The 40,737-nt window shown below is 34.4% G+C and carries 45 protein-coding genes and 2 pseudogenes; 24 read left to right on the forward strand and 23 right to left on the reverse strand.

The window, feature by feature from the left end; translation table 11 throughout:
- The 4 genes and pseudogenes from EAI80_RS13325 to EAI80_RS04155 all read left to right on the forward strand — a co-directional run.
- Window positions 1-219: pseudogene (locus tag EAI80_RS13325) on the forward strand (hypothetical protein); the annotation flags it as partial.
- Window positions 220-864: 645 nt separating this feature from the next.
- A pseudogene (locus tag EAI80_RS04145) lies at window positions 865-1,265 on the forward strand (ATP-binding protein); the annotation flags it as partial.
- A 92-nt stretch (window positions 1,266-1,357) separates the two neighbouring features.
- Window positions 1,358-1,615 carry a type II toxin-antitoxin system Phd/YefM family antitoxin gene (locus tag EAI80_RS04150; RefSeq protein ID WP_129981030.1) on the forward strand — a complete coding sequence of 86 codons (258 nt, stop codon included), beginning with the start codon at window positions 1,358-1,360 and terminating at the stop codon, window positions 1,613-1,615.
- The gene (locus tag EAI80_RS04155; RefSeq protein WP_129981031.1) at window positions 1,605-1,937 is read left to right on the forward strand and encodes a type II toxin-antitoxin system RelE/ParE family toxin; all 333 of its coding nucleotides are present in this window, start codon (window positions 1,605-1,607) and stop codon (window positions 1,935-1,937) included. Before EAI80_RS04150 ends, EAI80_RS04155 begins: the two co-directional genes overlap by 11 nt.
- Window positions 1,938-2,109: 172 nt before the next feature.
- Here EAI80_RS04155 and EAI80_RS13580 read toward each other — a convergent pair whose 3' ends face one another.
- The 9 genes from EAI80_RS13580 to EAI80_RS04195 form a co-directional block, all read right to left on the reverse strand.
- Window positions 2,110-2,625, reverse strand: a complete 516-nt coding sequence (locus EAI80_RS13580) for a hypothetical protein (RefSeq protein WP_202976598.1) — start codon at window positions 2,623-2,625, stop codon at window positions 2,110-2,112.
- Between the two features lie 54 nt (window positions 2,626-2,679).
- Window positions 2,680-2,991 (reverse strand): AAA family ATPase, encoded by a 312-nt coding sequence (locus EAI80_RS13585; RefSeq protein ID WP_202976599.1) that lies wholly within the window; start codon window positions 2,989-2,991, stop codon window positions 2,680-2,682.
- 226 nt (window positions 2,992-3,217) lie between these two features.
- Complete coding sequence (locus tag EAI80_RS04165; protein ID WP_129981032.1) at window positions 3,218-4,171, reverse strand: ATP-binding cassette domain-containing protein; 954 nt, start codon at window positions 4,169-4,171, stop codon at window positions 3,218-3,220.
- Window positions 4,158-5,258: an ABC transporter ATP-binding protein gene (locus EAI80_RS04170; RefSeq protein WP_129981033.1), complete on the reverse strand. Its 1,101-nt coding sequence runs from the start codon at window positions 5,256-5,258 to the stop codon at window positions 4,158-4,160. The genes EAI80_RS04165 and EAI80_RS04170 overlap by 14 nt, the downstream gene beginning before the upstream one ends.
- Before the next feature lie 2 nt (window positions 5,259-5,260).
- Window positions 5,261-6,193: an ABC transporter permease gene (locus EAI80_RS04175; protein ID WP_129981034.1), complete on the reverse strand. Its 933-nt coding sequence runs from the start codon at window positions 6,191-6,193 to the stop codon at window positions 5,261-5,263.
- A 1-nt stretch (window position 6,194) separates the two neighbouring features.
- Entirely contained in the window at window positions 6,195-7,142 is a 948-nt protein-coding gene (locus tag EAI80_RS04180; protein WP_006504301.1) for an ABC transporter permease, read from the reverse strand.
- Between the two features lie 87 nt (window positions 7,143-7,229).
- On the reverse strand, window positions 7,230-8,840 hold the full coding sequence (locus tag EAI80_RS04185; protein ID WP_129981035.1) for a peptide ABC transporter substrate-binding protein: 1,611 nt from the start codon (window positions 8,838-8,840) through the stop codon (window positions 7,230-7,232).
- Window positions 8,841-9,078: 238 nt separating this feature from the next.
- Window positions 9,079-9,387: a thioredoxin gene (gene trxA / locus EAI80_RS04190; protein ID WP_006504303.1), complete on the reverse strand. Its 309-nt coding sequence runs from the start codon at window positions 9,385-9,387 to the stop codon at window positions 9,079-9,081.
- Between the two features lie 48 nt (window positions 9,388-9,435).
- The gene (locus tag EAI80_RS04195) at window positions 9,436-10,230 is read right to left on the reverse strand and encodes a mechanosensitive ion channel family protein (RefSeq protein WP_161220276.1); all 795 of its coding nucleotides are present in this window, start codon (window positions 10,228-10,230) and stop codon (window positions 9,436-9,438) included.
- A gap of 116 nt (window positions 10,231-10,346) precedes the next feature.
- On the opposite strand from EAI80_RS04195, the gene EAI80_RS04200 reads away from it, so the two are divergent.
- From EAI80_RS04200 to groL, 6 genes are all read left to right on the forward strand, one after another.
- Entirely contained in the window at window positions 10,347-11,207 is an 861-nt protein-coding gene (locus EAI80_RS04200) for a DegV family protein (RefSeq protein WP_129981037.1), read from the forward strand.
- Between the two features lie 128 nt (window positions 11,208-11,335).
- Window positions 11,336-13,081, forward strand: a complete 1,746-nt coding sequence (locus EAI80_RS04205) for a ribonuclease J (protein WP_022425581.1) — start codon at window positions 11,336-11,338, stop codon at window positions 13,079-13,081.
- Window positions 13,081-13,878 carry a metallophosphoesterase gene (locus EAI80_RS04210; protein ID WP_129981038.1) on the forward strand — a complete coding sequence of 266 codons (798 nt, stop codon included), beginning with the start codon at window positions 13,081-13,083 and terminating at the stop codon, window positions 13,876-13,878. Before EAI80_RS04205 ends, EAI80_RS04210 begins: the two co-directional genes overlap by 1 nt.
- Before the next feature lie 84 nt (window positions 13,879-13,962).
- Window positions 13,963-14,985: a lysylphosphatidylglycerol synthase transmembrane domain-containing protein gene (locus EAI80_RS04215; protein ID WP_129981039.1), complete on the forward strand. Its 1,023-nt coding sequence runs from the start codon at window positions 13,963-13,965 to the stop codon at window positions 14,983-14,985.
- A gap of 142 nt (window positions 14,986-15,127) precedes the next feature.
- A complete protein-coding gene (locus EAI80_RS04220; protein WP_006504310.1) occupies window positions 15,128-15,388 on the forward strand; it encodes a co-chaperone GroES in 261 nt (86 codons plus the stop codon).
- Window positions 15,389-15,400: 12 nt separating this feature from the next.
- Window positions 15,401-17,020: a chaperonin GroEL gene (groL, locus tag EAI80_RS04225; protein ID WP_129981040.1), complete on the forward strand. Its 1,620-nt coding sequence runs from the start codon at window positions 15,401-15,403 to the stop codon at window positions 17,018-17,020.
- A 28-nt stretch (window positions 17,021-17,048) separates the two neighbouring features.
- Here groL and EAI80_RS04230 read toward each other — a convergent pair whose 3' ends face one another.
- Window positions 17,049-18,236, reverse strand: coding sequence for a PLP-dependent aminotransferase family protein (locus EAI80_RS04230; protein WP_129981041.1), 1,188 nt, complete (start codon window positions 18,234-18,236; stop codon window positions 17,049-17,051).
- A gap of 57 nt (window positions 18,237-18,293) precedes the next feature.
- The gene (gene chbG / locus EAI80_RS04235; protein WP_129981042.1) at window positions 18,294-19,028 is read right to left on the reverse strand and encodes a chitin disaccharide deacetylase; all 735 of its coding nucleotides are present in this window, start codon (window positions 19,026-19,028) and stop codon (window positions 18,294-18,296) included.
- Between the two features lie 95 nt (window positions 19,029-19,123).
- Here chbG and aroE point away from each other — a divergent pair, with 95 nt between their 5' ends.
- From aroE to EAI80_RS04265, 6 genes are read left to right on the forward strand one after another with little or no spacing between them, the layout of a single operon-like run.
- Window positions 19,124-19,981: a shikimate dehydrogenase gene (gene aroE / locus EAI80_RS04240; RefSeq protein WP_238634399.1), complete on the forward strand. Its 858-nt coding sequence runs from the start codon at window positions 19,124-19,126 to the stop codon at window positions 19,979-19,981.
- Window positions 19,978-20,571, forward strand: a complete 594-nt coding sequence (locus EAI80_RS04245) for an XTP/dITP diphosphatase (protein ID WP_129981044.1) — start codon at window positions 19,978-19,980, stop codon at window positions 20,569-20,571. Before aroE ends, EAI80_RS04245 begins: the two co-directional genes overlap by 4 nt.
- Window positions 20,571-21,083, forward strand: a complete 513-nt coding sequence (locus EAI80_RS04250) for a tRNA (cytidine(34)-2'-O)-methyltransferase (RefSeq protein WP_006504316.1) — start codon at window positions 20,571-20,573, stop codon at window positions 21,081-21,083. The genes EAI80_RS04245 and EAI80_RS04250 overlap by 1 nt, the downstream gene beginning before the upstream one ends.
- Window positions 21,070-21,699: a TIGR01906 family membrane protein gene (locus EAI80_RS04255; RefSeq protein ID WP_129981045.1), complete on the forward strand. Its 630-nt coding sequence runs from the start codon at window positions 21,070-21,072 to the stop codon at window positions 21,697-21,699. Before EAI80_RS04250 ends, EAI80_RS04255 begins: the two co-directional genes overlap by 14 nt.
- A 60-nt stretch (window positions 21,700-21,759) precedes the next feature.
- A complete protein-coding gene (locus EAI80_RS04260; protein ID WP_129981046.1) occupies window positions 21,760-22,392 on the forward strand; it encodes a cyclodeaminase/cyclohydrolase family protein in 633 nt (210 codons plus the stop codon).
- Entirely contained in the window at window positions 22,386-23,219 is an 834-nt protein-coding gene (locus EAI80_RS04265) for a bifunctional 5,10-methylenetetrahydrofolate dehydrogenase/5,10-methenyltetrahydrofolate cyclohydrolase (RefSeq protein WP_129981047.1), read from the forward strand. The genes EAI80_RS04260 and EAI80_RS04265 overlap by 7 nt, the downstream gene beginning before the upstream one ends.
- A gap of 68 nt (window positions 23,220-23,287) precedes the next feature.
- On the opposite strand, the gene rbr is transcribed toward EAI80_RS04265, so the two are convergent.
- The 3 genes from rbr to EAI80_RS04280 all read right to left on the reverse strand — a co-directional run bounded on the left by rbr (window position 23,288) and on the right by EAI80_RS04280 (window position 24,966).
- A complete protein-coding gene (rbr, locus tag EAI80_RS04270; protein ID WP_129981048.1) occupies window positions 23,288-23,872 on the reverse strand; it encodes a rubrerythrin in 585 nt (194 codons plus the stop codon).
- Window positions 23,865-24,284 carry a transcriptional repressor gene (locus EAI80_RS04275; protein ID WP_129981049.1) on the reverse strand — a complete coding sequence of 140 codons (420 nt, stop codon included), beginning with the start codon at window positions 24,282-24,284 and terminating at the stop codon, window positions 23,865-23,867. The genes rbr and EAI80_RS04275 overlap by 8 nt, the downstream gene beginning before the upstream one ends.
- Window positions 24,285-24,360: 76 nt before the next feature.
- Entirely contained in the window at window positions 24,361-24,966 is a 606-nt protein-coding gene (locus tag EAI80_RS04280; protein ID WP_129981050.1) for a hypothetical protein, read from the reverse strand.
- Between the two features lie 115 nt (window positions 24,967-25,081).
- Here EAI80_RS04280 and EAI80_RS04285 point away from each other — a divergent pair, with 115 nt between their 5' ends.
- Window positions 25,082-25,873, forward strand: coding sequence for a metallophosphoesterase (locus EAI80_RS04285; RefSeq protein ID WP_238634407.1), 792 nt, complete (start codon window positions 25,082-25,084; stop codon window positions 25,871-25,873).
- 50 nt (window positions 25,874-25,923) lie between these two features.
- Here EAI80_RS04285 and EAI80_RS04290 read toward each other — a convergent pair whose 3' ends face one another.
- The 3 genes from EAI80_RS04290 to EAI80_RS04300 are packed head-to-tail and all read right to left on the reverse strand — an operon-like array spanning window position 25,924 to window position 27,842.
- Window positions 25,924-26,121, reverse strand: coding sequence for a hypothetical protein (locus tag EAI80_RS04290; protein WP_192924000.1), 198 nt, complete (start codon window positions 26,119-26,121; stop codon window positions 25,924-25,926).
- Window positions 26,122-26,164: 43 nt separating this feature from the next.
- Window positions 26,165-26,920 carry a DeoR/GlpR family DNA-binding transcription regulator gene (locus EAI80_RS04295; RefSeq protein ID WP_129981052.1) on the reverse strand — a complete coding sequence of 252 codons (756 nt, stop codon included), beginning with the start codon at window positions 26,918-26,920 and terminating at the stop codon, window positions 26,165-26,167.
- A 28-nt stretch (window positions 26,921-26,948) separates the two neighbouring features.
- The gene (locus EAI80_RS04300) at window positions 26,949-27,842 is read right to left on the reverse strand and encodes a glycyl-radical enzyme activating protein (protein ID WP_129981053.1); all 894 of its coding nucleotides are present in this window, start codon (window positions 27,840-27,842) and stop codon (window positions 26,949-26,951) included.
- A gap of 185 nt (window positions 27,843-28,027) precedes the next feature.
- Between EAI80_RS04300 and EAI80_RS04305 the strand changes: the two genes are divergently transcribed.
- The 3 genes from EAI80_RS04305 to EAI80_RS04315 all read left to right on the forward strand — a co-directional run bounded on the left by EAI80_RS04305 (window position 28,028) and on the right by EAI80_RS04315 (window position 32,297).
- Window positions 28,028-30,442 (forward strand): glycyl radical protein, encoded by a 2,415-nt coding sequence (locus EAI80_RS04305; protein ID WP_129981054.1) that lies wholly within the window; start codon window positions 28,028-28,030, stop codon window positions 30,440-30,442.
- A 12-nt stretch (window positions 30,443-30,454) separates the two neighbouring features.
- Window positions 30,455-31,135, forward strand: a complete 681-nt coding sequence (locus EAI80_RS04310) for a fructose-6-phosphate aldolase (protein ID WP_006504381.1) — start codon at window positions 30,455-30,457, stop codon at window positions 31,133-31,135.
- Between the two features lie 67 nt (window positions 31,136-31,202).
- Window positions 31,203-32,297 carry a glycerol dehydrogenase gene (locus EAI80_RS04315; protein ID WP_129981055.1) on the forward strand — a complete coding sequence of 365 codons (1,095 nt, stop codon included), beginning with the start codon at window positions 31,203-31,205 and terminating at the stop codon, window positions 32,295-32,297.
- Between the two features lie 16 nt (window positions 32,298-32,313).
- Here EAI80_RS04315 and EAI80_RS13330 read toward each other — a convergent pair whose 3' ends face one another.
- The 6 genes from EAI80_RS13330 to EAI80_RS04340 form a co-directional block, all read right to left on the reverse strand.
- Window positions 32,314-32,460 carry a hypothetical protein gene (locus tag EAI80_RS13330; protein WP_022424163.1) on the reverse strand — a complete coding sequence of 49 codons (147 nt, stop codon included), beginning with the start codon at window positions 32,458-32,460 and terminating at the stop codon, window positions 32,314-32,316.
- Window positions 32,461-32,581: 121 nt separating this feature from the next.
- Window positions 32,582-33,379 (reverse strand): MBL fold metallo-hydrolase, encoded by a 798-nt coding sequence (locus EAI80_RS04320; RefSeq protein ID WP_129981056.1) that lies wholly within the window; start codon window positions 33,377-33,379, stop codon window positions 32,582-32,584.
- Window positions 33,376-33,948, reverse strand: a complete 573-nt coding sequence (locus tag EAI80_RS04325) for a phosphatase PAP2 family protein (protein ID WP_129981057.1) — start codon at window positions 33,946-33,948, stop codon at window positions 33,376-33,378. The genes EAI80_RS04320 and EAI80_RS04325 overlap by 4 nt, the downstream gene beginning before the upstream one ends.
- Window positions 33,945-34,520, reverse strand: a complete 576-nt coding sequence (locus tag EAI80_RS04330) for a maltose acetyltransferase domain-containing protein (RefSeq protein WP_129981058.1) — start codon at window positions 34,518-34,520, stop codon at window positions 33,945-33,947. The genes EAI80_RS04325 and EAI80_RS04330 overlap by 4 nt, the downstream gene beginning before the upstream one ends.
- On the reverse strand, window positions 34,517-35,116 hold the full coding sequence (locus EAI80_RS04335) for a hypothetical protein (protein ID WP_129981059.1): 600 nt from the start codon (window positions 35,114-35,116) through the stop codon (window positions 34,517-34,519). Before EAI80_RS04335 ends, EAI80_RS04330 begins: the two co-directional genes overlap by 4 nt.
- Entirely contained in the window at window positions 35,109-36,854 is a 1,746-nt protein-coding gene (locus EAI80_RS04340) for a M3 family oligoendopeptidase (protein ID WP_129981060.1), read from the reverse strand. Before EAI80_RS04340 ends, EAI80_RS04335 begins: the two co-directional genes overlap by 8 nt.
- A gap of 73 nt (window positions 36,855-36,927) precedes the next feature.
- Between EAI80_RS04340 and EAI80_RS04345 the strand changes: the two genes are divergently transcribed.
- From EAI80_RS04345 to EAI80_RS04360, 4 genes are all read left to right on the forward strand, one after another.
- The gene (locus EAI80_RS04345) at window positions 36,928-38,679 is read left to right on the forward strand and encodes an aminopeptidase P family N-terminal domain-containing protein (RefSeq protein ID WP_129981061.1); all 1,752 of its coding nucleotides are present in this window, start codon (window positions 36,928-36,930) and stop codon (window positions 38,677-38,679) included.
- A gap of 1 nt (window position 38,680) precedes the next feature.
- Window positions 38,681-39,601, forward strand: a complete 921-nt coding sequence (locus EAI80_RS04350) for an aldo/keto reductase (protein ID WP_129981062.1) — start codon at window positions 38,681-38,683, stop codon at window positions 39,599-39,601.
- 12 nt (window positions 39,602-39,613) lie between these two features.
- Window positions 39,614-40,234, forward strand: a complete 621-nt coding sequence (locus EAI80_RS04355) for a flavodoxin family protein (protein ID WP_129981063.1) — start codon at window positions 39,614-39,616, stop codon at window positions 40,232-40,234.
- Between the two features lie 109 nt (window positions 40,235-40,343).
- Complete coding sequence (locus EAI80_RS04360) at window positions 40,344-40,616, forward strand: hypothetical protein (protein WP_129981064.1); 273 nt, start codon at window positions 40,344-40,346, stop codon at window positions 40,614-40,616.
- Window positions 40,617-40,737 lie beyond the last annotated feature (121 nt).

The raw sequence follows: 40,737 nt of genomic DNA on the forward strand, positions 1-40,737 counted from the left end.
AAGAGACGAGGCCACAAGAAAGCCATTATCGCAATTGCAAGAATGATGCTTGTCAGTATATACCATATGATTCTTACCGGAGGGATATTTAATCCTTCAGATTATGAATCATTTAAAAATCCTAAGCCACCTATAAAGCAACAAATTTTAACAGAAGAATCAGCGATTGAATTTCTTAAGAAATCAGGTTTTGATGTTTCTAAATTAACTAAACCATAATATTCAATTATTCTATTTTTTCTAAATTGTTCAAACTTGTTTTTAAGTTTGTCTTTTTTTATAAGTTTTGATTGATTTTTGTTTCACACTTCTCCTTTATTTCATCCTACTAATCATTTATGAAACATCTATGAAATATCTAAAAAAAGCAAGCGACTAAATATACTTTAGATTTACTCAAGCAAAAAAGCCGGAATGTGAACTCCGGACATTGCCTTTAGACAGTTTCTGTGTAAATGCTTATGTCATTGTCTTCTATTTTAAAAGTAAGCCGTCATTTCTAGATAAGAGTCTTAGGGATTCTCAATTTGAATTTTCCAAAATAGTCCTCAATACTATCTGGTTCACCAATCTTGATACCTTTTTCTAATGCCTCTTCAATCCATACTTTCTTTGCATCATTTGCGTATTTCCTATAGAGAAGAGATATCTTACTGATGATGGCAAATCGTTAGGCGCTGTCAACGAGATGATGACAGAAGTGAGTTTAATAATACCGACAACAATATCGTTATGGTATATTAGCTGAATAAGATAACCTATAGCAACACTTTTCTTAAATTGAACATAATGATTTTATTATTTATGCGAGCAGTTAGTCTATAAGATTGACTGCTTTTCTTATACCCGAAGAAAGGAGTTTTAATGAAAGTATGGATAGAATCTAAAGGTAACAGGATTCGTGCCAGTGATAAATCGCTGGTCTATTATTTCTGTATCGGCTGGCTGTTGCTCCTGTTTGTTGCGGTGTTCCTGCTACTGAATCTGCGACAGCTCCTTGTCACAGACTGGACAGACTTTAACCTGCTCCATGTCGGAATTACTTGGACTGCCTACAATTCCATTACGGTTCTGATAACGACTGGTGTTTGTGCATTGGTCGCTTTTCTCTACTACCGTTACTGATATGACCGTATCAAGCGGTTGTTACACCGACAAAAACTGGCTCGTATGATGCTGGAAAATAAATGGTATGATGCCGATACCATACAAGACTGCATTTTTTTACTGACCTACAAAGCAGATCAAGGGAAAAATTCGTCTGGTTGTGTCATTTTTTTAATCGTAATAATTCACAGTCACTTACACCGTGGCTAAATATAGATTATAATATAGCCACAAGAAAGGAGCTGATTGTATGCAGATTATTCCGATGCGTGATTTAAAAAATACGGTTGAAGTAGAACGTCGCTGTGCGGAAGAAAACGGTCCTGTATTCGTAACCAAGAATGGATACGGCAGATTGGTTGTTATGGACATTGATTATTATGAAAAAACCATGAGAAAGATGGATGAAGCAACAACAATATTGGATGGTTTGAAAGATGTGAAATCTGGAAACACAGTAGAAGGAGACACTGCAATTTCTAATATAAGGAGCAAGTATGGCATCTAAATTTGGATATCGACTGACCAAAAGAGCAGAATCTGATTTAGATGGAATTGTCTCGTATATAGCAGTTGAACTTTCAACTCCACAGGCAGCATCTGATTTCGTAGACAAGTTAAAGGATAATATTGACGAAACAAGAGCTTTTCCTGAAAGTGGTTCTCCAGTAGACAATGAATTTTTACAAGTAGAAAATCTCCGAAAGAAACTGATTGGAAATTATATTATGTACTATCTTCCTGATATGAGAGAAAAAATAATTTATATCCTACGTATTGTATATGGCAAACAAAACATCACTGAAATTCATATAAAACTGGATATTTAATTACGTAAGCACCGTTCACGAGTTGATCGATGCTTTTATTTATAGATCCAGGATAAGTTCCATTCCTTTATAGTGTCTTTTGCGCACTTATAGGAATAATGCCCTCTTCTTTCTCTATCAAGAAATCAGTATCATCTGTACAATATATACTCACATATTCTGTTGCTATAAGCTACTGACATATATATTGTTTACTTAGTGTATGCTCATCAAGTTTTGCTATACATCCTAATAATCCTATATCTAATAGATATAATTGAAATGTATTGAAATCCTCATGTATTTTCAAGGGTGCTTTTACCTGTCTAACACGATTCACTATGTATATCAATCCACAATCAGCTAACCACTTAACTGCCTCATCAAAACCTTTACCACGTTTCCCTTCATATGTATTATTAGAAATCTGTATTAGAATACTATTCCATACTTTACTTATTTTTGGACGTGTAAAATCATGTTCATAATCTAATAGAATTCTCTTGTGTATATTGCGTACTTCATCATAACTATGATGACTCACAAAATGTTGTACAGCTTCTGGCATACCACCTACAAAATAATAGTCCTTCAAAGCATCAATTTGTTTAGTTGCTAATAAGAATTCCTTATAGCTAAGTGGATAGAGGTTCATAAGATCTACTTTACCTACTGGAAATGATGTCCCTTGATGTAAATCAATTCCCATGAATGAACAGGCGCATACAATATACTATTCAGGTGCATTTTCATTGAAATATTTTTAAGAAGTTAAGGCTCTAGGTACTTCCTGTAATTCATCAAATATAAGAAGTGTGTTGTCAGGATCATTTTTTTTACCACTATACAGTTCCATACCTGTAATCAAACGTTTTGTATCTAAATCATACGAAAACAAATCTTCCATAGTTACATTATCTTCAAAATTAATATAAACAGTATGAGTATAAGCTTTCTTACCAAACTCTTTCATCAGCCATGTTTTACCTACATGTCTTGCACCATGTATAATCATTGGCTTACGAATAGGCTTTTCTTTCCATTTGAATAATTCTTCTATTGCATATCGACACATAGAGACACCTGCCTTATTATTCCTTTATATCACCTTTTTACATTTTTTACAGCGAAAAAATGTGTTATCACTACACTTTTTACAACGATAAAATGTGTTACCTCTACACTTTTTACAACGAATAAATGTGATACAACTACACTTTTTACAGCGAATAAGTGTAGTACCTCAACATTTTTGAGTATAAAAAAAGACTATCACACATAAGTGTCATAGTCTTTTGAAGTTATAATTTGAAGTTTGCTGCGTCTTTCTTGAACTGTACAACATCTTCATCAGTACCTAATACAAAGTGTGTTTCAGTAATCTGATGCTGAGTACCAGCCGCATAATCAAGACCACTTGTTTCATAATCATAAGAGAATGATTTTCTTACCTTCTCTACTCTTGGGTTAGAATGAGGGATGGCAGATAATAATGATCTTGTATATGGATGGAGAGGATTACTAAAGATTTCATCTGCAGTTCCTGTTTCTACTAAGTGACCTAAATGTAATACACCAATTCTATCAGAGATGTATTTAACCATTGATAAGTCATGAGCGATGAATAAGTAAGCAGCACCTGTTTCTTTCTGCATCTTCTTCATTAGGTTTACAACCTGTGCCTGAATAGATACATCTAGGGCTGAGATTGCTTCATCAGCAATGATTAGATCAGGGTTCATAATTAAGGCTCTTGCGATACCAATACGCTGTCTCTGACCACCAGAGAACTGGTGTGGGAAACGGTTCGCATGTTCTTTTGATAGACCTACCATCTCAAGAATCTTATAAACCTTTTCTTCTCTTTCTTTTTCATCTTTATAATCATGATGAATATCAAGACCCTGAGCAATAATATCAATAACCTTCTTACGAGGGTTTAAACAAGCCATTGGATCCTGGAAAATCATAGCCATCTTAGTACGTAATGTCTTAAGAGCTTTCTTAGACATCTTACCAGTGATATCTTCACCTTCGAAGATGATCTGACCATCAGTTGGATCATATAATCTAATAATGGCACGACCAGTAGTAGATTTACCTGAACCAGATTCACCTACTAAACCATATGTTTCACCTGGCATGATTTTGAATGAAATACCATCAACGGCTTTTACAGTAAACTTTCTAGTTGGATAGAAATACTGTTTTAAATTCTTGACTTCAAGAATTGGAGTCTGACTATTCTTGTCCATTATTTGGTACACCTTCTTTCATCATGTTATCGATTCTCTTTCTTAATGCTTCAGGCATTTCTACCTTTGGCGCATTTGGATGCATTAACCAGCTGGCTACCTTATGAGTTGTAGAACCTTCTACTTTGAACATAGGTGGTTCAATTCTCTTATCGATATTTAATGCATATTTATTACGTGGTGCGAATGCATCACCTTTGATTTCTTTTGTAACGTTTGGTGGTGAACCAGGAATTGTATATAATTCTGGATCATCAGTATTTAAATCAGGCATTGCTGATAAAAGACCCCAAGTATATGGATGTAAAGGTCTGTAGAAGATATCTTCGATAGAACCTGTTTCTACAATCTTACCTGCATACATAACGTTTACGAAGTCAGCTACCTTAGCAACTACACCTAAGTCATGTGTGATATAAATAACTGAAATACCTTTTTTCTTCTGTAAGTCCTGAATTAATTCAAGGATCTTAGCCTGGATAGTTACATCTAGGGCTGTTGTAGGTTCGTCACAGATTAATACATATGGATCACATGATAAAGCGATTGCGATAACAACACGCTGTCTCATACCACCAGATAACTGGTGAGGGTAGTTCTTCATACGTTTTTCTGCATTTGTGATTCCTACTTCTTCAAGAAGTTCTACAGCCTTTTTATATGCTTCTTCTTTAGATGTTCCATAATGATACATCATTGGTTCCATGATCTGTTTACCAATTGTCATTGTTGGGTCTAGAGAAGTCATTGGATCCTGGAAGACCATCGCAATCTTACGACCACGGATTTCCTTCTGGATTTCCTTTTCTGTCATCTTAGTGATATCTACTGTATGTTTTTCATCAGTATCTGAATCATGCCAAGTATAGTCGATTGAACCACTTTCAATACTACCATTCTTAGCTAAGATACCCATGATAGCTTTTGTAGTAACTGATTTACCCGAACCAGATTCACCTACAATCGCAATTGTTTCTCCTTTATAAAGGTCTAAGTTAACACCACGGATGGCATTCACTTTCTTACCTTCAATCTTAAAGGAGATATTTAAGTCTCTGATTTTTAAAATTCTTTCTCTGTCAGCCATAATTACATCTCCTTCATAGTAGGATCAAGTGCATCTCTTAAACCATCACCTAATAAGTTGAATCCTAACATCAATACTGCAAGGATAATAGCTGGGATAGTCATCTGAGTTGGATATACTGTGAACACTTCGAAACCTGAGTTGATCAAAGTACCAAGTGAAGCCTGAGGTACAGTTAAACCTAAACCAACGAATGCTAGATATGCTTCATAGAATATTGCATTTGGGATAGTCATCATAGACATGATGATTAACTGACCAAAGATGTTTGGTAAGATTTCCTTGAATAAGATAAAGATATTGCTTGCACCTAATGTTCTAGAAGCAAGAATGAATTCATCTTCCTTGATTTTTAATACCTGTGCTCTTGTGATACGAGACATAGGAATCCATTCAGTGAAGATTAACGCAAGAATAACGGTATATAAAGAAGGCTTTAATACTGTTAAAAGAATAGTTAATACTACTAGTGTTGGGATAGAGTTGATGATTTCCTGAATTCTCTGAAGGACAGAGTCAATTAAACCACCAAAGTAACCAGAAATTAAACCATAAGTCATACCAACTACGATATCAATAACTACTGCAACTAATGCGATAATTAATGAAATACGAGTACCCTGCCATGTTCTTACGAACAAGTCACGGCCATATTTATCAGTACCAAAGAAATGAGTACCATTTGGAAAAATATTCGCAATACTTGTATCAATTGCATCATATTTCCAATGAGAAATCATTGGTACAAAGATAGCAAGTAAAGCAATGATAATAATACAAGCTAAACCAAAGATTGCACCTTTGTTCTGAGTAAAACGGTAAACAACGTCTTTCCAAGCAGGTCTTGCAGGAGCAACTTCATCAATGTTGATATTCTGTTTATCACCGATAAACTCAAAATCATCTGGCAAAAATTCATATTTCTTGTCATCCATCTTAGTTGTCCCCCTTTCCTAAACGGATACGTGGATCGATAATACCATAAGATACATCGATTACTAACATCATAACGATATACATGAATGCATATAAGAATGAACATGCAACGATGATGTTGTAGTCATTGGCACGAATACTGTTAATTAATAGCTTACCTAAACCTGGTACAGAACAGATCTGTTCTACTACCATTGTACCAGTCATCAAGTTAACTAGGATTGGACCTAAGATAGTGATTACTGGGATTAAGGCATTACGTAATGCATGCTTGAAGATTAATGTCTTACGATCTAAACCTTTAGCCATTGCAAGAGTCATATATTCACTATTTAATACAGAAATCATTTCTGTACGAGTGAAACGAGCTACGTTGGCAATAACGCTCATAGATAAAGCGATAACTGGCAATATAGATGAGAAGATTGGATTCATATCATCATACATTGTTGGCAAGATACGAAGATCATTACTGAACAAGATAACAAGTAATAATGCGAATACGAATGATGGGATAGATACACCTAAGATAGAAATAATAGTTGCGATTGTATCCCAAATAGTGTTCTTGTTTAATGCAGCAACGATACCAAGTAACATACCTACTAATGTACCTAAGATACATGCAGCGATACCATAAGCAAATGAGATCTTAGCTGCGTCAAATACTAATTCAGAAACATTCTGATCTTTGTATAAAACATAAGAAACACCGAAATCGCCTGATAACATATTCTTTAAGTATGTACCATACTGTACTAGAACTGGCTTATCAAGACCATATTTTGCCATAATGACTTTCTGCTGTTCTGGACTCAACTTTTCTGAGTTGAATGGAGAACCTGGCATACAACGAGTCATAATGAACAGAACTGTTAGTATAACAAATAGAGTAATTGCTGAAATAAGCAATCTCTTTAAGATATACCTAATCATGGATTTATCCATATAAATATCACACCTTTCATTTAAAAAAGAAGAACACATTATAGCAAGAGCTATAATGTGTTTATTCTCACTATGTTCTGTTTATTCTTATTTAATAGTTACGTATTTGAATGTATAAGGAACACCAACTGCTGAATGAACAAGTCCTTTTACATTCTTAGCCTTTAATGCTGCAGCACCCTTTTCGAATACTGGAATATAAGCTAAATCATCAAGTGCAGTCTTTTCTACCTGAGTCATTAAGTCCCAACGTTTATTTAAGTCTGATTCAGTCTGAACCTGTTTCATTAATGAATCAACTTTAGCATTGCTGTACTTACCAAAGTTATTTGAGTTACCAGTCAAGAATAAGTTTAAGTAAGTTGTTGGATCAGCGTAGTCTGGACCCCAACGAGTACATGCAATCTCGTAAGTACCATGTTCTTCTCTGTTGTAGATTCTGTCTTTCTTAACAGTTGCAACCATGTTTACCTTCAAGCCTTTTAACTTAGTGAATGAACCCTGTAAGTATTCAGCCATAGTATCCATTGGTGATTCATCAGTACCATATAATAAATCAACTGTGATTGTATCAGTACCTAATTCTTTCTTAGCTGCATCTAAGTATTCCTGAGCCTTCTTAACATCGTAACCTACAAGAACACCTGCATCATCACGGAAGTCTTTACCAGCTGGGCTCTTAGATAACTGTGATGGAACCATACCAGTAGCAGCTCTAGAACCATCCTTTAAGACGCTTTCACATAAGTCTTTTCTGTTAATTGCGTAAGACAATGCTTCTCTTACGTTCTTATCAGCAAGAGTCTTAACTTGGAAGTTTAAGTTTAAGTAGAATAAGAAACCTTCATTGAATGTTGTGAAAGTATCTTTACCTTTATACTTATCTACTAATGTAGAGTTAATTGTTGCATAGTCAACTTTACCATTGTCAAAGTTCTGTGCAGCAGTCTTAGGATCCTGTACTAGGAACATTTCAAGGTTCTTAGTCTTAACTGCTTTTGCATCATAGTACTTATCGTTCTTAGTGAATGTTGCTTTGTTACCTTTGATCCACTTAGTCATCTTATAAGCACCATTAGATAATGTGTATTCTGGTTTAGTACCATAGTTCTTACCACATTTTTCAACGAACTTTTCGTTCTGCGGATAGTAGCATGGGAAAGCCATTAAGTCTGTGAAATATGGAACCTTGTTGTTTAATTCAACAACTAAAGTCTTATCATCAGCTGCTTTAACACCTAAAGTGTTCATCTGTTCATCAGTTGCCTTTGGGCCTAGGTCAATCAACTGACTCGCATTCTTAACTGATGCACCATCATCACCTAACATGTAAGCATATGTACCTGCATTCTTAATAATTTTCTTCCAAGAATAAACGAAATCGTTGGCAGTGACCTCATCACCATTTGACCACTTAGCATCTTTTAAGTGGAAAGTGTAAGTCTTACCATCAGCACTTACATCCCAGTTCTTAGCTAATGCTGGAACAGTCTTGCCTTTGTCATTTAATGCTGTTAAGCCGTCTGTGATTGCGTGGATTGCGTTGTATGACATACCATCATCAACTACTGCAGAATCCATACCCTGGATATCTAATTCACTTGCAAATCTGAAAGTATCTGTATCAGTTTTGCTTCCACATCCAGCAAGTAATGCCGCTGCCATACTTGCAGCAACTAAAACCTTTACTGTTTTCATATTTTCCCCTCCATAATGGATATAATTGTATGATAGCATCCAACTATCATGAAAAACATCTTACACTCTTTGTGTATACATGTCAATATTCATTAGTATAAATCTTTGTGCATTTCATGAATCTATTTTAGTTATTTGTCTTTTCTACAAATTGACTAATTCTAATATTTTTTGCACTTAATTTATTATCACAAAAAGAAAAATCACGCATATAAAAAAGGCACCAATCAGGTGCCTCTTAGTCCATAAATGGGTTGATTTTATCAAGGATTGCATCCTTATTCGCAAAACCAATGATCTGTGTAACAGCCTTTCCTTCTTTAAAGAAAATCATGTTTGGAATTGACTGGACACCGTATTTTGATGCTAAATCAAGTTCATTGTCTACATTGACTTTAACAACAGTTAACTGATCATTTTCAGCATCTAATTCTTCTAATACTGGACCAACCATCTTACAAGGGCCACACCAGTCTGCATAGAAGTCTACTAATACATACTTATTGTTTAATGCTTCATTAAAACCGTTCTGATCTACAATTTTCATATTCTTCACCTCACCTATATTTAAACAGATTGAAGAATATTCCGCAACTTATTTGCTTAGATGAATATCATAGGTCGTATAGGCAAGTTCTATGCCTTCTTCGTTGAAACGCTTATTCATATTTTCAAGTAAACTACACCTAAGTATTTCATAGTCATCTGTGGCTGCCCATACTCTAAGTGTAAAGGTTAATGCACTATCCTTATATTCTGTCATATTCACAAATGGTGGAATATCATGGAGACAATAAGGATTAGATAAGGCTTCTTCCATAATAACCTTCTTAACTAATTCTGTATCACTATCCATTACAACATCAAAGTTTAAATCTACACGACGCATTTCTTCACTTGAATAGTTCACTAATGGTGAGTGTGCTAACTGTGAATTAGGAATGACAATCTTCTTATTATCTAAAGTAAGTAGATTTGTATAGAGTAAAGAGATTTCCTGGATTCTTCCTGTGACACCTGCAACTTCAATTAGGTCTCCTTTTGAAAAAGGTTTCGCTAGTAAGATGATAATACCATCAAAGAAACTGGCAAGTGAATCTTTAATAGCAAGTGCAAAAGCAGCAGAAGCTGCAGTAAATATAGCAAGAATAGAACTTGTATTAATACCAAGCTGTGATAGAGCCATAATCGCAATAATCACAATAAAGACTGTCTTGATGATTGTCTTAAAGAAGTTTAAGACAATTTCATCCTGTGAAGACTTTTCTATAAATTTTGTAAATAACTTATCAAAAATTTTATATACAATATATCCAATAACTATAATGATAAGGGCTTGAAGAGCTTTCTCTCCCATGCCATAAAGTGTTTCTAAGTATTTTTTCACCATTTTTGTAAATCCTTTCATGTACATTTACAGTAATTCGTCTAACTTGATTAGTCAAGAAAATGTTGATTTATTCCTCAAAATTGTTAAAATTGTGTTTGACTGAAGGAGGTCCTTGTATGAAAATTGCAATCATGACAGATAGTAACTCTGGCATTACACAGGCAGAAGCAAAAGAATTAGGTATCTATTGTATTCCGATGCCTTTCACTATAGATGGTAAAGAATTTGAAGAAGATATCAATTTAACACAAGAACATTTCTATGAAAAATTAATGAGTGGTGCAGAAGTATTCACTTCACAGCCAACAATTGGTATTATCGCAAAGAAGTGGGATGAAATATTAAAAACACATGACGCTATTATTCATATTCCTATGAGCAGTGGCTTATCTGGAAGTTGTCAGACAGCAATGATGATGGCGGATGAAGATCAGTATAAAGGAAAAGTATTTGTTGTGGATTCTCAAAGAATCTCAGCTACGCAAAAGGCTGATGTTCTAGATGCTATTGCTATGGCAGATAAGGGATATAGTGCCAAAGAGATTTATGATTATCTTATGAACAATAAGATGAATGCCACTATCTATATTACTGTAGATACACTTGAATATTTAAAGAAGGGTGGACGTTTATCCCCTGCTGCTGCAACTCTTGCTGGTTTATTAAAGATTAAACCTATTCTTACTATTCAAGGTGAAAAGTTAGATAAATATGGTACTTCACGTACTATGAAAAAAGCTCGTAAGATGATGATTGACCAGGTAAAACAGGATATTAGTGATCGTGGCTGGGGTGATGATTATGAAGTAGCATGTGTTTATTCTTATGATAAAGAAGCTGCTTTAGATTATTTAGAACAAGTGAAAGAAGCATTCCCTGATAAAGAGGTCATCTTTGACCGTTTATCATTAAGTGTTGCCTGCCATATCGGTCCAGGTTCACTTGCAGTAGCTGCCTATAAGAAAGGTTCTTATTAAGATGTTCGATAGAACATCTTTTTTTAATTTTTGCTTGTATTCCCTTACAACATTGATTATTCACTTTTTTTATATTATTATTTTAATGAATGATTTTACATTTTTGAGAAAGAGGTGGATAGTGATTTATGTCAGTCGATAATACTGAAAAGAAAAAGACATTCAAACCTCACCGTTCTAAAAGAAGATTCCCTTCTACACATCATAATGTTAAAACACAGGGAACAAAGATATTCGCATTAGGCGGTTTAAATGAGGTTGGTAAAAATACTTACTGTATTGAATGTAATGATGAAATGATTATTATTGATGCAGGTGTTAAATTTGCATCTGAAGGTCTTCCTGGGATTGATTATGTTATTCCAGATTATACTTATTTAAGAAAGAATAATAAAAAGATCAAGGGATTATTTATTACACATGGCCATGAAGACCATATTGGGGGTATTCCTTTCTTATTAAGACTAGTGAATATACCATTTATTTATGCTTCTCCATTGGCTTGTGCCATGATTAGAAGAAAACTAGAGGAACACCATCTTACACATGTAACTAAGATGATTCCTATTAACCATGAAAGTTCTATCAAAACTAAATATTTTAATATTGGTTTCTTTAATACAAACCATTCTATTCCTGAATCTATGGGGATTATTGTAAATACACCTGATGGTCGTATTGTAGAAACAGGTGACTTTAAGTTTGATTTATCTCCAGTTGCTAATCCTGCTGATTATCAGATTATGAGTTTCTTAGGTGAAACAGGTGTTGATTTATTAATGAGTGATAGTACGAACGCAGAAGTACCTACATTCTCTATTAGTGAAAAGACTGTTGCAGGACAGGTACAGGAAGAATTCAGAAAGACTGAAGGACGTATTATTGTTGCAACATTCGCATCTAATATACATAGAGTACAGCAGATTGTAGAAGCTGCTGTTAAGTTTAATCGTAAGATTCTTGTATATGGACGTTCAATGGTCAACAATATTGATGTTGCAAGAAAGATGGGTTATATCAAGTGTCCTGATCGTTTCTTTATTAAGAATGATGAAGCAAAACATCTTCCTGATAATGAAATACTAATTCTATGTACTGGATCTCAGGGTGAGGCACTTGCTGCATTAAATAGAATTGCGAATGGTACACATCGTCAGATTAAGATTAAACCTGGTGATACTGTATTATTCTCATCTAACCCTATTCCTGGTAACCAATCTTCTGTATCACGTTTAATTAATAAGTTATATCGTTCTGGAGCAAGAGTTCTAGAAAACTCTATGATTAGTAACCTTCATACTTCTGGACATGCTTCTCAGGAAGAACAGAAGCTCATGATGCTTCTTACTAAGCCTAAATACTTCTTCCCAGTTCATGGTGAACATAAAATGCTTTGTATACATAAAAAATTATATGAAGAAGTAGGCGGAAAGCCTGATCATGCATTTGTATTAAGTAATGGGGATTGTTTATGCTTAAAGGATCATGAGATATTCCAGACAAGAAGCGTACATGCAGATGATATTTATGTAGATGGTAATGATTTAACAGGTTTATCTACAGCAGTATTACATGACCGTCAGATTTTAAGTGAAGATGGCATGGTTGCAGTACTTATTAGTATGGATTCTCATGCAGGTATCTTACTTCATAAACCAGTTATTATGAGCCGTGGATTTGTTTATATGAAAGATAGTAAACCTATGATTTATGGAGCAGAAATGGCTGTGGATCGTAAGCTACGTGCTTTATTGCAGGAAAAAACAACATTTGGTGAAATTAAGAATACAATCAGAGAAACATTAACATCTTATTTCTATACTAAGACAAAGAGAAGACCGATGATTATTCCTGTCATCATGAATAAGAAATAATGAAGAAAAAGAAAATTATTCGTACTGGTATTCTTGCAATTATTGTTTTCGCATTGGTGTTGTTTGGTGGTTATACATGTCTCTTTTCTAGAACACATTATTCTTTTACAAGAATGACTTATAGTAATGGATTATTACCTGATGGTTTTAAAAACTTTAAGATTGTAAATTTATCCGATATACATATCACAACGTCTAAAGATATTGATCGTTTTGAACAAATTGTAGATGAGATAGAAGATCAAAGTTATGATATGGTTGTATTTACTGGAGACCTGTATGAAAGTAAATCTATTGAGGATGCAAGAGTACAAAAGATCTTAAAGAAGCTCCAGCCAGGTTATGGTAAGTTTGCGGTACTTGGTGATGAAGATCATGCACATGCTGAAGAAGTGACTAATATCCTTAATGAAGGTGGATTTGAAGTACTTAATAACAGTGCTCGTACTATTCATTATCGTAATAGTTCTTTTACCCTTTATGGACAATCTATTAATAGTCAGGAAGAAATACCTGCTTCTGACGGGTTTGTCTTAACCTTAAGTCATTATCCTGATAGTTTTAGTCAAAATAAAGGACATACACATTTACAGTTATCTGGACATAGTAATGGTGGGACTATCTGGTTCCCTGGTATTGGACCACTTGTAAAGTGTAATAATGCAACTACCTATAATCATGGAAGTTATACAGAAAGTGGTTCTGAGCTTATTGTAAGTAATGGTGTAGCGCCACGTCATAACTATCATTTTAAAGTATTGTGTGAAAATGAGATTATTATAATTACATTCGAGTAGGGATTTTAATCCCTACTCTTTTCTTTTACTTTCATATAAGGAGTAAGATTGGTAAAATAGAGATAGGGAAATGAGGTGATTCCCATGAAAACAAAGAAGAGCTATATCTTGAATATTGCATTAATTTTTGTGATTAGTGGTATATCTTTATACTTATCAGTAGGTTCTGAAGTCTCTACTGTATTTACAACAATTACTACAGCGCATCCTTTCTGGCTATTCATCTTATGTTTTATTATGTTTATGTATTATGTATTTGATGGACTCGCTACAATGATCTTTGCGCGTTTATATAAGAAAGACTTTACTCTTAAAGAAGGTTTTGTGAATGGACTTGTAGGTACTTTATTTAGTGGTTTAACTCCTTCTTCTTCAGGAGGACAGTTCGCCCAGGTGTTTGTATTTAATAACCAGGGAATCTCCCCTGCCATTTCTACAAGTATCTTACTCATGTGCTTTATTAGTTATCAAATAGTGATTATGGGCTTTACTGCAGTGATTATGATTGTGGATTCAGCCTACTTCTTAGATAAAGGTGTAGGTGTATCCTCTATGGCAGCCGTTGGATTTCTTATTAATGCGGTAGTCACTCTTCTATTATTTGCAGGTGCTAAAAGCAAGAAGTTCCAGAACTTTATTATAGATAAAGTAGTCTATCTTCTTTCTAAAACACCACTTATAAAAGATTATGAATCAACATGCTTTAGAATTCAGAATTACTTTGGTGAATTTAGAGAACAGATGAAAGTATTACAGAAAAATAAAAAAGCTTTATTACAGACAGTATTATGTAATATAGTGAAACTTACTATTATCTACTCTACACCATTCTTTTCATGTCTTGCTTTAGGAATAAAAGTATCAGTTACCCTATTTGTACAGTTCTTAGGACTGGCTTCTATTATTAATTTAATTAATACATTTCTCCCTATTCCTGGTGCATCAGGTGGTAGTGAAGGATGTTATATGATCTTATTTGGTTTCTTAGGAAGAGCTAATGCTTCTAGTTCTATGTTCTTATGGCGTTTCTTCTCTTTCTATTTTGGATTAATACTTGGTATGATTACATTTATCGTTGCGAAAGATACAAAACGAAAAGACGATTAAGTCACTCTTAGGAGTGGCTTTTTTGTGCACTTTTATCCAATCTGCCCAAAAATGAATTAGCACTCTTCTTGACAATGTGCTAATAAGAACTATAATACTCTTAGCAATCAAATAAAAAGAGTGCTAACAAGGAGGAATAATTATGTTGAAACCTTTAAATAAGAATATCGTATTAAAGAAAGAAGAAGTAGAAAATAAGACAGCTAGTGGTATTATTCTCACTACTGAGACAAAGAGTCTTCCTACTGTTGGAGAAGTTGTGGCAGTAGGTCCTCAATGTGAAAATGATTTAAAAGAAAAAGATCGTGTTGTATTCAAGGAATACTCAGGTACAAAAGTTAAACTTGATGGTGTTGAATATATTGTGATAGACGAGAAAGATGTTCTCGCATGTATTGAATAGGAGGAATAAGCTATGAGTAAAGAAATACGTTTTTCTAGTGATGCACGTCAATCAATGTTGAAAGGTGTGAATACTCTTGCTGATGCAGTAAGTGTCACACTTGGTCCTAAAGGTAGAAATGTAGTATTAGAGAAGAGTTATGGTTCTCCTTTAATTACAAATGATGGTGTTTCTATTGCCAAGGAAATAGAATTAGAAGATCATTTTGAAAATATGGGTGCAAAACTTGTATATGAAGTAGCCAATAATACAAATGATATTGCAGGTGATGGTACAACAACTGCTACAATTCTTGCAAGAGATATGATTGTGAATGGTATGAAGCAGGTTGAAAAAGGTGCAAACCCTGTACTTATGAGAGAAGGTATTGAAAGAGCCTCTAAAGCAGTGGCAGAAGTATTATTAAAGAATTCTCATAAGGTAGAAACAAGCAGAGATATTGCATCTGTTGCGACTATTTCTTCTTCTAATAGTCATATTGGTGAATTGATTGCTCAGGCTATGGATAAGGTTGGTAGAGATGGTATTATCAATGTAGATGAATCTAATAGTTTTGATGATGAATTAGAAGTCAATGAAGGTATGCAGTATGATAAGGGTTATGTATCTCCTTATTTTGTAAGTGATACAGATAAGATGGAAGTAGAAATGGATAACCCACTCATCTTAGTCACTAATCAGAAGATTACTAATTTACAGGAAATCCTTCCAGTACTTGAACAAGTATTAAAGGCTAATAAACCATTATTACTTATTGCAGAAGATTATGAGAATGAAGCGATTTCTTCTCTTGTATTGAATAAGTTAAGAGGTGCCTTTAATGTCGTAGCTACTAAGGCTCCAGGATTTGGTGATAAACAGAAAGAAATGTTGGAGGATATTGCAGTATTAACTGGTGCTAAATTCTACAACAAGGAGCTTAATATGAAGCTTTCTGATTTAACTATTGATAATCTTGGTACGATCAAGAAAGTGATTGTAAAGAAAGACAATACTACTCTTATTGGTCATAGTTCAAGTGAGGCAGTGAATAAACGTGTAGAAGAATTAAAGACACAATTAACTCATACTAAGAGTGATTATGAAAAGAAGACCCTAAAAGAACGTATTGGTAAATTATCTAACGGTGTTGCAACAATTAAAGTCGGTGCAACAACTGAAGCAGAATTAAAAGAAAAGAAATTAAGAATTGAAGATGCTCTTAATGCGACTAAGGCCGCTGTAGATGAAGGTATCGTTGTTGGTGGTGGTGCTGCGTTAGTAGAAGCCTATGAAGAATTAAAGAATCAGGTCAGAGATACGAATGTAGATATCCAGAAGGGTATTAACGTAGTTATGAATTCTTTATTTGCGCCTCTTACTCAGATTGCAATCAATGCTGGTTATGATGAAGAAGAAATTGTATCTATCCAGAAGACTGCTGAAAAGGACTTTGGATTTGATGCAAAGACAGGTGACTGGGTCAATATGTTCGAAACAGGTATTATTGATCCTACTAAAGTCACTCGTAGCGCATTATTAAATGCGGCTAGTATTTCAGCCTTATTCTTAACAACTGAAGCAGGTGTGGCAGAACTTCCTAAGAAAGAAGAACCACAACAGCCTGTTATGCCACAAGGTGGCATGTATTAAAAAAAGCCAGAAATTCTGGCTTTTCTTATTACTTACAAAACTGATATGTTAGTTCTCCTAGAATCTGAATACCTTTTTCGATATTCTCCATAGAAGCAGCTGAGAAGTTCATACGAATAGATTGACATGGCTTAGTACTATCTACCATGAATTCATTACCTGGTACGATGGCTACATGCTTCTTAATAGAAGACTGAACGAATTCTGGCATTCTGACTCCATCAGGTAAATCAAACCATATAAACATACCACCTTCTGGTTCAATGACATGAATAGAAGGATGGAAATACTTCTTGATCATCTCTAACATGAAGTTACATTTCTTTGCATAAAGAGACTGTAAATGTTTAATATGTGCATCCATATCTGTTTCTCTTAAGAAAGCATCCATCATATATTGTGAAAGATTGTTTGTATGGTTATCTCCTGATTGTTTAGCCATAAAGAGTTTAGAGATAATATCTTTACTTGCACAGATGATTCCTGTACGCATACCTGGTGAAATAATCTTAGAAAGACTGGCTGCATAAACAACACGATGGTCTTGATCTAAAGATTTAATAGAAGGAACTTCTTCTCCTGTAATACGTAAATAACCATAAGGGTTATCTTCTAGAATAACTACATCATACTTTACTGCAAGGTTATAGATTTCTTTTCTTTTTTCTAGAGATGTTGTGACTCCGGTAGGATTCTGGAAGTTAGGAATTGTATAGAATACCTTTGGTCCTTTCTTAAAGGCTTCTTCTAGTTCTTTTAGATTTACACCATCTTCTTCTAAAGAAACACCAAGCAGCTTTGCCCCATTACATTTAAATGAGTTTAAAGCACCTAAATAACTTGGGTTCTCTACTACAACATAATCTCCTTCATCACAGAATATCTTAGACACAAGATCTAAGCCCTGCTGTGATCCTGTTGTAATAATAATATCATCATCACTTGTACATATACATTCATGCTTATTAATGAATGACTTAGAAGATTCTATTAAGCCTGTATAACCCTGAGCAGAGCCATACTGCAAAACTTCATAAGTCTTTTCTTGAAGAATCTTATGTCCTACTTCTTCTAGTTTCTCCTGTGGAATAGCTTCTGGATCAGGGAATCCACTCGCAAAACTAATATAGTCTACCGTACCATTCTCACTTGCATCAGCCATGACACTTCTAATGGCTGATTTTTTTACGTTTTTCATCTTATCTGCGTATCTCATATATGTCACTCCATTCACTTTTTTCTCATTCTACTACTATTATTTGAAATCACCTAATTATTTTTTTATATCTGCGTAAGTTATAATCTGAATATCGTGATCCTTGATGTACTGTTTGAATTCATCACTCTTAAGTAATTCTAATTCCTTGATACGATTCATATTGTAGCTAGATACGTTCATGAGTCTTTCATCAACTAAAGCAGGATGACAAACAAGTTCTACTGTATCATAGCCTTCTGTTGAGCAGATTTCTTTGAATGTTTCAAAGCTTACACCATCTTTATAAAATTCACAACGTGCTGGGAAGTAGTTTTCATCCACATATCTTGTTTGTCTAATAGGAAGGTTATATTCCTTGGCTAAACGCTTGATGACTTCTAATTGTCTATGCTCCATATGAACATAGTGATGAGAATCTAGATGAGTAGGAAGATGTCCTGTGTGTGCGATGAAAGCTTCTATCTGTGCTTTCCATTCTTCATAGACTTCATTTGGTTCTCCATCTGGGAATTCATCTTCATAAGCACTTGGTCTTAGGAAGTTTCCCTCTTCATCTGTATAGCTTTTCTTGCCAGGTAATAATGGTTTACCAGCAGTTAAAGTTAAATGAACACCAATTCCTAGATCAGGATAAGCCTTTGCCTTGTCTAGGGCCCACAAAGCATATGGCATATTCATCATGACTGTAGTGGAACTTACAAGTCCCTCTTCGTGAGCAAGAAGGATACCTAGGGAGTTTCCTTCACACATACCAAAATCATCAGCATTAATAATTAATTTCTTGATCATACTTTTCACCTCTAGAATCCATTGTACTAAATATTATAAGAACAGTCACACATATCGAGAAAATGATGTATAATACAAGTCAAAAGGAGACCGTTATGAAAAATACAATTACTGGATATACAGGTTTATATGGGGTTGTCGCAAATCCTATTAAACATTCTTTTTCACCAATGATGCATAATACTGCATTTCAAACATTAGGTATTAATGATGTTTATCTTGCATTTGAAGTGACTAAAGATCAGTTAGATGATTATATTACGTCCGTTAAGACATTACCTATTAAGGGATACAATATTTCTATGCCTTATAAACAGGATATGATGAAATATATGGATGAACTCACAACACAGGCAAGACTTGCGAAGAGTATCAATACTGTAAAGAATGAGAATGGTAAACTCATTGGTCATATTACTGATGGAGAAGGTTTTGTGATGGCCTGCCGTGATAAAGGATGGGGTATTGCGAAACACAAGATTGTAGTGCTTGGTGCTGGTGGTGCAGCAAGTGCCATTATTATTTCTCTTGCTTTGGCTGGTGCTAAAGAGATAGTAGTTTATAATCGTTCTGATAAGCCATTTATTAAAGAACTCAATAAGAAATTAGACTGCCCTATTACTTTAAAGAAAATTGATCAGGAAAGTATAAAGGAAGATTTAAAGGATACTTATTTATTAGTTAATACAACAAGTGTTGGTATGGCACCTCATCCTGAAGGATGTATAATTGAGAGTGCTGATATGTTACCTGATGGTTTAAAAGTAGCTGATATTATTTATAACCCTAAGGAAACAAAGCTATTAAGTTATGCAAGACAAAGAGGTCTTGATTATATGAATGGAGAACGTATGATTGTCTATCAGGGTGCATGTTCTTTTAAATTCTGGACAGGAAAGGATATGCCTATTCATGAAGTCAAAGTAGCGTTAGGAATGGAGGAAAGCGAATGAAAGAGATCGTAGTTGCAACAACAAATAAAGGAAAACTTAAAGAGATTTCCGCAATGTTGGAAAAGTTAGGGATTGAAGTAAAGTCTATTAAAGATGTATTAGGTTATAATCCTGATATTGAAGAAACAGGGACTACTTTTACTGAAAATGCAGTGATTAAGGCTGAAACAGTGATGAATATGATTCATATGCCTACTCTTGCAGACGATTCTGGTTTAGAAGTAGATGCATTAGATAAACAACCTGGTATTTATTCTTCTCGTTTTATGGGTGAAGATACAAGTTATGATATTAAGAATCAGTGGATTATTGATGCTGTAAAAGATAAAGAAGATAAGACAGCACGTTTCGTATGTGCGATGGCTTTGGCTATTCCTGATGAAGAAACAAAGACTTTCTTAGGTACTTTTGAAGGAGAAATCAATGATTGTATTGATGGTGAAAATGGCTTTGGTTATGATCCTATTTTCTATTATCCACCATTAAAGAAGACTTCTGCAGTGATGACTATGGAAGAAAAGAATAAAGTCTCTCATCGTGCAAAGGCATTAAAAGCTTTATATGATTATTTAGAGGAGGCACATAAGTAATGAATCATGTTGTATTAGTACATCCTGCGATTCCACAAAATACAGGTAATATTATGAGAACATGTGCAGCGACACATACACCTTTACATATTATTAAACCTACAGGGTTTAAGTTAAATGATCCAAGAATGAAAAGAGCAGTTATGGATTATTTTGATCACCTCACTTTTAAAGTGTATGAAAACTTTGAAGAGTTTGAAAAAGAGAATCCTGGTATTTATCATTTCTTTACACGTTATTCTAAGAAAGTTTATAGTGAAGATGATTTTAAACAGGAAGGTGAACACTATCTTTTCTTTGGTCATGAGCATGATGGTATTCCTCATGATATCTTAAAGAAGTATATTGATGATTGTGTACGTATTCCTATGTATGGAGATTCACGTAGTTTGAACTTATCTAATACTGTAGCCATTGGTGTTTATGAAGCATTAAGACAGCAAGGTTATCCTGATTTATCTACAGTAGAAGTTCAAAAGGGAGAAGACTTCTTATACAATGAAGAAATTTAAAGGTATTCTTTTAACTGTATGTTTGACTTTTTTGATTATTGATTGTGCTATTCTCTTAGTCACATTTGTGCCTGTACTCTATCCTTCTTCATTAATAGCCTCTAATATTGGGGTAAGTGAAAAGGTTGTAAGAGAAAGTTATATGACAATCATTCACTATTTAAGTCTATTCTCTCATAAAGCACTTTCTACCCCTGCTTTTCCTATGACTAAGAATACTGCTTTTCATTTTTATGAAGTAAAAGTATTAATGAATCGTTTAGAAGTGATTGGGTTAGTGATACTTATTGGAACTATTTATCTCATTTACTCTACAGTCAAAGAGAAAGATTATAGACCATTTAAGTGGGCAGGATTCACTACTTTAGGACTCGTATTTATTGTAGGTGGAACAGCCTATGTTGATTTTGACGGGGCATTCACAATGATGCATCATATCCTTTTCAACAATAACTACTGGCTGATTAATCCTGATATTGATCCTATTATCAATATCTTTCCTGAAAGTTATTTTGTGACATTGGGGATTGCGCTATTTAGTTTAATTGGAATAGGTGTTCTTATTAATTTAGGTATATATTTCAAACATATTAATTGCATTAATACAAATAAATGAGTATAATTTATGAAAAATAGACACGAGATTCTCGTGTCTTTTCATATGAAGGAGTTATAAATGAAAGAAATGATTAAAGACTTCTTAGATGAGTTATCTTCATCTTCACCTACTCCTGGTGGTGGAGGTGCTTCAGGACTAGTAGGCGCTATTGGATGTGCTTTAGGACTCATGGTAGGTAACTTAACTGTAGGTAAGAAGAAATATAAAGATGTAGAAGATGAAATAAGAGAAATCATAGAGAAGTTAGAAGACTTAAAGAAGAAGCTTGTAACTTCTGTAGATGATGATGCAGAAAACTTCAAGCCTCTTGCAGAGGCTTATAGACTTCCTAAGAATACTGAGGAAGAAAAGAAACATAAAGAGTTTGTGATGGAGTCATGTTTATTGGATGCATCTCTTGTACCATTACAGATCATGGATTTAAGTTATCAGTCTTTAAAGTTATTTTCTACTTTAAATGAGAAAGGTTCAGTGATGGCAATCAGTGATGTAGGTGTTGGTGTACAATGTTTGCGTAGTGCGTTGACTGGTTCTATTATGAATGTCTATATTAATACGAAGTCTATGAAGAATAGAGAAATGGCTGAGAAGATGAATAAACGTGCTGAGAAGCTATTAGTTGAAGGGCAACTGCTTGCAGATGAAATAACTAATAGTGTTATTAAAAAGTTAGGAGGAGCGTCATGTTAGAGTTAAGAGGAAAAAAGGTTTCTGATGGGATTAAAGAATATGTATCAAAAGAGTTAGAAACATTATCTTTTGTACCTAAGCTTGCGATTGTGAGAGTAGGAGAAAATCCTGATGATATGAGTTATGAGCGTGGTGCAACTAAGAAATTAAAGTCATTTGGTTTAGATGTGGCTTCTTATGTTTTCCCACAGGATATCAGTGATGAAGACTTCAAGAATGCTTTTAAAGATATTAATGAAGATGATGAAGTGACAGGAATCTTATTATTAAGACCACTTCCTCGTACTATTAATGAAAAAGATATTGAAAATATGATTGATCCTAAAAAGGATTTAGATGGTATTTCTCCTATTAATATTGCGAAGGTGTTTGCGGGAGATACAACTGGATTTTCTCCATGTACTGCAGAAGCAGTTATTGAAGTATTAAAGGCATATGATATTGAGTTAACAGGTAAAAGAGTGACTGTTGTAGGAAGAAGTATGGTTGTAGGTAAACCTGTGTCTATGCTGCTTCTTAAAGAGAATGCGACAGTAACTATGACTCATACAAGAACTGTTGATTTAAAGAAGACATGTTCTGATGCAGAGATTGTGATTGCAGCTGCAGGACGTGCAAAGATGTTAAATAGTGATTATTGTGGACAGGATGCCGTGATGATTGATGTAGGAATCAATGTGGATGATAATGGTAAGTTATGTGGTGATGTAGACTATTCGACTCTTGATGGCAAAGCCTCTGCCGCTACACCTGTTCCTGGTGGTGTTGGTACCATCACAACTGCAGTACTTGCAAAACATTTAATCCAGGCAGCTAAAATGCGTTAAAGACCTCTTTCGAGGTCTTTTTTTCGTATAATAAAAGACAGCTTTCGCTGTCTTTGCACACAATTATATTATTCAAAGAATTTGTATTCTTCAAAGTAAGCCTGTGGATGGTTACAAGCTGGGCATACTGTAGGAGCTTCTAAAGATTCTACTACAAATCCACAGTTGTTACATTTCCATAGTACTTTATGATCTTTCTTGAATACTGTGCCGTCTTCAATCTGTTTAGCAAGTTTTAAGTATCTTTCTTCATGCATCTTTTCAGCCATAGCGATAGCTCTTAAGATAGCTGCGATTTCAGGTAATCCTTCTTCTTCAGCTTTCTTAGCAAATTCTGGATACATATGTGTCCATTCTTCGTTTTCACCAGCAGCTGCAGCTTTTAAGTTTTCTACAGTTGTCCCCATTAATACTGGGAATTCACCAGCAACAGGTAATGTTTCTCCCTGAGCAGCAGTGTTCATAAGTTTCATCAAACGTTTCGCATGTTCTTTTTCCTGGTTAGCTGTTTCTTCAAAGATTTTAGACACTTCTACATAACCTTCTTTTTTCGCAATACTAGACCAGAAAGTATAACGATTTCTTGCCTGTGATTCACCTGCAAATGCAGCCATTAAATTCTTTAATGTTTCAGTTCCTTTTAAATTAGACATCTTCTTTATCCTCCTTCATATTCTTACAATCATTACAGACTCCTTGAAATAACATATCAACATGTGTGAGGCGTACTTGATCTAGTTCTTCTATATCATGAACAAGTTCATCAAATGCACCATGTGGAATATGTATATCCACAATCTTTCCACATTTTGAACATACCATATGATGATGTGGTGTCACATTACCATCGTAATGTACAGTCACACCATCTATATTTAATTTTCTGATATACCCATTTTCGACTAAAACATTCAGATTACGATAAACAGTACCTAGTGATATATCCGGAATGCTTCTTCTTACATGAGAATAAATAACTTCTGCTGTAGGATGCGTATGATCATTCACAAGCATATCATATATCGTATCTCGCCGCTTAGATCTTCTAAGTTTTGTCTCCGCCATATGTCCTCCTCTCCTAATCAGTAATGATTACTACTATTAGTATACTATTTACTAGTAAGAATGCAAGCCAGATGGATTATTTTGACAAAATTGTATGTATAAGTGTATAGAAATCATTGGTTGCATAAACAAGAGGATCAATTACATACACAGGAACAGAGACAATGGACTCTATATCCCCTTTTAAATGCATGACTGAGGGAGATAAATAAAGTGCATCATAATCTCCTTCTACTTCTTCTAATGAAGAAAGACTCACTGATTCTACTTCTAGATTAGATTTTTCTATTGTCAGACTTTCTTTCATTAGACTAATTAAATAACTAGAAGAAAAACCATCCTGGTCTACAATCCCTACTTTCACACGTTTAGGGTCTGCATCTCTTAAAAAGACAACCATAAAATCTCTATAATAAGATAAAAACTGGGATAAGTTCTTTAAAGTATAATGGAGATAGAAATAGATTTCTTTCCCTTCTTCATCTGTGATTTGTTCTTCTATTATGCCATTATGCCAGACAGTTAAAAAAGCGACACGATTCTTTAAATAAAAACGTACAGTATGATAATCTTTAGTGTCTTCAATAATGTCACATCTGACATTTTTCATATTCTTTCTTGTATAGTAATAAGACCATTTAAAAACAATCATCAAATAGGTCTTTTGATAAAATTCATCCATATCCCTCACCTATAATAATCATATCATAATTCAACTATTTTTTTTGATGATTATGTTCTGTTTTGCATTCCTTTTTGTGTATGATAAAATGTATTTGAGAGGCAGGTGAGTATTAGTGAAGAGAATTTTTGTCATGTCTGATTTACATGGACAATTTGTGTTATTGCAGCTGATGCTCAATAAGATTCAATTCACTGATGAAGATGAGTTATATATCCTAGGTGATATTATGGATCGTGGTCCTAATTCAATTGATATATATTACTTTGTGAAAGCAATGCCTAATGTTCATATGATCAAGGGTAATCATGAAATCATGATGAGACAATCTTTAGCAGCCAGCTTAAAATATAATGATTTAGATTCTGATTTGAATAATGCATATCGTTTATGGAAACAGAATGGTGCAACAGGTACTGTAAATAGTATAAGAGAGTTCTTACAGAAGGATTCTATTCCTTATGAGGAATATTTTGATATAAAGAAAGAGTTTGTACAGGAAATTATTGATTTCATTGATAGTCTGCCTAATTATATAGAGCTTGATTATCAGGGCAAGCATTATGTGATGGTGCATGCAGGAGTGGATCCTGAGGTAATCAATATAGAAGATAGTGATCCTGAATTACTTGCCTGGATTAGAGAATATTTCTATATGAATCCATGTAATCCTGAATATACTTATATATTTGGTCATACGCCTTTATGTTATGTGAATGATGATCATTCTTTTAATATCTGGTACGATCCTGATTATCATAATAAGATTGGTATTGATGGTGGACTCGCTGTGGCAGATAGAGGACAATTAAATTGTTTATGTTTAACAGATGGTTCTTCTTATAAAATACCTTATAAAGATGGTCAGCCAGGAGAATTACAACGTATTATAAAAGACTTAAAGTAAAACGGAAGGGAACTCCCTTCCGTTTATTCGTTTATCTAAATAGATACTAATTATTTTCTAAACATTGCTAATATTTCTTCTGTTGGTCGACTTAGATGATTTTCTCGTAAATATTTTGACAAACCACGCAAATCATAAAAATATTCTCCTGGTTCATACTCTGAACCATTTTCTATAGTCCCGGCATATAAACCTTCAAAGCCTTGCTCTGGTGTTGGATCTGGTATTGGTTCAAATTTATCCTTCATTATTCATCACCCCTTGTATTTATTAGTTAGAATAAACAACTAATCACTCATTTTCTATAGTTAGTAATGTTTTATTTTCTGACAACAAATGTGTTTTGATATCTTCGGGAATATGATCATCAGTAATGATTGTATCAATACGTTCTTTTAACTGAAGAGGTACGACACCATGTGAATTGAACTTTTCACTTTCAGTTAAGACAATAATATGTTCTGCCTGTTCAGCCATATCTCTAACAGCCTGTGCACGCAAATGATCACTATTTGTGAAACCTACACGAGGATTATAACCATCAGCACCAATAAATAACTGATCAACACAGAAATTTTGAGCACATTGTGCCACGATAGGTCCTACCATAACCTGTGAATCTTTCTGGTAAGCACCACCTAGAAGAATCACATTGGTATTCTTTTTATCGCGAATATATCCTGCAATAAAAGCACTGTTAGTCACAATAGTGACATCTAGTTTTTCTGATGCGATTGTATCTGCAAGAATCGCACAGCAGCTCCCACTTTCAATCATAATGGTATCTCCATCATGAATAAGTTCTGAAGCCTTTTGTGCAATTCTTTTCTTTATTTCATAATGATAAGCTAAGCGTCCATTGATATCATCCTTATTCGCAAGGATGGCATAGCCATGTCCTCTTTTAATAATCCCTTTTTCTTCAAGTGCATCTAAGTCCTTACGGATAGTGACATTGGATACCCCAAGTATTTGAGATAATTCATTGACTTCTATTTTCTTTTCTTTTGTAAGTAGTTCTAATATTTTGTTATAGCGGTCTTTCATAGATTACCTCCGCACTCATTATATTAATCTAGAAGAAACAATTCAACCCACACTTGATGAACTCATTTTGATAATCCACTAAATCTTCAGGATGTAATGCTTCTACTTCATGAAGCTTATAGTCTTTACCAAGTAGTTTATATTTATTTTCACCAAATTGATGGAATGGAAGAAGCTGTACCTCTTTTGCACCTGCTTCTTTAATACATGTTGCTAGTTCTTTCGCATCTTCTAATGTTTCATTAAAGCCAGGAATAACAGGTATTCTAGGTAATACATTAAGACCCTGTTCAATAGCCCATTTGAAGTTCTTTTGAATGACTTCATTTGTGACATGTGTTCCCTTCTTATGTTTCATTGGATCAGCCTGCTTCACATCAAATAATAAGAGATCAAATAACGGAGCTGCTTTCTTAAACTTCTCATGATCCACAATACCTGTTGTTTCAATCGTAAGATGAAGTCCTTTTTCTTTTAATGCATGGACAAGAGCCATCATGAAATCATATTGCACCATAGCTTCTCCACCAGATAAAGTCACACCACCATTAGATTCTTCATAGAAATCAATATCCTGCATACAGATATCAACAACTTCTTCTACTGTCTTTACTTCACCTTCCTGCGTTAAGGCTTTCCCAGGACAGGCTTTGACACATTTCATACAATGATCACATGTTTTATGATCAATTCGAATCAAGCCATCCTCCATCTTTATAGCCCCTTTAGGGCAGGTATGTACACATGTTTCACAATGAAGACATTTCTCATTATTGTATAAAACCTGAGGACTCACTGCCTGACTCTCAGGATTAGCACACCATTCACATCTTAATGGACATCCTTTAAAAAACACTGTTGTACGAATACCAGGTCCATCGTGAATACTAAATTTCTGTATATTAAATATAATTCCTTCCATATCATATCCCTCTTTTCGCTTCTATCCTATCATTTCTACTTATGTTTCGCAACATAAAAAGTTTCATATGAAAGTTTATGATATTATTTTCATAATTTATAGTTGACTGATAACGCTTTTGTGCGTATGATGTGTTTGTAATGAAAGATATAAAACTTACGTATGAAACTTTAGGAGGAACAAAAATGGAAAATACTCAGCATTTTGGTCAGTTAACTGAAAGAATGAAAGCTTTCAGAGAAGAAGTATTAGATGAAAAGCCTTATGTAGATGGAGAACGTGCTGTTCTTGCGACTGAGGCTTATAAGGAAAACTTAAATCAGCCACGTGTAATGGTTCGTGCAAGAATGTTGAAGAAGATTCTTGAAAACATGTCTATCTATATTGAAGATAAAACACTTATTGTAGGTAACCAGTCTACAAAGAATTGTAATGCACCAGTATTCCCTGAATATACAATGAAGTTCATCATGGATGAATTAGATCTTTTTGAAAAGAGAGATGGTGATGTATTCTATATCACTGAAGAAACAAAACAGCAGTTAAGAGATATTTCCCCTTTCTGGGAAAATAATAACCTACGTGCAAGAGGTGAAGCTTTACTACCTGAAGAAGTAAGTGTGTTTATGGAAACAGGTGTCTTTGGTATGGAAGGTAAGTTGAATGCCGGGGATGCACATCTTGCAGTTAATTATGAACGTATTCTTGCACAGGGCTTAAAGGGTTATGAAGCTTATACAAGAGAAATGAAAGAAAAGCTTGATTTGGCTCAGCCAGATAGTGTTGATAAGTATATGTTCTATAATTCAGTTTTAACTGTTATTGAAGCCGTACATACATTCACACTTCGTTATAGTTCTCTTGCAAAGGAAATGGCAGAAAAAGAAACAAATCCTGCAAGAAAAGAAGAATTATTAGAAATAAGCAGAATTTGTGCAAAGGTGCCTTATGAACCTGCTCATTCATTCCGTGAAGCAATACAGTCTGTATGGTTTATTCAGTTGATTCTTCAGATTGAATCAAATGGTCATTCATTAAGCTATGGACGTTTTGACCAGTATATGTATCCTTACTATATTAAAGATATCAACGAAAAGAAGATCACTGAAGAAGAAGCATTAGAACTTCTTACTTGTTTATGGATCAAGACACTCACAGTCAATAAGGTACGTTCACAGGCTCATACATTAAGTTCAGCTGGTTCTCCAATGTATCAGAATGTGACTATTGGTGGTCAGACTACTGACAAGAAGGATGCAGTGAATGAATTAAGTTTTGCGGTATTAAAATCAGTGGCTCAAACAAGACTTACTCAGCCTAACTTAACTGTACGTTATCATGCAAACCTGAATAAACATTTCTTTGATGAATGTATTGAAGTAATGAAGCTTGGATTTGGTATGCCAGCATTAAATAATGATGAAATCATTATTCCTTCATTTATTAACTGGGGTGTTAAGGAAGAAGATGCTTATAATTATAGTGCTATCGGATGTGTAGAAACAGCTGTTCCTGGTAAATGGGGATATCGTTGTACAGGTATGTCTTATATCAACTTCCCAAGAGTATTATTATGTACAATGAATAATGGTGTTGACTTAACTACAAACAAACGTTTCACTAAGGGCCATGGTTACTTTACTGAAATGGAAACTTATGAAGATTTACTTGCAGCATGGGATAAAACAGTAAGAGAAATGACACGTTATAGTGTTATTGTAGAAAACTTTATTGATAAGGCATCTGAAAGAGATGTGCCTGATATTCTATGTTCTGCATTAACTGATGACTGTATTGGCAGAGGTAAGACTATCAAAGAAGGTGGTGCAGTGTATGACTTCATTTCAGGTCTTCAGGTCGGTATTGCGAATATGGCAAACAGCTTAGCTGCTATCAAGAAGCTTGTTTATGATGAAAAGAAGATTACAAGAGAACAGTTATGGAATGCGATCTTAGATGATTTCCAGTCACCTGAAAACAAGAAGATTCAGGAAATGTTGAATGATGAAGCACCTAAGTATGGTAATGATGACGATTATGCAGATAACTTAATTGTAGAAGCATATGATTCTTATATTGATGAAATCAAGAAATATCCAAATACTCGTTATAATAGAGGTCCTATTGGTGGTATTCGTTATGCAGGTACTTCTTCAATTAGTGCCAATGTAGGTCAGGGTATGGGTACAATGGCTACTCCTGATGGAAGAAATGCACATGAACCACTCGCTGAAGGATGTTCTCCAGCACATAACACAGATAAGAATGGTCCTACTGCAGTATTCAAGAGTATATCTAAGCTTCGTACTGAAAAGATCACAGGAGGCGTACTTCTTAACCAGAAGATGACACCTCAGATGCTTTCTACAGAAGAAAATAAACAGAAACTAGAATTATTGATTCGTACATTCTTTAATCGTCTTCATGGTTACCATGTACAATACAACATCGTTTCTAAGGAAACTTTAATAGATGCACAAAAGCATCCAGAAAATCATAAGGACTTAATTGTACGTGTTGCAGGATATAGTGCATTCTTCAATGTATTATCTAAGGCAACTCAGGATGATATTATCGGTAGAACTGAACAGAGTTTATAGGAGGAAAAAACAATGGAATTTATTATTGATACAGTAGATTTAGAAGAAATTAGAGATGCAGTGGATCACTTACCAATCGTAGGTGTCACTAGTAACCCAAGTATTGTAAAGAAGACAAGCCCAAAGGATTTCTTTGGACATATGAGAGAAATCAGAAAAATCATTGGTGATGAACGTTCTTTACATATTCAGGTTATTGCGACAGAAGCAGATGAAATCGTGAAAGAAGCACATAAGATCTTTGAAGAAGTAGATGACAAGGTATATGTAAAGGTCCCTACTACTTATGAAGGTGTTAAAGCAATGAAAATCTTAAAGGCTGAAGGGAAAAATGTGACTGCCACAGCTGTTTATGATTTGATGCAGGCTTATATGGCACTCGCAGCAGGTGCTGATTATATTGCACCATATACAAATAGAATTGGAAACTTAGGAAATGATCCTTTTGAATTAATGGCTCATTTATCTAATAGAATCGTAGAAGATGGTTATGACTGCAAGATTCTTGCTGCAAGCTTCAAGGGTGTACAGCAGGTAAGAGATGCATTTAATGCAGGTAGTCAGGCTATCACTGCACCAGTCAGCGTATTAAAGGCAATCTTTGAAAATCCAAGTATTTCTAAAGCTGTGACTGATTTCAATAATGATTGGTATTCAGTATACGGAGAAGACAAAGGTCTTTGTGATATGTAAACATTGAGGAGAAAATTCTCCTCAATGTTTTTTTCATGTTCTATAATAGAAATAGGAGCGTGATAATATGAGCAAGATGATTGGTGCACCAACAAGATATAGACAAGGTAAAGATGAATTAAAGTGTCTTGGTGATGATTTAAAGGACTATAAGAAAATAGTCGTTATTACAAGTGAAAATCTTAAAGAAATGTTTATTCCTCAGATAGAGGAAAGCTTACATGAACAGGAAATGACTGTTGTACTATTTCAAAATGAATGTAGCATGAGCGAGATTGAAAGAATACAACATATTGTAGAAGAAACGAATGGTGAAGTAATTGTCGGTGTCGGTGGAGGTAAGGTATTAGATACGACTAAAGCATGTGGTTATTATGCGAAAAAGCCTATTGTCGTTATACCTACTGCCGCAAGTACGGATGCCCCATGTTCTTCTTTATCAGTAATTTATCATGATGATCATACGTTTGATCATTATTTACATTTACCTAAGAGTCCAGATCAAGTAATTGTGGATACACAGGTCATTGCGAATGCCCCAGTAAGATTACTGAGAGCGGGTATTGGTGATGCATTTAGTACTTATTTTGAAGCAAAGGCTTGTTATGTGAGTCATAGTGAGAATTGTCTTCATAGTCAGGTGACAAGAAGTGCTTTCGCAATATCTAAGGCTTGTTTTGATATTGTCTATTCTTATGGATTGCAGGCTGTAGAAGATTGTAAGCAACATAAAGTCACAGAAGCACTAGAGAATGTGATAGAAGCTAATATTTATTTAAGTGGTATTGGTTTTGAGTCTGGTGGCGAAGCTGTAGGTCATGGCTTGCATAATGCGTTCACTCTTATTCCTGAAACAAATAGTAAGATGCATGGTGAAAAAGTCGCTTTTTGTACACTTGTACAATTGGTATTAGAAAATACACCTAAGCATACATTAAAGAGCTATTATGAGTTCTTAGAAGCTTTAGAGTTACCTACTACACTCTCTGATTTAGGGATGAAAGACGTAGATGAAGAAGCATTACTGCATGTATGCTTAGAAGCAGTTAAAGAAGGATCTACGACATTAAATATGCCTTTTGAAGTGACTTCAAAGAATTTATTAAAAGCTATTATCAAAGCTGATCAATACGGACAGAAATGGAAAACCTCTGGAAAATAATCCAGAGGCTTTTCTATTAGAAATACAATTTTGCGATAATCGCAATAAGAACGATAATGATAACTACAAGACTATATGCCACTGTCATCGCGCCATAGCCTTGCCAATCTTTTTGAAGTTCTTTTGTCTTTTCTTCTGAAATGACGCGTTTCTTTTTACTCATAATCATCATCCTTTCTTTCAAGTTTTATATCTATTTATATTATATACTACTTGTTAATTAATATATATATCGCGCTTTTTTTAAAAAAATTATTAATATAAAAAGCTATCAAATGATAGCTCTAAAATTCCATTACTTCTAAATCATCAGGAACAAATATATTTCCTGTATAATAGTGTGCACCTTCTGCCTTGTAGAGTTCTTTACGATTGTCTACATGATCATCTTCTGTATGATAGAGTACAAGATTCTTAATATGAAGTTTTTGCGCAAGTTCACAGGCATCTTTCACTGTTGAATGATGCTTTTCATAAGGATGTCTGAAGTCCCTTTCTTCGTATAAACAGAATGCTTCATGCAATAGTACATCCGCATTTTCTGCATAGACTTTCTCTTCTTCACAATAAGGTTCATCACCACAACATGTGAGTTTCTTACCATCATATTCCACCATGAAACCAAACTGTTTGGCTTTAGTTGAATGGATATCAAAGAAAGTGACTGGATGTCCCATAATTTCTTTAACTTCTTGATCCTTCACTTCTACTAAGTGAAGTCTTTTTCCAATTAATGCACTCTGTTTTGGTACAAGAAGTGTATCAGCCATATCCTTTAAAATATGAATAACTTCATCATGACCATAGATATAAGCATCACCTTCATATTTACCTGCATTCATAAACTGTGTAATCATACGCATCATCCAGACCATTCCTAATAGATGGTCAATATGCTTATGTGTTAAAAAGATATGCTTCATATCCTTCCAGTCATATCCTGCTTTTTTTAGCTGAGTTAGGATCTGGTTTCCTCCTCCTGCATCAACCATAAAGTATTGATAGTTGTCTTCTAAGACAAAACATGTGTTATAAATCTTAGTGACTAAGGCATTCCCCGTGCCTAGCATTGTTAGTTTCATATTCTCCCTCCCAATAATTTACTCTTATAACATATCAAATATGAAATAAGAGCAGATATTCCGCCTACCATAATACCACCTAGAATATCTGTTGGGTAGTGCACCATGAAATAATTACGACTTAGTCCCATTAATGCGACAAAGATAAAAACTAACCAGCTGTATTTCTTATTACATGTTAAGAATATACACATCATAACAGCCATAGTAGCTGTGGTATGTCCTGAAGGAAATGAAAATTCTTTATAATGTAAGCCTCCTACATACTTCCACCAGTTATAGTATTCGTCCACACCGGATAAATAAGGACGATGACGTCCTATCGCATTCTTTAAAAAGAGACTTGTAAAGATAGCGCCTATCGCAAGACTAATGAGGATACATATACCAAGTTTTCTTGTCTTTTTAAAATAAATGAGTACCAGGGATAAAGCGATAAAGAAGATGCCTTTATCACCAAAATAAGAGATAAAGCGAAAGAATGGTGTAAGTGCACCATTTGTACTTTCAGCAAGATGATGAAGGAAATGAAGGAGTGTATAGTCATATAATTGTCCTAATTCTCTCATTTTCTCATCAAGTCCTTATCATCAATTGCGCTAATTACACGACATGGATTGCCTCCCGCAATCACAAATGGTGGGATATCATCCTTTACAACTGATCCTGGTTCAATAATAGATTCTCTATTGATCTTTACACCTGGATAAATCACTGTATTGGATCCAATGCATACTCCTTCATAAATACGTACTGGCAGTGTACCTTCTAATCCTTTTGCACGATCCTGGCTACTCGTTGGTGTAACTGATGTGAGTATTGTGACATTATATCCAATAGTCACATTATCACTAATAGACACTATTCCACTATCATCAATAAAGAGATTATCTTTAGAATAGAAGTTCTTCCCTAAAGAGATATTATAGCCATATGTACAATGAAAAGGCTGTTCAATAAAGGCTTCATTCCATTCATTTAATAGTTTATCTAGTATAAGATTGATATCATCTCTTTTAAGCGGTGAAAGATTGTTTAACTCATGACAGAGACTCTTACAATAAAGACGATCATTGTAGAGTTCTTTTGAAAATGGCTGATAGAGTTCGCCTGAAATCATATCGCTTTTTGTATCATTCATTCTTTATGCCCCCTATAGTAATATTGAATCTGTTTGTATAATGCGCCACAATCATATGTCGCAAAGACCTGCGGATCAATCACACCTACATCTTTATGTGTCAATGTTTCTATCTCTTCTTTCTTATAACCCATTTGTGGTGCTAATAATACAACATCATAATAGAGACACTTCTTTTCCACAGTATGAACTGCTGCCCCTTCTATGATCAATGGGAGATTGTTTTTTAAAATATAGTTCTGCATCTTTTCCTTAAAAAATCCTGATGTCATTCCCCCACTACAGCATAAAACCACCTTCATTGGTTCCACTTTTTCTTCTATGAGTTTATTAATCATACATTGATAAAGTTCTAAGGCAATAGGAAATGTCGTTAATGGGAAGTGAAGATAGAAGATCTGTTTATCATCACTGATGATTTTTTCTTCTATCATACCTATATCATGAAAGTGAATAGAAGCAGTACGATTTTGATAGGCAATATGATATTCATTTTCATTAAATTGTATTTGAAAACGAGAATCATCTTTTAACTGGAAATAGAGATAACGTTTATAAACTTCTAGATTTTCTTTTTGATAGAACGTATCAATCATGTTTGTATTCCTCTAGAAGTGTTTTAAATGTATCAATATCTTCTTTGATGATATCAATAGAACTCTGCCAGAACGACTCATTTGTGAGATCTAGATCAAGTGTTTTCGCAATATCTTCTAAATCCATCTTACCTGTGACCGAAAGGAATGTTTCATAATCCTCTGGAAAGTGTTCAGGTTTTTTTTGATAACGTGCATAAAGTCCTTTCGCAAGTAATGAACCAAAGGCGTATGGGTAGTTATAGAATGAATAGTCTGAATCATAATAATGAGGTTTCCATGTCCACATATATGGATGGAGATAATTATGATCTAATCCATCACCATACGCTTCTATCTGTGCTTGAAGCATGATTTTCTTTGTTTCTTCCGCACTCACTGGTCCTTGTTTTCTTGCTTCAAAGAAGCGGCTTTCAAATAAGAAACGGGAATAAATATCACAGATCACCTGTACCGCATTACTTAATGTATTCTCTAATATCACAATCTTTTGAGTAGGTGTTGCTGATTTTAATGCACCTTTTCCCACTATTGTTTCACAGAAGTTAGAGGCTGTTTCTCCAATAGGCATTGGATAATGGGTATTCAATATTGTTTGATTGCCTAAACATCTTCCATGGAAACCATGACCAAATTCATGGGCTACAGTAATCACATCAGAAAAATGATTTCCATAGTTGAATAAGAAACGACTTTGTTTTAAACTTCTAATATTTTCACAGAATGCACCACCAACTTTATTTTCTCTTGGATAGACATCATCCCAATGATTCTTAATTGCATGAGTCGCAAAATCACCTAAATGTTTTGAGAATGTGTAGAACTGATCCACGACAAATTGAGAACCTTTCTCAAATGGATAGTCTTCATCATCTTCAACAACAGGGGCATATAGTTCAAACCAAGGTAAGCCGTTCTGATAGCCTAGATAGTCTGCCTTGATTTTTAGATATTCTCTTATATCAGGTAAATTCTTCTTCATTACAGAAAGTAATGTATTAAGAGTCTCCATCTTTAATCGTGATTTGATACATGATTCTACTAATGGTGTTTCATATCCTCTCAGTTTACTTGTATAGAGTACTTCTCCCTTGATTCCACTTAAACATGTCGCAATCGTTTCTTCATATGGTTTATAGGCTTCTAGTTCTGCGAAATAAGCTTTCATTCTTGTCTGCTTATCTGGACTATGAGCCATGTTCAGTACTTTAGTCAAAGGATAATCATATCCATCTATATTCACTTTAATAGAAGATACAACTGCATCCTTATGCTTCATCCAGGCATAAGAACCTGTATTTTTCATATGAGCTATGATCGATTCCTGTTTTTCATCTAAGCGATGTTTTTGATTACGTTGAATCTCTTTTAAAATATATTCATGTTCCTTAATAAAAGAATCCTGACAACTATCTAAATCAAACTCCGCAATATAGGCATTATTCTTAATATCTTCTCCTATCATTGAGGCAGTTATATTATTTAATTGATCAAGATAACGTGATGCTTCGACGTTATCTGTATGAGCTGATAAAGAAAGCTGTATAAAAAAATGAAGCATTTCTACTCTCTTTTCAATTTCTATTTTTGTCTCTATTATTTTATGTAATGCCGCTTCTGTTTTCTCGCTTCTATAAGCACAATAGTTCTTATTTAAATCCTTAAGCGTGTTTAAATCTTCTTGAAATTTTTTGTCTTGAAATGACGTATATAAGGCATCAAGATTCCATTCGTTCATTATTAATCATCTCCTAATTGTATTATACCTTATCTCTCTCATTTGTGTTAAACTTATCTTGGGTGATAAAAAAATGATAAAAGAATTACAGAAAAGATTAAAAGAACAAAATATCAAGTTCTATTATGTGCCTACTGATGATGATCATCAAAGTGAAATTGTAGGCGAACATGACCAGTTTAGAAAGTATCTAAGCGGCTTTACTGGTTCTGCTGGAGTCCTAGTTGTAGGACAGGAAGAAGCATGGTTATGGACTGATGGACGTTATTTCATTCAGGCAGAAAAAGAACTCTATCCTGGTATTAAGCTCATGAAGATGGGTAATGCAGATGTTCCTAGTGTGAAGGATTTCCTCATTGATCATCTTGATGATGGTGATGTTCTTGGTTTCAATGGTAAAGTAACAACTGCTTCATTTATCATTGATTTAGATGAAGGTAGAGAAACTGATTTTGAATTAAAAGACATCGATATGACTGATGTATGGACAAATCGTCCAGAACGTTCTCATGAACCTGCTTATATCTATGATGTGAAGTATCATGGACAAAGCACAGCACAGAAGCTTGAATGGATTCGTGGTTATATGGAAGAGAATGAATGTAATGCGCATATCATTACATCATTAGATGATATTGCATGGACCTTCAATATTAGAGGTAAGGATATTCCTCATTCTCCAATGGCTATGGCATTTAGTATTATTACTTTAGATAATGCTTATTTATATCTTCAGGATGGTACTTATGATGAAGCGATGATTGAAGCTTATAAGAATGATGGTGTTGAAATCCGTTCTTATGATGATATCTATCTAGATACAAAAAGATTAAGTGGTCAGGTACTTGTAGACTTAAGTGCTATTAACTATGCCATCTATTCATTTATAGACTGTGAAATCATGGATGGATCTAACCCATCTCAATACTTCAAGAGTATTAAGTCAGATGTAGAAATTGAAAATACAAAGCATGCCCATTTAAAAGATGGTGTAGCAATGACTAAGTTCATGTATTGGTTAAAGACTTCTATGCCTGATGATGCGACTGAATGTTCTATTACTGATAAGCTATTAAGCTTTAGAGAAGCACAGGAATTATTTACTGATGTTTCATTTAATACAATTACTGCTTATAAAGAAAATGCGGCATTAATGCATTATCATCCATCTCACGAACAAGATGTTCATGTTAAAAAAGAAGGTATGCTTCTTATTGATTCAGGTGGACAGTATTTAGATGGTACAACTGATATTACACGTACATTCATTTTAGGTGAAATCAGTGGAACTGAAAGAAAATACTTCACATATGTATTAAAGGCTATGTTGAAGATGCAGGAAGCTGTTTTCTTATATGGTGCAAATGGTATCTGGATTGATGGTCTTGTAAGACATGAGTTATGGAAGCAGCATATTGATTTCCAGTGTGGTACAGGTCATGGTGTGGGTCATTTCTTAAATGTCCATGAAGGACCAAATGATATTAGACCACGTTTACGTGATCCACGTAAACCTTCTGCAATTCAGGAAGCAGGTATGATTACAACGGATGAACCTGGTGTTTATATTGAAGGTCAGTTTGGTATCCGTTTAGAAAATGAATTATTATGTGTTGAAGATATCAAGAATGAGTATGGTCAGTGGATGAAGTTTGAACCTCTTACTTTATGTCCTATTGACTTAGATGGTCTTGATGTTTCTTTACTAACAACTGATGAAAGAGAAGCATTGAATAAGTATCATGAATTCGTAAGAGAATCATTAAATCCATACTTAACTGATGAAGAAAATGAATGGTTAAAAACTTATACAAGAGGTATTTAATATGAAGTACTATGATTTACCAAAAACTGATTTAAAAGTATCTGAAATAGCCTTGGGCTGCATGCGCATTGCAGATAAGAGTGTTGAGGAAGTAGAAGAACTTGTGAAGACTGCATTAGATTGTGGTATTAACTTTTTTGATCATGCTGACATTTATGGTGGAGGAAAGTCAGAAGAGTTATTTGGCCAAGTTCTTGAAAAACATCCTGAATATCGTGAAAAGATGATTATTCAGACAAAGTGTGCCATTGTACCTGGGAAACGTTATGACTTTTCTAAAGAGTATATTATAAATGCGGTCAATGGGTCATTAAAAAGACTCCATACTGATCATGTAGAAATTCTTTTATTACATAGACCTGATGCATTATGTGACCCTCAAGAAGTGGCAGAAGCATTTGATGAACTGTATGTTAGTGGTAAGGTCAAATACTTTGGAGTATCTAATCATACACCAGGACAGATTGCCTTATTACAGAAGTATACAAAGCATCCTATTATTATTAATCAGTTACAGCTTTCTATTGTGCATTCTGTGATGATTGATAGTGGCATGAACATGAATATGAAGGAAGACTTTGCGATTGATAAAGATGGCGGTGTGCTTGATTATTGTCGATTAAATAATATCACAATCCAGGCTTGGAGCATTGTGCAGGCGTCTTGGGCTGAAGGGACTTTTTTAAATCATCCTGATTATAAGAAATTAAATAACATCCTTGATGATCTAGCAGAGAAATATAATGTTACTCCTGCCGCAATTGCGACTGCATGGATTTTAAGACATCCTGCCCATATTCAAGCAATTACTGGTACGACTTCTCCTAAACATTTAATTGAAACAGCAGAAGCTGCGAATATTGAATTAACACGTCAGGAATGGTATGATCTTTATCTAGCAAGCGGTAAACCTTTACCATAAGGGGGTTAATCTATGAAAGTACTTATGATTAATGGAAGCTCTCGTAATAATGGCTGTACACGTGCAGCGTTAGATATTATGACTGAGACATTTAAAGAAGAAGAAGGTATTGAAACAGAAATCATCTTTATCGGTAATCAGCCTATTGCGGATTGTATGAACTGTAAGAAATGTGTAACTGAACATCAATGTGTATTTGATGATGTAGTCAATGAAATCACTACAAAAGCAAAAGACTGTGATGGCTTTATCTTTGCCTCACCTGTCTATTATGCTCATCCGAGTGCAAGATTACTTGCAGTATTAGACAGAGCCTTCTATTCAAATAAGAGTGTCTTTGTCTATAAACCAGGCGCTTGTATCTTTAGTGCAAGACGTGCTGGACAAGTGGCAAGCATGGATGTTGTCAACAAACATTTCAGCATCTCTCATATGCCTATTGTATCTGCCAATTATTGGAATGAAGTCTTTGGACGTGAACCTGAAGATGTTTATAAAGATGCAGAAGGTGTTGCGACTATGCAGAATATCGCCAAAAATATGAGCTGGCTTCTTAAGTCTATTGAAGCAGGTAAAAAAGATGGTCTTGAAAGACCAGAGCTCTCTACTGGACATACGAACTTTCATCATTAAGAGAAGAATTTTTCTTCTCTTTTTTATATATTTGTAAGCGCTTGTTATATTGACGATTGTTTATATGAGGACTAGAATACAGTTGTATGTGGGGAAAGAAGGCATTTCAATGAGTAACTCTATCATGATGCGATTAATCAAATGTTTATCTATAATTATGTTAGTGATTGGCTGTGTACAGCCACCCTCTGTACAGGCTTATTCACCTGTTCTTACAGAAACAGTTCAAAATACAAATAATACAAATAAAAATGCTTCAGTAACAGTTCAAAGAAAAGAACAACCTAAGCAGAACACTTTAGAACTATTTGTGATTACTATCTTAGTCACAATTCTTATTCTATTTTTTGTTGGAATAGTTCATAAAGATTTAAAAATATAAAAAAAGAGATGTTGAACATCTCTTAGTCAGCAGGGAATATAACCCAATGGTATTAAGTTAAACAAAACTAATACCATCAGGTAATTAAGTTAAGGTGTCAGCTATATAAACGGCAGACACC

Origin of the sequence: Catenibacterium sp. co_0103, from assembly GCF_004168205.1 — a bacterium.
Lineage (GTDB): Bacteria > Bacillota_I > Bacilli_A > Erysipelotrichales > Coprobacillaceae > Catenibacterium > Catenibacterium mitsuoka_A.

Coding starts and splice junctions, on each gene's coding strand:
- EAI80_RS04155 (WP_129981031.1), top strand. CDS start 1,605: ATGGCATCTAAATTTGGATATCGACTGACCAAAAGAGCAGAATCTGAT.
- EAI80_RS04330 (WP_129981058.1), bottom strand. CDS start 34,520: ATGAATGATACAAAAAGCGATATGATTTCAGGCGAACTCTATCAGCCA.
- EAI80_RS04300 (WP_129981053.1), bottom strand. CDS start 27,842: ATGGAAGGAATTATATTTAATATACAGAAATTTAGTATTCACGATGGA.
- EAI80_RS04340 (WP_129981060.1), bottom strand. CDS start 36,854: ATGAACGAATGGAATCTTGATGCCTTATATACGTCATTTCAAGACAAA.
- EAI80_RS04255 (WP_129981045.1), top strand. CDS start 21,070: ATGAAGAAATTTAAAGGTATTCTTTTAACTGTATGTTTGACTTTTTTG.
- aroE (WP_238634399.1), top strand. CDS start 19,124: ATGAAAAATACAATTACTGGATATACAGGTTTATATGGGGTTGTCGCA.
- EAI80_RS04200 (WP_129981037.1), top strand. CDS start 10,347: ATGAAAATTGCAATCATGACAGATAGTAACTCTGGCATTACACAGGCA.
- EAI80_RS13330 (WP_022424163.1), bottom strand. CDS start 32,460: ATGAGTAAAAAGAAACGCGTCATTTCAGAAGAAAAGACAAAAGAACTT.
- EAI80_RS04275 (WP_129981049.1), bottom strand. CDS start 24,284: ATGGCGGAGACAAAACTTAGAAGATCTAAGCGGCGAGATACGATATAT.
- EAI80_RS04320 (WP_129981056.1), bottom strand. CDS start 33,379: ATGAAACTAACAATGCTAGGCACGGGGAATGCCTTAGTCACTAAGATT.
- EAI80_RS04185 (WP_129981035.1), bottom strand. CDS start 8,840: ATGAAAACAGTAAAGGTTTTAGTTGCTGCAAGTATGGCAGCGGCATTA.
- EAI80_RS04195 (WP_161220276.1), bottom strand. CDS start 10,230: ATGGTGAAAAAATACTTAGAAACACTTTATGGCATGGGAGAGAAAGCT.
- EAI80_RS04150 (WP_129981030.1), top strand. CDS start 1,358: ATGCAGATTATTCCGATGCGTGATTTAAAAAATACGGTTGAAGTAGAA.
- chbG (WP_129981042.1), bottom strand. CDS start 19,028: ATGATCAAGAAATTAATTATTAATGCTGATGATTTTGGTATGTGTGAA.
- EAI80_RS04345 (WP_129981061.1), top strand. CDS start 36,928: ATGATAAAAGAATTACAGAAAAGATTAAAAGAACAAAATATCAAGTTC.
- EAI80_RS04280 (WP_129981050.1), bottom strand. CDS start 24,966: ATGGATGAATTTTATCAAAAGACCTATTTGATGATTGTTTTTAAATGG.
- EAI80_RS04355 (WP_129981063.1), top strand. CDS start 39,614: ATGAAAGTACTTATGATTAATGGAAGCTCTCGTAATAATGGCTGTACA.
- EAI80_RS04290 (WP_192924000.1), bottom strand. CDS start 26,121: ATGAAGGATAAATTTGAACCAATACCAGATCCAACACCAGAGCAAGGC.
- EAI80_RS04215 (WP_129981039.1), top strand. CDS start 13,963: ATGAAAACAAAGAAGAGCTATATCTTGAATATTGCATTAATTTTTGTG.
- EAI80_RS04210 (WP_129981038.1), top strand. CDS start 13,081: ATGAAGAAAAAGAAAATTATTCGTACTGGTATTCTTGCAATTATTGTT.
- EAI80_RS04350 (WP_129981062.1), top strand. CDS start 38,681: ATGAAGTACTATGATTTACCAAAAACTGATTTAAAAGTATCTGAAATA.
- EAI80_RS04205 (WP_022425581.1), top strand. CDS start 11,336: ATGTCAGTCGATAATACTGAAAAGAAAAAGACATTCAAACCTCACCGT.
- EAI80_RS04305 (WP_129981054.1), top strand. CDS start 28,028: ATGGAAAATACTCAGCATTTTGGTCAGTTAACTGAAAGAATGAAAGCT.
- EAI80_RS04175 (WP_129981034.1), bottom strand. CDS start 6,193: ATGGATGACAAGAAATATGAATTTTTGCCAGATGATTTTGAGTTTATC.
- EAI80_RS04360 (WP_129981064.1), top strand. CDS start 40,344: ATGAGTAACTCTATCATGATGCGATTAATCAAATGTTTATCTATAATT.
- EAI80_RS04245 (WP_129981044.1), top strand. CDS start 19,978: ATGAAAGAGATCGTAGTTGCAACAACAAATAAAGGAAAACTTAAAGAG.
- EAI80_RS04220 (WP_006504310.1), top strand. CDS start 15,128: ATGTTGAAACCTTTAAATAAGAATATCGTATTAAAGAAAGAAGAAGTA.
- EAI80_RS04260 (WP_129981046.1), top strand. CDS start 21,760: ATGAAAGAAATGATTAAAGACTTCTTAGATGAGTTATCTTCATCTTCA.
- EAI80_RS04325 (WP_129981057.1), bottom strand. CDS start 33,948: ATGAGAGAATTAGGACAATTATATGACTATACACTCCTTCATTTCCTT.
- EAI80_RS04335 (WP_129981059.1), bottom strand. CDS start 35,116: ATGATTGATACGTTCTATCAAAAAGAAAATCTAGAAGTTTATAAACGT.
- groL (WP_129981040.1), top strand. CDS start 15,401: ATGAGTAAAGAAATACGTTTTTCTAGTGATGCACGTCAATCAATGTTG.
- EAI80_RS04230 (WP_129981041.1), bottom strand. CDS start 18,236: ATGAGATACGCAGATAAGATGAAAAACGTAAAAAAATCAGCCATTAGA.
- EAI80_RS04170 (WP_129981033.1), bottom strand. CDS start 5,258: ATGGCTGACAGAGAAAGAATTTTAAAAATCAGAGACTTAAATATCTCC.
- EAI80_RS04295 (WP_129981052.1), bottom strand. CDS start 26,920: ATGAAAGACCGCTATAACAAAATATTAGAACTACTTACAAAAGAAAAG.
- EAI80_RS04250 (WP_006504316.1), top strand. CDS start 20,571: ATGAATCATGTTGTATTAGTACATCCTGCGATTCCACAAAATACAGGT.
- EAI80_RS04315 (WP_129981055.1), top strand. CDS start 31,203: ATGAGCAAGATGATTGGTGCACCAACAAGATATAGACAAGGTAAAGAT.
- EAI80_RS04265 (WP_129981047.1), top strand. CDS start 22,386: ATGTTAGAGTTAAGAGGAAAAAAGGTTTCTGATGGGATTAAAGAATAT.
- EAI80_RS13580 (WP_202976598.1), bottom strand. CDS start 2,625: ATGGGAATTGATTTACATCAAGGGACATCATTTCCAGTAGGTAAAGTA.
- trxA (WP_006504303.1), bottom strand. CDS start 9,387: ATGAAAATTGTAGATCAGAACGGTTTTAATGAAGCATTAAACAATAAG.
- EAI80_RS13585 (WP_202976599.1), bottom strand. CDS start 2,991: ATGTGTCGATATGCAATAGAAGAATTATTCAAATGGAAAGAAAAGCCT.
- EAI80_RS04310 (WP_006504381.1), top strand. CDS start 30,455: ATGGAATTTATTATTGATACAGTAGATTTAGAAGAAATTAGAGATGCA.
- EAI80_RS04165 (WP_129981032.1), bottom strand. CDS start 4,171: ATGGACAAGAATAGTCAGACTCCAATTCTTGAAGTCAAGAATTTAAAA.
- rbr (WP_129981048.1), bottom strand. CDS start 23,872: ATGTCTAATTTAAAAGGAACTGAAACATTAAAGAATTTAATGGCTGCA.
- EAI80_RS04180 (WP_006504301.1), bottom strand. CDS start 7,142: ATGGATAAATCCATGATTAGGTATATCTTAAAGAGATTGCTTATTTCA.